The following is a 57,671-nucleotide window of genomic DNA, read 5'->3' as shown; positions in this document are numbered from 1 at the left end:
TGAAGTCCGGCTGGGCGTCTGCGCGATGAGGGCATTTGTGGCGATAGAACTTCCCGGGGCCATCAAGGACGCCATCGAATCGCTGATCCGCCGGCTTCGGGGAGTGGGTGCGCGGGCGTCATGGGTCCGCCGCGAGAACATGCACCTGACACTGCGCTTCTTTGGCGGCATCACGGAAGACCAGTCCATTCGCCTCGGGGAAATTCTGGCCGAAAACGGCCGGGAAATCCGGCCCTTTCCTGTACACGTCCGCGGGATCGGCGCGTTTCCAAACGCGCGCAAGCCCGCCGTCATTTGGGTGGGCGCCGAAGCGCCGGATGACTGCCTGCTCCACATGAACGCCGCCGCCGAAAACGCCGCGCGCGCCATCGGCCTGTCCCCGGACGACAAGCCGTTTCATCCCCATATCACGATGGCTCGCATACGCGACACGCGCACGGCACGGCCTCTCATGGAAGCGATCGAAAGCGAAGCCGCCTTCGATGCGGGTGCATTCGAGGCCAGTGGTATGACATTATTCTCCAGCGAACTGACTCCGAAAGGACCTGTTTACCAAGTGGTACGGGAGTTTCCCTGTGATTGAGATTTCCATTTTCGACGTTGCATGCCGCGCCGCCAATGCGGCGTTTACCTTTTACATGATGATGATCCTGTTGCGCTGGTTGGCGCCGTATCTTCAACTCGACATGGACAGTCCCCGCGTCCGCTGGATAAGCCGCCTAACCGATCCGTTCATTCGCGCGATGCGCAAGATAGCCGTTGAAAAAATGCTTCTCCCCCGTTTCGGCCTGATTGATTATGGACCGATTCTTGCCCTGCTGGCGCTGTGGGTCGCCCGTGCGATAGTCGTTGCGATGTTGGCGCGCGTCACCGTCGGCGGATAGTACGCCATGTGGCGGCGCAAATCCTGCAAACCGTCAGACCCCTACGAACGGGCTCGGGCGGAAATGGTCGATCGGCAAATCGCCGCGCGCGGCATAAACGATGCCCGCCTCCTCGACGCCATGCGCCGCGTCCCTCGGCATGCATTCGTTCCGGACGAGTCCGTGGAACGCGCCTACGAAGACCACGCCATGCCTATCGGCCAAGGCCAGACCATCTCGCAACCCTACATGGTCGCCGTGATGACCCAACTACTCGAAGTCGGACCGGCGGATCGTGTTCTCGAAATCGGGACCGGCTCCGGCTATCAGTCGGCCATACTTTCCCTGCTCGCCCGCGAGGTAATCACCGTCGAACGGGTGCCGTTTCTGGCCGAATCCGCACGCCGCCGCCTGCTCTCCCTCGGATACGAAAACGTCACGGTCATCGTCGGCGACGGTACGCTGGGGTATCCTGAAAAAGCCCCTTACAACGCCATCATCGTTACCGCAGGCAGCCCGTCCGTACCGGAGGCCCTGAAAAATCAACTTGCCCCGAACGGACGTCTCGTTTGCCCGGTCGGTCCGCGCGATTTGCAACATCTCGCCGTGATTGCCCGAACCGAATCGGGTTTTCGGGAAACCACGGGAATCGGCTGCATCTTCGTCCCTCTGATTGGCGAATATGGATGGAAAAACAGCGGGCATGCCGATGCGGCAGCGGTTTTTTGACAAGGGCGCGGCTATGCTACAATAACAATCTCTTGGTGACCCAAATGACACTGGAACAATTATACAAACCCATCCAACCGGAGTTGCGCGAAGTCCAAGAGACCGTCAGCCGATATTGGAGCGACGCGATCGCGCTCGTACGGGGTCCGTCCGACACTCCCGCGCAGGCCGGCGGAAAACTGTTGCGGCCCGCTTTGTGTCTGCTGTCCGCCGGCGCGTCAGGCGCTCAGACCTTGGGCGCCTTCGTGCCGCTGGCCACCGCCTGCGAACTGCTGCACATTGCCGCGCTTGCGCACGACGATGTCGTAGACCATGCGGACCGTCGGCGGGGAACAGCATCCCTGAACGCTCTCTGGGACGATCGGACAGCCGTGTTGAGCGGCGATTACTTGGTTGCCCGCTCCATCGCGCTCATGGCGGCGTATCAATCCTGCGGGCTTATCGAAAACACGGTCAACGCCTTGCAGCGCATGACCGAGGGCGAACTGGTCTCCTTCGGCAAAAGCGGCGATTCGTTTACGCAACATGACTGCCTCGAACTGGCCGAGCGCAAAACAGCCATTTATTTCGCCGTTACCTGCACCGCGCCGACCTACCTTGCGGGCAGTGCCCACCGGGAAGCCCTCCAGTCTTTTGCGATGGCCTTTGGCGTCGCCTTTCAGATTATTGACGATGTGCTCGACATCATGAAGGACCAGAACGCGCTCGGAAAACCTTCCTGCGGGGACATCGTCGAGGGTAAACAAACCCTGCCGCTGCTGTTTCTTCGCGAGGCGCTCGATCCGGCCGGCCAAAAACGCCTGCGCGACATGACCGGTCGGCCGCTTGGGGACGAAGATCGCCGCTGGGCCGCAAACGCCTTGGAAAAATCCGGCGCCAAGGCCCGGGCCGAAGCAGTCGCACGCCAATATGCCGACACGGCCCGCCATGCCCTTGACGGACTTCCGAACACCCCCCACAAGGCTTCCATGCAAGGCCTTGCGGAATTCATCCTCGTACGAAATTCGTAACCGGCCGAACGACGATTCACGTAAGCATGCCGACAATTACGGCAAGCCGCTCGTTGCACGGCGCCTTTCCTTCGCGTTCATACCGGATGAATTCGACGTGTCCGTCCATGAAGAGCACATTGGCGCCGCCCGGAACATGATTGTACGCTTCCGCCTTGGTCGCCAGACTGTCCCACATGATGAAGACGGCGCTTTGCGCCTGGGCCGTGGCCGCCGGATTGTTGATGTCGGTGATCAGGAAACTTTTAAATTCTTCACGGTCGTCCTCCCAGGGTGGAGGTGGCCGCCGGATTGTTGATGTCGGTGATCAGGAAACGCTCGACACCCTCGCGGAGCCGGTAGACCGTCTCGCCGCCGCCATTGCCGAGTCCGGGTTCATAGTTCGACGCCAGTGGATCGAATTTGAGATCCACGTCCACGATGGGCCACAAACCCGGTTTTTCGCTCGTGTAACACTGCAACAGACCGATCGCCCCGCCGTTGCCATTGACCATGGACTCGATGGCGATGCCGACCTGTTTGGGAATGGGCTGTTCCTGTTCGAGCGGATCGGGAATTTCATCCGGATTCAGAACCTGAGGAAGATAGGAAAGGATGGAAAAACTGATGAGCGCGGCATTGGGATCGTCATATCCGGCCTTGTCGAAAACCCACCCGAGGTAGCAGTAGGACGTGTCAATGGTGCGCGCGCAATACTCGCCGTTTTCCTCGGCCACGCCAAAACACCATTCCGCCGGATTGTCGTCGTAATGGGCGCGCTTGATATGTTCACCGCGCTTGGAATCGGACGGACAAAACACAATCATCGGATCGGTCAAATATTCCGGATACAGTCCAAATACACAGGGCCCAAAATCCACAATCGGAATTCGTGTGCCGTCCTGCTTTGGAAAACCGCCGGCCTGAAGCGGTGGAAAACGCCCGCCCGCCTCGTTGGCGTACATCTTCATCACAAGGCCCCATTGCTTGAGATTGTTTTGGCAACTCGCGCGCCGGGCGGATTCACGGGCCCGCGCCAGCGCCGGCAGCAAGATTGCCGCGAGTATGCCGATAATCGCGATGACAACCAACAACTCGATGAGCGTAAAGCCTTTGCGATTCATATTGTTTTCCTTTCGGCTTTTGCGGATGTTGAAAAAAGGGAACACCCCCCCTTTGCCTGTGAGCAAATCAGGGCGTTCCCTTTCCAACAATGTCCGCGATGGTCAATCCGCCACGCAACTTGAAATCAGTGTGCGCCGAAGGCCGCCAGAAGCGAAGCGAGCGTCGGCAGGACGGGATCTTTGCAACCACCACTTTCCATCGCCGCCTTGACCTCTTCCGGTGTGGCCATGCTGTCCACATCCATCCCGATGTATTTGACGAATTCCACATGGCCGTCCATGAACAGGACGTTGCAACCGCCCGGAATATGGTTGAACAAAATACCGCTGACACCCGTGCCCATCAGGTCGAACATGATGAAGAGACTGCTCTGGGCAAGGGCGGTGGCGGCCGGATTGTTGATGTCGGTCACGAGGAACCGTTCGACACCCTCACGAAGACGATAGACGTAATTTCCACCGCCGTTTCCAAGATTGTTGTCCTGGAACGGCGTGCCCACCAGGGATGCGTCATGATCGATGGCCTCCGCCACTTGAAGCCCAATGCTTTCGCTGTTGCCCTGCCCGAGCGCCGTGATAATCGCGTTCCCGTATTGGAGAATCAACCCGTCCAAGGCGGCGCCAATCTGGGCAGGCACCCACGGCGTGCCCTGAATGCCCGTGGTAAGCAGCGAAAACGCGGTGAATTCGTTCGCGCGCCGCACGTCCTTGCACTTGTCGAACGCCCAGCCCAGATATCCGTAACTCTGGTACATCAATTGCGGATCGTTGAGCAATTGCGGCTTGTTGTATTCCGGATCGCCCGCCGGCTTGTCCAAACCCCACAACCTCGTGCGAATCTTCGCCGCTTCGGCGTCCGATGGACAGATGATGATGTTCGGATCCGTCAGATATTCCGGAAAAATGGCTTTGCAGGCAGGACCCGCCGCCGCCAACACGTCGGCGGTGCCGTCCGGCTTGAGCGGTCCGGCAATCTGCATGGGTGGGAATTTGCCCCCGGATTCGTTGCCGTACATCTTGAACACCAACCCGAATTGCTTGAGGTTGTTCTGGCAACTCGAACGCCGCGCGGATTCACGCGCGCGCGCAAGCGCCGGCAGCAAAATGGCGGCTAGGATTCCGATGATGGCGATTACGACCAGCAGTTCAATGAGTGTGAAACCTTTTTTCTTCATGTGCGTGCTCCTTTCAAAAGTTGAAGACAAACGACCCAACCCCGAAATCAGGAACAGCGCTACTCCCAGACCGCTCGCGATTCCGGGTACTACACTGCAACTGCTTAATTCAGATGTATCACAAACGGAACGCCGTGTCAATACTTTTCTTTGGTTTTTTCAGTTTCCCAACCGCTTCAGGGCGTCCCGAGCGCTTCGACACGACGGATCCATCGCAAGGGCCTTTTGATACGAGTCGCCGGCAGCCTTTTTGTCACCGGTGGCGGATTGGGCATCGCCCAGCAAGACCCACAGATTCGGATCGGTGGTTCCGGCATTGACCGCCGCGTTGAACGCCGCGATCGCCCCGGACAGATCACCTTTGTCGCGCAGGGAAATCGCAAGGCTGGCGTTCAGCCACGGTTCGTCCGGATAGCGGGCGACACCCGCCCGGAAGATATCCAACGCCTTGTCGGCTTGCCCCAAATCGCGCAGCAGGTTGCCGAGCGAGAGATAGGTTCGCCCGCCTTGATCCGGATCCAGTTCGATGGCGCGCTTAAAACTTTCGATGGCGCCCGCCTTGTCTCCGATCTTTTCCCGCGCGAAACCCATGATGGCATGAGTCGGCGCATGATCAGGACGGAACGCCACAAGACTCCGGGCGGTTTCGATCAGGCGTTCCGGGCGGTTCTTCCACAGCAGCGATTGCATGAACATTTCCAGGACAGGCAGGCGGGCGGAATCGCGTTGTGCATTTTTCAGCAGGGCATCCGCAATGGAGGCCGATGCCTTGTCGTCTTTCATTCCATCGCATAAATCCGTAATCGCCCCCGCGGCCACGGAGTCCATGACCGCCGCACCGGCCCAGATCGTGTCCGCAACCTCCACGGCTCCCTTCAGGGCAAGAACCAGACCCAGTTTCGCGCGCACCATCGCGGGCATATCGGGATTGGCCTTGATCATGGCGCGAAATTGTTCCACGGCGGCGTGGTCCGGTTGATCGCGCACAGCCTTGGCAAGACCGGAAAGGTTGGGGCGAACTTCCCCGATGGGCGCAAGCGGCGCATCGGGCAATCGCGTCGCGCGATACACGGAAATGCTCCGGAATCCGTGAAAATCGCGCGAGTCCCACACAATGCCGTGCGATTGCAGGCATTGTTCGAACGCGGGACGCCCCATGGCCAAAAAGAGCGCCCACAGCGTGCGCTGGCGGTCCGCCGGATCGGACGATCGGGCACAGGCGTCGAGAAACAACACGGACTGATCACACAGGGATTCCAGGTTGGCAGCCGTGGTGGCCGGATTGTCCACAGGCCCCAAGTTGAATTCGCAGACCAGTCCCATCTCCCCCCCTTCATAAAGGAGCAGGTCGCCGGGTTTCCAGCCTGACCGAACATAGTCCAGCGCCACGTTCCAATCGGTTCTCTGGGGTCCCGGCAACGATATCGAGCACTGATAGAAAAGCAGAAAGGCCGGAACCCCCATGAGGGCTAGACGCGCCGTGCGCCGCGGAATCGCCGCGGCCAACCCGCCGAACATGACATAGAGTCCCAGCGAGGCATAGCCGGTATGGCGCGGCATCAGCATCGGCGTCATGACCTGCGAGGCCGTCCATAACACGACCGGCGGCAAGAAAAACCACAGAAACACCAGGAGCCATTCGGGAAAAGACGGCGCGGTTGTCTTGCGGAACGCCGCCCGCGCCAGAAAGAGGATCGCCCCTGCGGCGCATGCGCCGAAAAAGACATTCGTCGCAATATCAAGAACAGGCTGCGCCGAGGCAATGGGCGCCGCCCATGATTGCGGAAGGAACCACCACGTCCGATGGCTATACATGACTTGCGCGGCCTGGTGAATGACGTCGTCGCCGAACCAGTCCAGCAGCAAAACCTCCCAGCGCGGGGCGCTTTCCGGATATCCCGGATTTTTCATGGTCATGGTGGCGGCCCAGGCCACCCAAGGCAACACGACAAGCGCATGCGCCGTTCCCCAGACGATTATGCGCCGAATATGGCCCCGCCCATAAATCAGCAGAACGATTCCCTCGACAAACGGCACGATCATGGCGAATAAATGCGTGGCCATGACGCAGGCGTTGGCGAGAAAATTCAATATCCACCAAAATGCGCCGTTGCCGCGCACCCCTTTCAGGAATGTGTGGAGCGAAGCCAGCGCAAAGAAAACCAAAAATGGATATTGCCGCGCTTCCTGCGAAAAAAAGACTTGCTGCGGCGACAGCGCCACGCACAACATCGCGGCGAGGCCCGCCCATTGCGCGCGCGGGTGGCCGCTGAAAAAAAAAGTCGTGAACCGGTACGCCAGCAGGACTGTGCACATGCCGCACAGGACGTGGAGCATGCGCACCGTTGCGGGGGCGTATCCGAACATGCCGGCCCAAAGGTATTCGAACATGAAGGACAGGGGCGACATGAACGGATAGCTTTTGCGCGTCTGAACGAGATATTCCCACAGGCTCGACGCCTTGAGATGGACCATTCCGACGAATTCCTCGAGGCATACCCCCTCCGCCCCGATGCGATGCAGGCGCAACGCCAAGGCCGCCAGGAGAATCAACGCAAACAAGATACGCCGGAGGCGCCGTTCGCGCCATTCGTCCCGGGATTCAGGCGTCATGCGCGCGCCTCAACGCAGCCGCTCGATGCACTCGATCAGGGCGGCGGCGATGTATTCGTTGTCCTCGTCAGACATGCCCGGATGTGTCGGCACGCAGAACAGGCGCCTGCCCAGCGATTCCGACAGCGGCAACGATTGGCCCGGCGTGTGATCGCGCACGAAACGCTGATGCGTATAAACCGGCGGATTCGCCACCAGCAAACGAACGCCGAATTCCTCGTCCATCATTTTCATGATATTGTCACGCTTTTCGCCCGCCCACGATTCCGGCAAAATGCAGGTGTAAAGATAATACGTATGCAGGCAGTCGGGCGGTTCATACGGCAACTGGAGTTCCGGCACGTCCGAAAGCATTTCATTTCGGCGGTGCGCCAGACGACGGCGCATGGCGATGAAACCGTCGAGTTTTTTCAACTGAACGAGTCCGGCCGCCGCCTGAATCTTGGTCATGACATGCGAGGATCCCCATACCCCCGTCTCGTTCCAACCGTAAAAGCGCGTCGAACGGCAAAACGCCGCCGCATCGTCGTCGTCGGTCACGACCATGCCGCCTTCGCCGAGCGTGACCATGTTTTTCATGGTGTGGAACGAAAAGACGGACATGAGTCCCTTCTTGCCGAGTTTCTCGCCCTGGTATTCACCACCGCAGGCACGCGCCACGTCGCCGATGACGGCCAGCGGTCCGTGTTTTTCATGCGGATAGCGTTTTGCCAGTTCAAGGAAATCGGCCATCGGCGCCGCAAGTCCGTTCATGTGGACGGGAAATATCGCGCGCGTGCGCGGCGTGATGCGTTTTTCGACGTCGTTCGGATCGAGTTGGAGCGTCTTTGGATTGACCTCGCCCCATATTACCTGTCCCCCCGCGCCAATGACCGCCATCGGCGAAGCAACAAAATTGATCGCCGGTACAATGACCTCGTCCCCCGGTTCAAGTTTGAGGTAACGCATGGCCATGTCGAGTCCAGGGCCGGCGCTGTTCACCGCAATGGCGTGTTTCGTGCCGATGTACTGGGCGAACGCCGTCTCGAATTCCGCTATCTTCTGGCCGCCGAAACCGCGGCTCACCTCCATCGAGTCGCGGATGGCCTCCACGACCGCCTCGATTTCCTCCTCGCCGTAGATGCTGCCCAGCATGGGTTCGCCTTCCCACAGCGTCTTGGGCTTGCCGCGTTTAAAAATCGCCTGGCGCGCTTCACGGGTCATCATGGATACCGCCTCCTCTCAAACCATAGAAACCAGGAAAACATCCGAAGCATCCCCGGCAAACTGTCCTTGCGGGATCAACCGTCGGGGCTTTTTCAAAATCCTATTCCGTTATCAGGACCCACGTGCCCTGCGGAATGCGGTCATACGCCTCCACAACATCGGCATTTGTCAATCGCACACAACCATGCGACACCGGCTGGCCAATCCGTGCTTCATCGTTCGTCCCGTGAATATATATCTTGCGATCGAAAGAATCCACATCGCCCCCTTGATTGCGTCCGGGCTCCTCGCCGCGAAGCGCAAGGATGCGGGTCAAGACCAAATCCTCCTTGACCGTTTGGCCGGGTTTCCAAACCTCGGATGTCGGACGCTTCTCGCGAAAAACCTGCCCTATCGGTTTTCCGTCGCCGATTTTTTCCGCTACGGAATGCCAGCCCAGCGGCGTTTGAAAACTGTTCCGCTTGAATCCCGTACCCTTGGCGGCAGTCGAACACTTCGTTTCCCATATTATTTTGTAATTACTTACGATATAAAAGCGTTGATTGTCCACACAAATCCATACGCCAAGCCCCTCGCCCACATGGGATTCCCAATCATAAAGCGCCAGTCTCGCCCTTTGGGTATCCGTCAATGCTTGGCCCGACGGGAGTTTCAAATCGGGCGCGGAGTCTTCAATTTCCGGTGCAGGATATTCCGTCATGGCAATCGTTCCTTGTGTGGCGGCCAGCACGATACCGAAACCTGCCAGCAGAGCCAATATCAGCCAGATGACAACTTGGCTCCGGCCCGCCAACCACACCCACCGAATCACCCATTCCGAAAAGATACGCATCGAATCAGGGGCGCTGTTGCGGGAGGACGACATCGTAGCCGAGATACCGGACGAAAGCCTCGCGAACGGAGTCGTGAACAACCCCCGGCACGACGCTCACGTGATGCCGGTACCCGTGGCGGCCTACATGCAGCAGGACGTCCTGCAAATGTTCGATATGCGCGACGCCCGCGCACCCGAAAAAATCCTCTGGGATCGGATCGCTTGTGAAGGTCCCCTGTCCCAGGTAGAACTTCAACCGGCCGGCGTCGGTCGTCATGCTGCCGAACGTGAACGGCGCGGGCGCGATCCGTCCCACATTGCATCCGTACCCGGACCCCTTCCCGACGGCGTTTGCAAGGATGTCATGATCGCTGATGCGGCCCTTGCAGGTCATCAGGCTCGGCGGCACCGGACCGCAATGAAACAGGATACACTTGTCGTCGTCGTCCGCGTAATTGTTGTTCCAGTCGAGACACGACGGCGGGCCGTCCGACGCCCGCGACAAGGCAAACATCGCGACGGCATTGCCGACGTCCACCTCGCACGCGGCCGGAATGCCCCGGTCATTCATTTCGCCCAACAGCACGCACGGGGAAATGTGAATCTGCTGCTGCAATTCGATCCAGCAGCGCAACGCGATCGCGTCCATTGCGTATTCATCAACCAGTTTGTCGATCACGACTCCAAGCCTTACGATTCCGTCGAATGCCTCATCCGGCACGCCGTCCCATGTAGAAATCGCACGCAAGGTGTCTGCCTTGTCCTTGCAGGCCGCATCGTTTTTGTTCAATTCCTTCATGCGCGCGAAAACCATTGAAAGATCGAACGTTTCGACAGTGATGCCGGCGCGCTGGAGGGCCACTTCGTCGGTGCGGACCGTCTTGAACGCCGTGGTGCGTGCGCCGATTGCGCCGACCACCATGCCGCGCATGCCGTTGACCACGCGGCACACGCGATCGAAGAAGTCCACATTTCCGGCAAAGGCTTTGGAGGCGGGATGCGCCGTGTGCGGCTTGACCGCCGTGAACGGCAGACCGTATTGGCAGAATACGTCCATTATGGAGAACTTTCCGCAGAACGAATCGCGACGGACAGCCGGCGCCATCTTGTCCAAGGTATCGGGATACGCCTGAATCAGGATGGGCACGTTCGCGTCACGCAGGGCCGCCACGGCGCCGGTTTCGTCACCGAAATTCGGCAGGCAGAGAATGACCCCGTCGAATCGGCCTCGGTGGGCATTTAGAAAATTCGCGTAAATCTCTCCCTCGCGAGGCGTTTCGACCGCCCCGTGGCGCGTCGCGTCCGCGGGCAGCATCAGCGTCTCATGCCCCAGTTTTTGAAGAATCTCCGGCAACTCGCGCCGGGCCTCATCCATCAACGCCGCGGGAAAGAACCCCCGGTTTCCAAAAAACAACGCAAACGTGGACTTCCTGGCCGACACCGCTATTCCTCCCATATCGTAAACGACTCCTTGAACGCATTCATGGCATCCTAGCCAATCATGGGCGTCCTTTGCAAAGCCGTTTCCCATGCCTCCGATTTAGAATATTTATATGCATATTATACTATAATTATATTATTATAATACATTCGTATACTTCTGTCTAAAACCCTAAAACGTGTTCAAACGGCGGGGCTCGCCGCACACAGTGTTCATGACGCGGTTGAATCCAGGGCAAGCCGTATGGTGGGAATATTCGATCGAAGTCGTAAAGGGTTCTGGTGAATTAGGTTGTGACCAGCCCACCCATCGGAGGGTGTGCCGATTGACTGGGCTTGACCGATAGCGGAAGACTACTTGGGAAACATTTTTCAAAGCCCATTGGGAAGTGTCCGCCGCTGTGGACTTCACGACGGCCGAAGTATGGACGCGAAGCGGCTCGGTTGCGTTCTACATTCTGGTCGCCATGTGACTGTGTACGCGCCACATTCATATTGCGGGCGGCATCCCAACCCCAACGTTGCGAGGGTACAGCAAGTCGCGAGGAACCTCACCGGCTGCTACGACGGCCTCCTTCCTGATAGCCGATATGTACTGGTTGACCGAGACACCCACTTCCTCGCTTTTCGTGGCGTGCTCGAGGGCTCACCGACGAAAACCGTTTTGCCGCCGCCCTACAGCCCGAATTTGAATGCCAACTTTGAGCGATACATAAGGTCCGTGAAATCAGGATGCATCAGCCGGATAATCTTCTTTGGCGAACGATCACTGCGCCGGGCCCCGACGCAATTCGAAGCACATTATCACGACGAACGTAACCATCAAGGACTCGGCAACAATCTTATCGAGGCGGGCGAAGAAGTCGGACATATCGAAGGCAACATCACCTGCCGCAACCGCCTCGGCGGCATGCTCCGCTACTACTACCGCCAAGCAGCGTGACCAATTGTCCTTGTGCATCTTACTGCGCGAATGAAGTGTGCCCCCGAACGCGTTCCCTGGCAAGAACACGAACCATCGCGCACGAAAGCGGGAAATCACCATCGAAAAACAGGTCCACAATGACCCTTCAAAAGCCGGCCTGACAAGGCATTGAGCATCGTTTGAATTTCTTCACTATACGAGCTCGCGTAATACATCTTGCCTCGTTTGCGCAGACTCGCCATGGCGATTCTCCTCGGGTCTAATAGACCGTGGAGCCCGCCGACTGTACGCTTTCAAGGCCCAATCATCATGCCCGGCAATTTTTTCACGGTACACTTTACGGTACACTTGGTCCGTTTTTGGCATGAAAAAAGGACCTACGGGTTTCCGTAAGCCCTTTGATTCCAATTGGTAGCGGGGGGCGGATTCGAACCGCCGACCTTTGGGTTATGAGCCCAACGAGCTACCAGGCTGCTCCACCCCGCGTCATATTGAAAGTATACTTTTTTTTGGTGAAGAATTCAAGTGGATGAATTCCAGATGTAATAGAAGGGTAACGATATGTGCTCCGGAAAGGTCCGGCGTCTTCATGATTTGGATAGTTTTCCAGAGAATTTACCTTGTTTATTGCCACCACTGAAGTATGTAAATGGACCCCTATCTGGCCTCGTGGCGCTTTGGAGCAATCTTTCATTACCTATCTGTATGAGAAACGTGTTTATATGTGTCGTAGCCATCCCCACTTTCACCACGGTCTGGCTTAAAAAAGGCCATAGGATCGGGCAATCTCTTTTTCAAGCGTATTGTAGTTTCGGTTGTAGTTCCGGTGGACGGCCTGTTCGGGTGGCATTCGCTGTGCGATTTCGTTCAGCAGGCGCGCCATGCGGTGGCGTCCGTATTTCGATTTCAGGTGGAGGACCGTGGCGTGCGCCTGCGCATACGCCGCGGCGAGGACCGACGGTTCGATAGCGTCCATGGGGCTTTTTTCGAGAGCCGCCAAGGGAAAAAGGGCGTCTTGCGAAGCCCTTTCGCGCAACAAGGCCAATTCGCCCGGTTCAAGATCGCCACGGGCAACGGTTTCGGCCAATCCCTCGTTGAGCCACCACGGCGCATCGGGTCCGGCCAGGAATCGGACCACCACATGCGTGAATTCGTGATAGAGACGCTTTCGGAGTTCCTCGTCGCTGAGCGGAGTGCCGTCGTCCGCCAACAGGGGCAGCCTGATTTTGCCGTCGTACAACGCGCCGACATGCTGTCCGGCATTCGTCGCCGCCGAAAATTCCCGCGCGCTGTACACAATCACCTGAACCGGCGTGGGCGGATAGACCCCGCCGAATTCGCGCCCGACTTCGATGTATGCCCGCTCCAGCACGCTCAATGCCCGCCGAAGCATGCGCGTGGGAATCTCGGGAGAGTAGGTAAACTGGAAATGACGCGACGAAGACGGGCGGAATGCCGCCTCGACGCTTTCCTCGCGGGATGCTTTCTCCAGTTTTTGCTTCAGTCCGGGGCGGTTCGGCGCCACCTGAAGGACCCATTCCCATTGGATTCGCGCCGACGGCAGGTCGTTGTCCATGTAATACGCGTCGCCCAGCAGTTCGTGTGCATCGAGATTTCTCGGAGCAAGGTCAATGGCTTCTTCCAGGCGCGCAATGGCTTCGGGAACCAGATCCAGCCGCAAGTAGTACGATCCCAGTTGCACCAGCGGCGCATGGTTTTCCGGATCAATGCCGATGGCCAGTTCAAGGTGTTTTGCCGCAGCCGCGAAATCGGCTTCTTTCGCAAGGGCGTTTGCGGCGGACTGGTGCGCATTGCACAAGTTGCGGCGCACGGTGGCGTTGTCCGGAACCAGTTCATAGGCGCGTTCAAACGATTGAATGGCCGCGTCGAACCGTCCCTCCGAGTAAAATTGCGCGCCTTGGTTGTTCAATTCGTGGGCGGTTGTTTGCGCCTGTGCGGTAAAACAGGCCGGAAACGCCGCCAGCAGCAAAAACGCGATGGGGTTCAGTCGTCGTTGTTGTGTCATGATTCCACGTTGGGCAGCAGGGCAATCGCCTCGACTTCAACCTGTATGTCCATGGGCAGGCGTGCAGCCTGGACGCAGGTGCGGGCGGGGAAGTCGGAAACGAAAAATTCCTTGTAGACCTCATTGAATGCCGCAAAGTGATTCATGTCGGCCAGGAACGCCGTGACTTTGATCACCTGTCCGAGTCCGGATCCGGCATCCTCGAGAATGGCCTTGAGATTCGACAGCGTAAGCCGCGCTTCTTCCTGAATCGTTCCGCGCTTGATGCCGCTGCCGTCGGGCGCAACGGGTCCTTGCCCGGACACGAACAGCAGATTGCCCACGGCCACGGCATGGGAATACGGCCCCTGTGCGGGCGGACCGTTCGGCGCGATAATGCAACGTTTCTCCACGTCAAACCACTCCTTTGCTTGTCATCCTGAAGAAACAGTACCACAGGAACGCCATTGCGTCAAACGATTCACTCAAACCGCAAGACGCCGAAATGTTCCGGCTGGTGCAGGTTGAGTTCGGGACCAATCGGCGCCCATGTCGCCCAATGGGGATGCGAGGAGGCGTCGGCGCACTTGTTGAAATTGGCGCGCCATGTCTGGCCCGCAAGGGGACGAAGCGGGCCGATGTACTCTTCCAGGACATCCAGCGGAATATGGAATTCAAGCGTCCACACGACCGGCGCCGTAATTTCGGTATCAATGCGCGCGGGCATCGAATGGAACAGAGCCACGCGCGCTCCGATCGTCTTCGGGACCTTCACGAAGGATTCGAATTCGTCGTCCGGTTCCGCGGGATAGGATTTGCGCCGCCAGTCGCTTATGCAATAGAGCAACAGGTTTCCCCCGCAACTCATTTCAAAATTCATATACCCGCGATCCGGTTTGGGTTTGACGAAAAACTCGACGCATGAATCTTCATACACAGCCGCCTGATACTCTTCATGCCGGCAGACGACATAGCGATCCTCAACACGAAACAGACCGTAAAGATTCGCGTCGTCGTAAAGCATTTTGGCCTCGGCGCGGGGATGATGATCGCTGCCGGCCGGATGAAAATTCGCAAGGGCAAGCGCCGGTGCATCATTCCATGGCGCGTCGTCCCAACGCCTTTGCCCGTCGGGCGTATTGACGGCGCGCAACACGGTATATACAGGAATCGAATGGTCCATCCGGCCTCTCTCCAAGGTTTTCGACGTGCGCAGGCTACCGGATTCATTCCTGCGTTTCAAGACGCAACGGATAGGGTCCGGCCGGATTGCGCATGCCATAAAATGTGTTTACTATTGGGAAAAAGGTCCGTTGCGCGTTGCGAATTCGCGTGCTATACTCAATTTGTCGGCTCCATGAAGGAACGGCATGTGTCGGGGTTGGTTGGCTCGGATGGGTCATGCGATGGCGATTGATGTGGTGACAATCGGAGTTGTTTGCGCGGACGTAATGGTAAAGCCGGTGGACTCTTTGCCCAAGCGGGGTTCTCTGGGACTTGCTCCGCAATTGGAATTGCATTTGGGCGGACTTGCGGGCGTAACGGCGGCGGTTCTGTGCCGGCTGGGCGCCAAGACGGCTTTCACGGGCCGGCTGGGACAGGATGGGTTTGGCGATTTCATCATCAGCACGCTGTCGGCCATGGGCGTGGATGTGAGCCGCGTGCGTCGCACAAGCGAATGCGGCACATCTGCGACCGTTGTCCTGATCAGTTCAGATGGCGAACGAACCTTTTTACATCATTTGGGCACGAACACCCTGACTGGCGAAGAAGATGTTGACTGGGACTTGGTGTCCCAGGCGAAAGTTCTCCATTGGGGCGGGACCTCCATTACGCCATCCCTTGACGGAAAGCCCATCGGCCGCATCTTCGCTAAGGCGCGCGAACTCGGCGTAAAAACCTCTATGGACACCTGCTTCGACGGCAAGGGCATCTGGTTCCCCCACATCGAACACGCCCTGCCGCATCTTGACATCGCGATGTCGAGCATCGAGGAGGCCCGGAATTACACGGGCCAGGAAACGCCGAAAGCCATCGCGGACTTCTACCGTTCCTACGGCGTCGAAACGGTGATGGTAAAAATGGGCAGCGACGGTCTGTATGTCCAGAACGCAACGGAATCGTATGTCATCCCCGCGCACAAGGTGCCGGTGATTGACACGACAGGCGCGGGCGACGCCGCGTGCGGCGGTTTTCTCTACGGTTATATCCGCGGCTGGGATCTGCGCCGCTGCGGCCAGTTGGCCAACGCGGCAGGCGCCTTGACCGTTCAAGTGATGGGCGGCGCCGAGGGCGTCCGATCGCTGGATCAGGCCTTGCTATTGATGGGGAACGACTGACATGACGGCATGGATCGTCGCAATGCTGGTATGCGCCGCCGGTCTGGCGCAACAATCGCAGGGTCTTGTCTCTCAATCCGAACTTCCGCCCCCGGATGCAGCGGCCGCCAAGGCGCCGCAGGACGCACAGGCGCAATCCCGGACAGAAACGCCGCCCGCAAATGTACCGGCCCAAACCACGGCTGCCGAAACGCGCGCCGAGGCAACGCCTCCCGCCGCCGCGGCGCCCTCCGTGAAAACACAAACGGAAAGAAAACCGGCGCCCGGCACACGCGTGGCGGCATTCTGGTTTATCTTGCCGGGGAAATGATTATGCGGATGAATTTTCGGGTATGGGGATGCGTCCTAGCATGTTTGTTCGTGCTTGCCGCCGCGGCCGAAGAAAAGGAAAACGCCGCCGCGCCCGAAGACCGTCCCGCACCGAAAAGCACTGGTTACCGGCGTATGCCTTTCATCGGACCGGAACCGGGCGCACCACGGGCGGGCGCACGCCCATCCGCCATCCCCACCATCGAAGCGCCCCGCCACAAAGTCTCCGAGTCGCTCGAAGGGGAAATGCCCTTTTTCCCGGAAGAAACCTTCGTCCAGCCCGATTGGACCCAACCCCTACGCGATATCGAATTCGACCATATGACATCGCCCATGGGCGGAAGCAGGGAACTCGCACTGGAAGGAAACGTCCGGCTCAAACTGGACACGCTTTCATTTGCGGCGGACCGTTTCTGGAACGACGAGGCCCAAGGCACCATGCACGCCCAGGGCAACGTTCAAATTACACAGGGTCCCGCCTTTCTTACCGCCGACGACATTTTTTACCATGTGCCGGATGAGTCCGACATGCCCAAGGCGCTTATTCTGGAACCGCACACGACTGAGCAGCAGCGCGCCAAACTGCGACTTTCCTACGGTTCCATTATCGGGAAAAACATACATATCGTTGAGCCATCCGCCGATATTACGGCCGGGCATCTCGAATACGACGTCAAATCGTCGAAGGGTCAAATAGAAGACGTGCAGGGCCGGATCGGCCTTTATCATTTCGGCGCGGCACGGTTGCGGATTATCGGCCCGGCGGACGTGGACGGCGAAGACATCTGGGTAACGACCTGCGACCACGATCCCCCGCACTACAAGATTCGCCTCAAGAATGCCATGATGCGGGACGGAAAAGCCGTCTACGGGGAAAGCGCCCGCCTATATATCAACGAAGCCCGGATGCCGCTGTACTGGCCGCGTTACGGCTACATCCCCGGCGAGCGCGGCACGCTGCTCAACTTCGACCTTTCCGGCGGACATCGGGCAGGCATCGGCTATTACCTCAACACGGGCCAGCAATTCGCCCTCAGCCACGATGCCGGCATCGGCCTGCGCCTGTTCCCCACCACGCGCGCGGGCGTCGGTTTCGGCATTGATTCCAGTTACGATTTTACGAAAAATCCGGCCTCGCCGTTCTATTTGGGCAAAGGCCGGCTTAATTCGCTTTATACGACGGAGGGTCAAGGATACATCGAGTGGCGGCACCGGCAGGAAATCTTCGACGACACGGTTATGCTGGCGCAGGTCGAGCAGTGGTCCGATAGCCGGTTTTACAAGGATTTCTTCTATGAGAAATACCGGAACAGGACCCAGCCCCGCACGTTCGTGGATGTGACGCGTACCAAACCGGGATACGTCCTCAGCACAACCGTCCGGACCGATTCGCACGGTTTCCTGCAGGAAACGGAGCAGTTGCCGGACCTTTCCTATCATCTGCTCCAACGTCCGATCGCGGAACGTCTTTACATCTCGCTGGACAGCGTAACGGGATTTTACAACCTTGATTACTGGACCAGCGTGCTGGACAAGAGCAAAGAACGCCATACGGGCCGCCAGATCACCGTGGGCCGCGTCACCTACGATCTCGACCTGCACGAGGCGTTTTCGATCAATCCGTTTGCCGAAGTGGACAGTACGATTTACGCGGGGCGCAACGGCGGCGAAGAAAACGACTACCGGTTTGGCGGAACCGTCGGCGCCACGGCGCAAGGCCGCCTGCACCGGGCCTATTCCGGCTTCGCGGGGTTCTCGGGATTCAAGCATGTGGTCGTTCCATCGGTAACCTTTTTCCACCGGCCCGATCCCTCGATGAACGTAATCGAAACGCCCCGTTTCGACGCCTATGACGCGGCCTACGGGCGAAGCCGCGTCGAGGCCAAACTGGACAATGTGGTCTTTGGGCGCAATGAACGGACGGGCGAGGTCTGGCAGGTGGCGCGTCTCACGCTATACGGGGGCGAAGACTTCTCGAATGAGATAGCGCGCAGCAGGGATCTGGAAGTGGAGATGGACATCCGGCCTCGGCCCGCATGGGGCTGGGTGGCTTTTGCCGAACATCACGACATCAATCAGGACTCGATTCAGGAAGGTTCCGAATTTGCCCGGATGGCCATGCTTCAATTGCGCGATCCGCTCAATCCGCTCGGTCTGGACAGCGACGCCTTGTTCCGTTACGACATGCTCTACGGCGACTACGGGCGCGCGCTCACGTATCTCTATTACGGGGAGCGATCGCTGGAAGGGCGCATGAACGCGCGCGTCGGATTTGCGTACACCGAAACGGGCGACACGCTCTACAACCGGGAAGTGCTGTACGGGCTGGGGTGCCGTCTCGGCGATCATTGGGGTGTCGCATTCGAACATCGGTACGATTTCGCCCGTGAAAAAATGACGCAGCAAAAATATGAACTCCGGCGAAACCTGCATTGCTGGGAGGCCGCGCTTGTCTTTCGTGACCGCGAAACGGGATGGGATATCGGCATGGAATTCAATATTGTGGCCTTTCCGGGCACGCGGGTGAAATTCTAGGCGCCGGAAACCTCGCGTTACCATGGCAAAAGGACAGAAAACATGAAAAAACGTATCGGTTACTGCATGGTCGTTCTCATGGCGGTATCCTTTTTCGCGGCATGCGCGGGAACAGCCGCCGCGCAGGATGCACCGGATGAGGCCGCCTTGATCGGCGTGCTCCAAAGCGATGCGGGATGGCAGGAAAAGGATGCGGCCACCCGGGCGCTGCGCCAGAAAGGCACGGCCGCTTCCGTACCGGCGCTGGCCGCCCTGTTGACGAACAAGGAACTCTCCCACTCCGCCCGCTATGCGCTCGAACCGATGCCGTACCCGGAAGCGGGGCGTGCGTTGCGCGATGCGCTGGGTAAAACAGACGGCGCGTTGAAGGCGGGCATGGCCATATCGCTTGGCGTGCGGCGCGACGCGGAAGCCGTACCGATGCTCATTCCGTTGATCAAAGATGCCGATCCCGATATTGCACGCGCGGCGCTGGGGGCCCTTGGACGAATCGCAAGCGAACCGGCGGTCAAGGCATTGATGGATTTCCACAATGCGCCGGAAGCGATCTGTCCCGCATGGGCCGAAGCATTGCTCACGGCGGGCGAAATCCTCACAAAGGATGGCCATCAAGAACAAGCCGTCGGAATTTATCAGGCGCTGCAATCGAAAAAATGGCCGATCCATGTGCGCATGGGCGCATTCCGAGGACTGACTTATGCGCAACCCGACAAGGCGCCGGCCCTGCTGATTGCCGCAATGAAAGGCAAGGATCCGGCGTTTCGCGACATGGCCGCCCAGCTGGTCGCGGAGTTTCCAAGCGATGATTTGGTTCCAAGGTTTATCGAGGGTCTGGACAAATTGCCGCCCGAGGGCCAAGTCGCGATGCTGCGCGGTCTGGCGGGTCGGGCAGACAAGACGGCGGGGCCGGCGGTGGCCGGTTTGTTGGCCGCTTCCAACCCAGCGGTGAAACTGGCCGCCGTCAAAGCGCTTGCCTCGCTGGGCGGAGGGAAGGATGTGGCCGAGATCGCCGGGTTGCTCGTTTCGGACGACGCCGAACTGTCGAAAGCGGCTTATGCCACTTTGGTTGCGCTAAAAGGCGACGATGTGAATCCCGCCATCGCATCGGCTTGGACAAACGGTCCCGCGGCCCGGCGCGCCCTGTTGTTGGATATTCTGACCGACCGACGCGCGGATCAAACATTGTCGTTGGCTTCCCAGGGACTTTCCGAATCCGAACTATCGCTGCGCATCGCCGCGTTGCGGGCCTTGGCTCCGCTGGGCGGAAACGAACAGGTTTCGTTGATCCTGTCGAACTTGGCCAAGGCTTCCGAAGCCTCCGAGCGCACAGCCATCGAGAAGGCGCTGAGCGGCATTGCATCCCGATGCGGGGAAGCGCTGCTGCCCGATATTCTCGACGCCATGACCGGCGCTTCCGTCGAATCGCGCATCGTCCTGCTGCATGTGGTTGCGAAGATCGGTGGTCCCCAGGCGCTTGAAACCGTTTGCGCCGCCACGAGCGATGCCCAGGGCGCCATCGCTGAGGAAGCAGTCCGCGTGCTCGCGGAATGGCCCACGATTGATGCTGCTCCGTTCCTGTTTGCATTGGCGAAGAGCGACGATCTCAGCCGCCATGTGCTTGGCCTTCGCGGATACGTGCGTCTGGCGGGTATCGAACCCGCCCCAGAAACGAAATCGAAGATGCTGCTGGACGCGATGGATCTCGCCCGACGCCCGGACGAGCAAAAGATCGTGTTAGGCGGCTGGGGCGGCGTGCCGACGTTGCAGGCGCTTGATGTGCTGACGCCCTTTCTGGACAATAACGATGTGCGAAACGAGGCGGCGGTCGCCATCACGGCTGTCGCGGGACAACTCGGCAAAGATGCCGCAAACAAGCCGCGCGCAGTGGAAGCCCTCAAGGCCGTGATCGATAAATGCCCGGAAAGCGGCATCCGCGAACGCGCGCAAAAAGCGCTGAACAGTCTGTCATGACCACTCGCGCCTGCAGCGGCCTTCCCCTCTTCTGCATATTGCTCGTGTGGGCCATGTCTTCCGTGGCCGTCTGCGATAACGCGCGCGATTACTGGCCGCAATGGCGCGGTCCGGACCTGAATGGCGTGTCCCGCGCGCAAAACCTGCCCGAAACATGGAGCGAAACGGAAAATATCGTCTGGAAGACGCATCTCCCGTCGTGGAGCGGCAGCACGCCCATCGTATGGGGCCACCGCGTTTTCGCGGCGTCGCCATCCGAACCCGAATCGGGGCAGTCGGAAGGCGGTTCACGGCTCTTGCTGGTCTGTCTCGCCCAAGAAGACGGGCGTCCGCTCTGGATCCGCGATCTCGACTCCGGAAACCAACTCCAGCATAAACAGAACATGTCGTCGCCATCGCCGGTCACCGATGGAACCCATGTTTGGGTCATGACGGGCACCGGCACGGTCGCCGCCTTGACCATGGACGGCGATGTCGTCTGGAAGTTCAATCTTCAGAAGGAATATGGGCCGTTCGGCCTGAATTTCGGCTACGGTTCCTCTCCCCTGTTGTACAACGGCAAACTTTTCGTGCAGGTTCTGCACGGATACACGACAACAGCGCCTTCGTATGTCATGGCTTTCGAGGGCCTTACGGGAAAAGTGCTGTGGCGCGTCGAACGTCCGACGACCGCCCGGGGCGAGTCGCACGACGCCTACACGACACCGACGCTGGTTGCCAATGATGGAAAAACACAAATCGTCGTGTCGGGAGGCGACTATGTAACCGGACATGATCCCGAAACGGGCGCGGAAGTCTGGCGCGCGGCCGGACTCAATCCCCGCAATTCGACAAGGAACCGGATCATCGTTTCGCCGGTGGCCGTTGACGGCATCGTGTATGCCTGTTCGAGCCGGCGGCCGCTGCTGGCTTTGCGGGGGGGCGGCACGGGCGACGTCACGGCCAGCCATCTCGCATGGACATGGGATGCATCCGGCGGGCCGGATGTGCCCACCCCCGTCTGTGACGGTAGGCATCTGTATATGGTTGCCGACCAAGGCGCAGCCACATGCCTCGACGCAAAAACCGGCGCGGTGGTGTACAGCCCGACGCGAACGGCCAAAGGCATCGTCAGCGCATCCCCCGTCCTCGCGGACGGCAAAATCTACATTACGAATGAAGACGGCGTGACAACCGTTCTCGCCGCCGGTCCAGAATTCAAGATACTTGCAACCAATGCGTTGCCCAGCGAAGGCAAGACTCTTTCGTCGCCCGCCGTGTCCGAAGGCCGCATCTATTTGCGCACCCCGACGCATCTCTATTGCATCGGCAAGAAACCGGGAGGCGGATGAATCCGAACTCGACCGATGCCGGCAATGAGACATGGCGCAACCGTAATAGGGAGAGATTGATTATGTTGACCCGGTTCGGCATTCCCGCATTTTTCCTCGCCGTCATTGCATGTTCCGCGCTTGCCGGGGAACCCCCGCTATCCGACCCTGAAAAACCGGGGCCCTATCCTGTCGGCGTCACGACGATGCAGTTCACGGACCACGCCCGCACGGATGCGTTGACGAAAAAGGACCGGTCGCTGCTGACCGAAATCTGGTACCCCGCAACGGACGAGACGAAAGACCTGCCCAAAAACCGGCTGCTCGATTTCTTTCTGCGGGGAACCGACACCGCATTGCCTATCCTGATGCAGGCGGCCTTCGGCGTGGATGTGAAAAAGTTGGACGAATCGTTCAAGAATTTTTCCGTGCGCGATGCACGCATCCGCGACGGACTTTTCCCGCTCGTCTTGTTTTCGCATGGAAACGGCGGCCTGCGCTTTCAGAATGCGTTTCTCTGCGAACATCTCGCGAGCCACGGCTACATCGTCGCCGCGCCCGATCACACCGGCAACGCCGCCTGCACCTATGTGGACGGGCAACTGATTGCATACAACGAGGCCGGTCGCGATCAGGCGGCAACTGATCGCCCGATTGATATCCGGTTCCTCATTGACACCTTCCAGCGCCTTGTCGGCGGCGCCGACAGCCGTTTCCTCGAGCGGATTGATATGAGCCGCATCGCCGTGGCCGGCCATTCGTTCGGAGGCTATACAAGCACTTGGGTGGCCGACACAGAACCGCGCGTCCGCGCAATTATCCCGATGGCCGGTGTCGCCAAGGAACGGGTGAATTTCGAATGTCCGGCGCTGGTCATGGTGGCCACGGAAGACAAGACCATGGGACTTGAGGGAAACGACCGCATTCGCCGGTATTACGAAGACTCGAAGGGACCGCGCCATTTCGTTGAATTCAAAAACGCCGGCCATTTCTCGTTCACTGAAATGTACCAGTTCAAGCCTGATTTCGGCGATGGCATCGGTTCCGGCAAGCGCATCGCCTCCGGCGAACCCGTCACCTACACGCCGATGGACGTCATGTACCCCCTTATAAACGGCTATGCCACAGCCTTTCTCGGCAAGTATCTCAAAGGCACTGATGCCTACGATTCCTATCTCAAGGAGAATCGAAACCCAGCCGAACTTATTGTCAAGTAACGGTTTAGCCAGGAAAACAGGTTGGCGGGACAGTAGATTATTCCGGGCGTTCCAACCGGTCTCCATCGCCGCCGCGATTGCCGCGGTTGCCACGCCAGATCCGTCGGTTTCGGTTGGGCCCCTTGTAGGAATCGTCTTCGGCGCTGACGGCTCCGTCGCCGTTTCGGTCGAAATAGTCGAACGCGGGCTTCAACAAATGCGAATCGGCGGCGGAGGCCTCCTCAAACGTGACGCGCCCGTCGCCGTTGGCGTCGGCTTCCATGATTCGCTGTTTCATGCGCGTGTTGATGTTTTGCTCGGGCGGATCGAGCGATTTGTCCGCCAGCGCGGGATCCGTCCATTGAATCCGGGGCCGCATGGTGCCGAAGTTTTCCACACGGCGGCCTTCCGCCTTCCCCACGACTTTGCCTTCCTTGTTGAGAATATCGGCCTCGTAGGGCCGCGGCTCCCCTTCCCTGCGTTTTTCGCCAAAACGGACTTTTTTCACGTGGACTTCCCGGCTGACAAGCCGGGGATCTTCGTTGAGGGTCTTGAGCACCATTTGGGCATCTTGGTCCTGACAGGCGCACAACGCCAGCGTCATCAACAGAGACATAACCGCCAGTTTACTCTTCATCGAGGATTCTCCTCTCAGCGCCCCCGGTCGAGCATCGTGCCCAGGAAAAGGGCCATGCCCTCGCAACACGGCGCCGGACCGCGCAGGTAACGCTGAAACTCGACATGACCGTCCATGTACAACACATTCGACCCGCCCGGAACATGGTTGAAATATTGCACCTTCGTGGAAATCGTGTCGAACATGACAAAGAGAACACTTTGCGCCTGTGCATTGGACGCCGGATTGTTGATATCGGTAATCAAGAAACGCTCGATTCCCTCGCGAAGACGATAAACGATTGTGCCGCCGGCATTTCCGGTGTTTTCCCGCTGCCCGGTAAGGGCATTGGTATAGGCTGTGACCTTGACGTCCGTGTCCACCAGTTGGTGGCTTAGCGAGCGAAAATCGGTAATGTCCGCAAGACTTCCCATATCAATTTTGTCCAAGGCCGCCATGGCCAACCCTTCGAGGGTCGCGATAAATTGCGACGGCCCGCTTCGGTCGGGATTGTCCACCTGAATGTGTTCATTCAACCGAGGCAGATAGGAAACGACGTCGCCGATGGTGGTCTGTGGATCGTCGTCGCCGCAACGGTCAAACAGATAGCCGAGGTAGACGTAACTTTCGCCAATCAATTCGTGATCTTCGGCAAGGCCCACCAACCCCGTTTCAGGATCCCGAGCGGTCAGATCCTCGACCTTGCTGTTCGGATCGGAAGGGCATACCGCAATGGCGGGATCCGTCAGATATTCGGGGAAAATGGCGTCCACCATGGGACCGGCAGCGATATCCACGCGGGGACGCGGGATGATCGAAACCACGTCGAACTGAAGCGGCGGGAATTTGGCGGCCGGGGCTTCTCCCGCATACATCTTGAAGATGACGCCAAACTGCTTGAGGTTGTTCTGACAACTTGAACGGCGCGCGGATTCGCGCGCGCGCGCCAGCGCCGGCAGCAGGATCGCAGCCAGTATCGCGATAATCGCAATGACCACCAGCAATTCGATCAGCGTAAACCCTCGATTTCGCATGGGACGCCTCCATCCGGCCCTGGACACCGGAACCGGTCTTCTTTTTCGACTTTCCCGTGGCGGAAATGCAAACCGCCATATATTTTACACCTATTTGACCCCAGAGTGGTCCTACCGGTTGCGCTTTTGAAAAAATTTTCTTTGCCCGCCACAGGAAGTAAGACCGCCCGATCATGCCGGCCGAACACGGGGTTTGGGTCAAAAAGAGGTATAAAGCGCGGGCATGGCCTCCCGAAGGGCCTGCTGGTTCTCTTCGGGATTGTCCCGGCGGAATAGGCGGCAACGTTTCGCCGTTTTATCGAGCGTGACGTCAAATTGGCCGTCGTCGCGCACCGCCACTCCGCAGGGAATCAGGTCGCACGGCAGGATTGTGTCGCCGGGCATGGCCTGTGCAGCGGGGATGAGGGCGCAATGCCCATCTGCGCGCCGCACGAGTTTCCGGTTCGCGACGGCCATCCACGTCACGGTTTCCCAGACATTGTGCGGCCGGTTGCAGACGCGGTCCATGACCTCTTCGGACGGTTCTTCCTCGAGTGCGTTCAAAAAGTCCACCCGCGACGACCGGTCAATCGCATAGACGAGATAATTGCGGAGCGGGGCCCGCATCCGGCGGATAAACGACAAATCCGGCAATTGCCAATAGGTGTTGTGCATGCCTAGGTCGAACGCGCTCTTTTCCGCCGCGCACGGGTAAATCGCAAGGGGCAAATCCGATCGAAGGACGCGCACAAACGCATGCACGTCGAGTAGCACGTTCCATTCGAGAAAGCCGGGGGGCATCGCTCCGGCCGCAATATGCGCGCAACGCGTTTTTCGTCGCATCAGCCCCGGCGCACGGTTATAGGCCACGGCCAGCGGACGCAACGATCCGAACGACACGATTTCGACCGGTTCCGGGCTTTCACGAAGCACGCGCAACAGCAACTCGATCCCGGCCTGCTGAAACGCGGGGGCGTCGCGCATTTCATCGTCCGGACTCCGCATCGCCTCGAACGGCCCCGCGGCGCAGGGCACATTGCGGCCGAAGATCGCATTGAGTTGCGCCACGGGAATGAAGCCCGGATCGCGTTGCCCGTGCGGGTCGTCGTAGGCGTGATCGGACGGATTTACATAGGGGCGCCGGTAGCGTTGCGTCACGTCGAGGATGACGGCCCTGAGATCCACTTCAGGCAACGCATACGCCATAATCAGGTCCATATTGTCGCCGGGATCCTGCGGCGGATGGTACAAATCCGTGATATCCACCACCGGAACCGGCCGCGTCCCGGAAGGGATTGGGGCGGCGCCCAGCGCTTGCGCCATCCCACCCACGGCCGTTCCCATAAAGACTCGTCGGGATATTTTCATCCATTCCTCCTACCGGTTTGATTATCCCGGATTGGGCGGCGGGAAAAAAATAAATTTGCGGTTATTTGGATGCGTTTTTCGAAGATGTTCATAACTCCCTGCTTCGATCACGGCTACGATTACGCGCACGAGCACGAACAGGGTGGCGGTCGGATGTATTTTCGGAATAGCCGGATTGATATTGGACATCACGGGGCAAGCCAGCGATCGAGCCACGCGAAAGCGGCCTCCTGCATGTCCGCGTTGAACTCGTGCGGAACGGGCCAAAGGCGCGTTTCGAGTTTGCCTTCGGCGCCTTGTGCGCGCCAAACGTCCCGCAGTTTCTCGTGGCACGCCTCGACGCCGGACACGGGAAACAATCCATCCTTTTCCCCGTTGTAGAAGAGCATCGGCTTCGGGCAGGCGATGGATGCGACGTCGGGATAGTCGAGGTGGTTTCTCAAGCCCGGCAGGATCATGCTGAAGGCCGACTGGCCCGTGGTCTGATTGTTGCCGTCCTGCATGAGCGTCTTCGTGTCGCACATCCAGCAGATCGCCAGCCCCGCTTTCACGATGTCCGTCAGAGCGTTGAGGCTCCATGCGCGATGCGAACCGACGGACAGGCCCGCGCAACCGATGCGTTCGGGGTCCACTTCCGGCAGGCTTTGCAGAAATTCGGCACACCGCAAGTCGTCCCACACAATCCGGCCGGCCCACGACACGCCCAGATGGAACATGTTCGCCGCGAGGCGCTCCTGCGCCTCGTACTTCACGCCTTCCTGGCGTCCGCGATCGCCCCAGAAGAGCATGTCCGTCGCGAACACGACATATCCGCGCCGGGCGAGTTCGTCGCCAAAGAAACGCCCGCCGTAGCACGTCTTCACCCATTCCATGGCGTCGTTCAAGCGTTCTTCGGGAACGTCGAACGGGCGAATCACCTTTTCCTTGCCGATCGAAAAGTGCGCGCCGTGATCGTGCAATCCGAGAACGGCCGGGAACGGACCCATCCCTTTCGGCACGAGCAGGTAGCCAACGACGCGCGTGTCCGCAGAAAGGTTCAACGCGATTTTGCGCGCCTCGTAGGCGCCGCGATCTTCCCTTGCAAGAACGGTGGGCATGAACGGCGCCAGCGGCGGACGCGGACCGAGATGCGATCGGTACACTTCGCGGGCGCGTTCGCGCCATTCGCCGAAGGGCAACCCGGCGTTTTTCCACGCAAGCGGAAACGTCAACCGTTCGAGTTGGGCGTCGCGAAACGCGGGCAAATCCTTTCGCACGCCGAACGCCGCGGGCGGATCGGCGGGCGGCGGAGGCGGCCAGCCCTCCGGCGGATGCGCCTCGACGCGGTCAAGCACGGCCTTCAATTCGTCGTTCGTCCAGAACAAGCGGTCCGCCGGCCGATGCGCAAGATAGAACGCCAGCACCTCCGAAAAATACACCAATCCTTCCGGGGATGCGCTGCCGACTGAAACCGCCCCTTCCGTGTAGTCTCGCGCGGGATCGCGATCCGCGGGCTTTTTGTACAGATCGTAGATCGTCTGTCCTTCCTTGAGATTGCCGGGATTGGACTCCCAGCCCTGCAATCCGGAGAGGATCGTGCCGGAACGAGCATAGCCGTTGACGCGGGCCTGCAAGGTCCGCTCGATGGCATCGAGCAGATTCCCGATCGGCTCGCCACGTTCTTCCAGTACGCGGGCCGCACGGGACAATTGCGCCGCGTGCTCCATGCCTTGCTCGATGAGCGTACGCGAACTCCGCGGATGCGGGTATCGCCAGCCGCCGGTCGGATCCTGCGACGACGCAAGGAAGTCGGCCACCGCACGGACGACATCGCGCAACCTTGGTTCGTCCGGACATTCGCGCAAGAGGTCCGGCAACCCCGCGAGCGCGTAGCCGATGATGTAGGGTTTGGCAAAGGGCGCTTCATAGCCATGTTGATCATCGTCTATGAACGGGCCGTCGGAAACAATGGGTTGTCCGCCCTGGCTGAAGAGGCTGTCCTCGCCGAGCTTCGTTCGTAATTCGCGAAACAGCCGCAGCGCCTCCCCGCGAAACGCCTCATCGCCCGTGCAGCGGTAAAGATCCATGAAGTCCGCGACGTCGCCGATATTTCGGCACTCGCCCCGATCCGCATGGACGAATTCTTTCGCATACGCCATTTGTGCGCGCAAAGCGGCCGTAAAACGTGGATCGCCCGTTTCTTCGTACGCATGAAAGAAGGCGTTGATGCCTTTCGTGCAGAAATGCACGGCGGTATTGCTTCGCCACATGAACTCCTTGTCGTCAAGATGGTCTTTGACGCCCATCGCGTTCGCGTTGTTGTAGCGCGTTCCACCGAACGTATCCGTATCGCCCCACCAGAGCGACAAGTCGTACATGTTCGAACACCACAGCACAAGCGTGTCGCGCAACGTCCGGTCGCCCGTATTCCCCGCCTCGTCGAAAATGGCCCATGCGTGGTTCAGGCGGTTCATGCCGAAAGCCGGCGCCGGTTTATCTTTGTTGTACGCGGTCACATTGCCGAAATCGTCGCCTTGACACATGCAGTGGACGATTGCCCGGTGCGTGTAGGCGCGTAGCGAATCCAGCAGCGGCCACGGCGCAAGGTCGAGCGGCGAGACGGTCATGCGGATATCGGCCACGGGTTCAAGCAGTGCGTTGAACTTCACCGATGCCGGAGCAATCGCAAAGGCGGCGCGCCGCCATGCCGATTCCTGCATCGGAACCCGTTCTTCCGACGCGCATCGGAGATAGCGGACCGCGCCCGCTTCCGCCTCGACACGGCCCCGCCGATAACTCGCCGCATCTGGAAACGACAGCGTCCATGCGCCATCGGATGAACACGCCACAATCGGCTGTCCGTCGCCAAACCTATGGGGCCGATCCGGCGGCACGACCGGACCACGAACCATCCAGCCCAAATCGGGCGCGGTTCCATCTCCCGATTCCATGCGCTGGAGATGGACCTGAACGGTCACCGCGCCGGACGCATCCATGCGCGCCTCGACGATTCGCGGCCACGTCGCGTCCGGTTCGAGCAGCCGCACCCATGCATGGTAACGTCCGTATTCAATCCGTTCGACGATCGGCGGTTCGGGTTTCGTGCGCGCAGGAGCGATGAGCGCCCCCTCCCACACTGCCAAGTCCGATTTCAGCGTTACGCGATCCGCGGCCAGCGTCAGTGTCCACGGTCCCAGAGCGACATGCGCTTCACCGCGTTCATCGAGTTCGATACCGGGCGTATCCGGTTGCGGTTCATCCGCGAGCGCCAGCAAAAACTGGTGCGGGGCGGCTTCCTTGAAATCGAATGGAAACGTAATCAAGGCCCGGCGAACAGATGCCGGCTTGCCGGGATGCCGCGTAAGGATGCGGATATCGGGAATCGCCTGTGCATCGCCGCATGACGCGCGCAGCGAAAGATTTTCCGGAAATGTTCCCGGCTTGAAAAACAAAGAGACGCGAACGGTGCGCAGCCCCGCCTCGGCGACCTGAACGTCGAACGTTGGAAGCGTCCCGCCGGTCCCGTGACAAACGCCGCTCGTGCCGTGGGCAGGCGGTTGAAACGCAAACCTTTCCGCCCATTTGGCCTGTGTGGCTGCCGCCGACGATATCCCCGCCGCAAGAACGCAAAGAGTCATATAAAGACGCATCGTGCCATTCTGTTGTTGCATGACTTCTTCTCTTTCCGCGTTCGATCGCTTCGACCGGGCGCATCCCACCAGCCAATCAACCGAATGCCCTGCATGTACACGGCATCCCGCCCGGGTTTCTTGCCGGTAAGTATAAACCTTTTCGCAACAAGTCAGTCACCACCGTGGAACTGGCGACATCAGGACGGACCCTAAAAAGGAGCCAGTAGATTTGTGCTCATACTCGTGCTCGTGCTCGTCATCGCAATCAATTCCTCATGTAGTATTAATAGATTTATAATATATATAATAATAAAAAATTATAATAAGTAGTATCTCCACCCGCATTCAACTGGTTCGGGCAAATCTCCCTGAGCAACAGCAATTTAGATTACGAGTACGAGCACGAAGAAAAACTGGGTTGTGGGCAACGCCCACGTCAGTTTTGATTTAGTTTCGTTCGTCATTACTACGGGGCAACCCGCGAAACTGGCGCTTTCCGCCGGGATGTTTTACCATGAACGCAAGGAATGACAAATGATCGACACCGCGAGACGAACGCCATGGTGGGCGTGGACCCTCATAACGGTCCTCGCGGCCATTCAGCCGGCCCTCCTGCTGTGGATCGCGCATTGGCCGCCGGACGGCCTGGTTCCGACGGGTCTGCCCATCGCCGATAGCGCATTGTTTCTGCATGCCATGCGGATGGCGGATCGAGGCTGGACATCGCTCTACGCCACCTGCTCGACTGTGTTCGGCGCGGAAAGCCTGGCCTACTATTCGGTTCCGCACTTGTGGATCTACGCCGCGATGGGATTCGCGGCGCGCATCCTGTGCATTCCAGACCTGGCCGCCTACGGCGCGGCCAACGGTCTCGCGGCGTTTCTCTTTCTCCATGCGGCCTATCGTCTTCTGGCGTCCTTTGTGCCGCGCCTCGCGGCGCGGTCTTTCATTCTTTTCGCCCTGGGCGGCGGACTCGGCGGCGTTGCCTATGTCCTTTCGGGGATGTTTGGCTGGCATGCCGCGCCGGGATTCGAAGACCTGTTTCGGCGCTTTGCGGTGTATGAATTGTTCGAGGGGCCTCATCTGTTGCCCTCGCTCCTGTTCCCCCGCTGTTACTACACACTGTCGCTGGCGTTGTGTTTTTTCGCCCTGACCCGTCTTGCGGTCACGCGGCAATCTGCATGGCCCATCGCGCCCCTGATGGCCGTCGGAAGTTTTGTGGATTTGCGGTACGGGGCTTTCGCGACAGGGATTGCTCTTCTGGGTGTTTTCGTGTGCGACGCTAAAGAGCGTACCGCTTTCCTCCGGCGTTGGGTCCTGTTTCCGTTGGGCCTTGTTGCCGGCGGCATTCCCGCCGTATGGCTGATGCGCCAGAATCCCGCCGTTGTCCGGAATCATTTCGATGGGACCAACATGGCGATGTGGCTGTCGCCATTCATTGCAACCGCCTTTTTCCATCTCCTGCTGCTGCCGGGACCGATCCGGAGCCATGTCCGCGACATGCCGCCGTTTGCGCGGATGGTATCCCGCGGCGCCATCGGCTACCTTGCCGCCTTTGCCCTGCTCTTCGCCATATATCAAGTCTATTACGGCAACGTGCTCGTGGCGCGGGATGCCGCCGTCGCCGCGGCCATATCCGATTTTGCCCTCGCGGGCTTGGCCGCCGGATTGTTTCTGCCGTTGTTTCGTTCCGGAATCACGCGAGCCGTGGAACACGATGAAACGCCATCGTGTTCCACCTCCCGCCTTCAGCCTTCAACCTTTCAATCGTCCTCCCCCGCCTCCAGCACGGGGAAAATCGGTGAACAATGGCTGGCCTTGTGGCTGTTGGCGTGCTTGCCGCTGGCCTTGGCGGCGTTCGGTTCGGGATGGTTTCTCCGATACGGTCCGCAACGCCTGGAAGTGTTCCTGTGGCTGCCGCTATGCGCCATGTCCGCGGCGGCTTTGTTGCGCATGAAATTGCGCGCGCCGCGCATCGCTTACACGGGACTCATGATCGGTTGCGGATTGTGTTCGATGGCCGTCTCGACCTTGTTCTTCCAGGGCCCCATGGATCTGCGCCCCGGCAAATCACCGTATGCGGCTCATCATTCCGAGGTCATGACCAAGGCGGACGAGGCGCTCATCGAAGCCATTGGCCCCGGTATCGTGCTCGCCCCCATTCCCGCAAGCGACATCGTGGCCCTGCGCAAAGGAAACCGGGTCGTCTTCGGCACGGGTTCCTTCAATCTGTCCGACCAACCCTATGTGCCGCTCGAAGCCGCCGTCAAGGCGTTTTTCAGTCCGGAAGCCTGCGACGACGACCGCCGCGCCTTTGTCAACGCATGGTGCGTGGACTACATCTACTGCCCCGACACGTGGCCCATCGCCCCGGAAGTCGTACGGCAACTGGACAATGCGACATGGATCGAAAAGGTGGCCCAACAAGGACGCGGCGCCGTCTTCCGCATCCCACGCCACCATTTCGTGATTGCGTTCAGCGGCATGTTTTTTTGAGGGAAAACCAGATACTTCCCATTCCCTCCTGTTTTCTATTGCCGGTTTTCAGCCAAAAGGACTCAGGCGAGAGTCTTCGCAAGAATTTTTTGCGCCTTGGCGGCATCCGCCTTGCTGTCGAACGCCGCAAGGACGACCGCCCTACGATTGACAGCGACCGCCGACAATCCGCGCAGATTGATTCCCGCGTCCGCCAGCGCCTGCGTCAGCTTCACGCCGAGACCAGCCTTGTCGGGGCCTTCGATTCGCAGCGCCTGCAGACTGTCCGTTTTCACGAGACCGGCCTGTTTCGCAGCCTTGTTCTGTTTCGTCCCTTGGACAGGCGCAACAAATACCAGGCCCGTACCAGGCGCATCGCGCCGCGCAAGCACGAATTCGAGATTCGCTCCCGCACCCGTCAGCAGGGCCAATTTTTCGGCCAGTCCGCCCGGCTTGTCCACGATACCACCCACCCATACCTGTACTTTCGCGATACGGTACGCCATCACACGTTCCTCCCATTGTCCATGTTCTTCCCCGAAAGCCATTTTCGGGAAACAAGGCTCATCATACCACATTCCCGAATACGCCGCGCCTCATTTTTTACGGGGCGGGTTTATAAGCCACTCGGCAATGCCTTCTTTTTTACCGCGACCGACAAATTGTTTCAGGGGCCCTTTTCCATATCGCGAAGTTGTTGCTTCACGCGATTCCACACTGCATCGAGCTCCTCGATGGTGCATGCTTCCATTCGAATGCCGCCGCGTTCGAGTTCGGTTTCGAGCAGGGCAAAACGCCGCTCGAAACGGTCGTTGGCGGCGGCGAGCGCTTCGCCGGGATGCACATCGAGAAAGCGGGCCAGATTGACCGCCGCAAAAAGCAGATCCCCCAGTTCGCGGCGGGCATGATCATTATCCCCGGAATCGTGGGCGTCGCGAATTTCTTGGAGTTCCTCGGCAACCTTGTCGAACACGCCGCCGATATCCGGCCAATCGAAACCGAGGGCGCTGACCCGTTCTTGAATCATCCACGACGCATGCAGCGCATCGGTGAAATCGCGTTTCTCACACGGTCGCAAATGCGTTTTTTCATCCTGCCGGTCCTGCTCCCAATCGGACGATGTCACGGTACGGTGTCCCCAATCTTTTTTGATTTTTTCCTGAAATCCACGCGCATAAACAAACGAGGGAAACGAAAAACAATACCCTTCTTGCCCAAAATACGATTTGGCGAAGCGGATTTCAATGCTGTAATTTCCCCTCGCCGGCGTGCAACAATAATTGAAACGGGCTTTGACGTTATTGACGCCGGGAGCGAACCACAAGGCGCCCGATGGAACGAAAGGACACGGCCATGGATTTTTCGATATCCAGCGAATTGCAGGATTTATTGGATCGGGTGCGGGGGTTCGTCGAAACCGAACTCTATCCCCTGGAACCGGAGTTTCTGGAAAAAGGCTTCCGCGCCGTCGAACCGGTCTTACGCGAGAAACGCCGGAAAGTGAAATCGCTGGGCCTGTGGCTGCCGCAGATCGCGAAGGAATACGGCGGACTTGGCCTGTCGCTTGTCGAACACGGGCTGGTCAGCGCGGAATTGGGCCGGTCGCCCATCGGCCACTACACGTTCAACTGCCAGGCGCCCGACGCCGGCAACATGGAAATCCTGATTGATTACGGCAACGAAGAGCAGAAGGAGCGTTATCTCAGACCCCTGCTCGACGGCGAAATCCGCAGTTGCTTCGGCATGACCGAGCCGGATTTCCCCGGATCGAATCCCGTTTGGATGGGCGCCACAGCCGTCAAGGACGGCGATTCGTATGTGCTCAATGGGCGCAAGTGGTGGACTACCGGCGGCGACGGCGCGGCTTTTGCCGTGGTGATGGCCATCACGAATCCCGAAGCGCCCCCCCACTTCCGGGCAAGCCAGATTCTCGTGCCGACGGATACTCCCGGATTCATCATCGAAGCCACGACGCCGTTCATGGGACATCGCGGCGAAGGCTGGGCCAGCCATTCCGAAGTTCGGCTCGAAAACTGCCGCGTGCCGCAATCGAATCTGCTCGGCGCCGAGGGAAGCGGTTTTCTCATTGCGCAGGAAAGGCTCGGCCCGGGCCGCATTCATCATTGCATGCGCTGGATCGGTGTCTGCGAGCGTTCCTTCGACCTCATGTGCCAGCGCGCCATCGAGCGGCGCATCACTCCCGAACGCCCGCTGGCCTTTCAGCAATTCGTACAGGGCTGGATTGCCGAAAGCCGCGCCGAGATTGACGCGGCGCGATGGATGGTTCTGCATGCGGCGTGGATTATGGACCGGCACGGCGCCAAGGAAGCGCGCGACAAGATATCGCTCATCAAATTTACCGTGGCCAACACGATGATGCGCGTAATCGATCGCGCAATTCAGGTCCACGGCGGACTCGGAGTCACCGACTACACCCCGCTTGCCCTCTTCTATCGAACCGAACGCGCCAGCCGCATTTACGACGGCGCCGACGAAGTCCATAAACTTTCCGCGGCCAAGCTTATTCTCAAACGGTACGCGCAAGCCCAAACGTGAGTTTCATTTCCCCGTGTCCACAACTCCAGACATGACGGCGATACTCGATGAGCCCCGCGACGTCCGGCCCGGCGAAGAACTGGATGCCGCCCGGCTTTCGGCCTACCTGCATGAGACCATTCCCGGTATCGAAGGGCCGATTGAAATCCGGCAATTTCCAAGCGGATTTTCCAACCTGACCTATCTTGTGCGCGTCGGCGATCGCGATCTTATCCTTCGGCGGCCGCCGACCGGCAGCAAGGTGAAATCCGCGCACGACATGGGGCGCGAATTTCGCATTCTAAACGCGCTGCGACCGGTCTACCCTCCCGTGCCACAACCGCTTGCGTACTGCCCCGAATCCGATGTGATTGGCGCGCCGTTTTACGTCATGGAGCGAATCAAAGGCGTCATCCTGCGCGGCAAAAAACCGGCGGGATTCCATTGTCCGCCCGATTTGGCGCGCAGATGTTGCGTATCCTTCATCGAAAATTTCGCGCATCTTCACGCCATCAACTATGAGGCGATAGGACTCGCCGACATGCGCAAGGAAGGTTCTTTTGTGCGGCGGCAGGTTGAAGGCTGGATTGACCGTTACCACGGTTCGCAAACCGACGACATCCCCGCCATGGAACAAGCCGCTGCCTATATGAAGGAAAATTGCCCGGCGGACACGGGATCGGTTTTGATCCATAACGACTACAAATTTGACAATCTCGTTCTGAATCCGGCCGATCCGACACACATAGTTGGCGTTCTCGACTGGGAAATGGCGACCATTGGCGATCCACTCATGGATCTCGGCGTCGTGCTCAGTTATTGGAACGAGCCGAAGGATCCAAATCTTGGCATCGTGCCTTGTTTTCTCACGCTTGAACCGGGCTGCATGACCCGGCGCGAAATCGCCGACACTTACGCCGAACGGACCGGACGCGATCTGTCGAATCTCTCGTTCTATCATGTCTTCGGTCTGTTCAAACTCGCCGTCATTGCCCAGCAGATCTATTACCGTTACAAACAGGGGCTTACCCGCGACGAGCGTTTCGGCGCCCTGCTCTTCGTGGTCGCCACCTTGGCCATGACGGCTGTCCGAATCGCCGAAAACGGAGATGTTTGAATGGCGTGCCATGTTGCCGGATCATGGATTGAATTTGGCTTGAAACGGCTCCACCGAGTTCTGACTCCCGTCAAAGTGACTTCATCCCGCCGATATTGTTACGATTCCGGAAAACATCGGAGGCAAGCGTCATGAGCGAATCCAATGAAAAACAATCCCTGACACGCCGCCAATTCATCTTTCGCGGCGGCGCAGTTGCGGCGGGCTTGGCGGCCGCTCCGACCATCATCACGTCCCGCGCGTGGGGCGCGGCAAAACGCGCGCCGGCAAACGAGCGGCTCGTCATGGGAGTCATCGGCCTTGGCGGGCGCGGACGTTACGTCATGGGCGCCTTCCTGTCGCGTCCCGACGTACAGGTCGTCGGCGTTTGCGACGTCATCAAGGCGCGCCGTCTCCAGGGGCAGGACATCGTCAACAAGACCTACGGGAATCAGGATTGTAAAGCCTACATAGACATGCTCGAATTACTCGATCGCAAGGACATAGACATCGTTCTCATTGCGACCGGCGACAACTGGCATTCCGCGGCCTCCATCTTGGCCGCGCGCGCCGGAAAGGACATTTACTGCGAAAAACCGATGAGCGTGTGCATCTCGGAATCGCGTGCCGTCGCCGACACCATGCGGCGGCTCGGTCGCATCTACCAGTGCGGCACACAGCGACGGAGCGTCGGCCATTTCATCTTCGCGGCGAATCTGGCGCTCAGCGGAAAACTGGGCCGGATCAAGGAACTCCACGCCGAAGAGGCGAGCGGATTCCAGCAACTCTACGACACGACGCTGCCCGCCGAACCGGAGCCGCCCCGCGAGGAATTCGACTGGAACCGCTGGCTCGGCCCCGCCCAGTGGCGGCCGTTCAACTCGAAATATCACACGCGCGGATTCTGGAGCGCCCACACCGACTTCAGCGGCGGCTCCATTACCGAATGGGGCAGCCATACCGTGGATCTCTGCCAGTGGGCCAACAGTTCCGACGATACAAGCCCTGTCGAATTCTGGAAGGAAGGCGACCGATACATCGGGCGTTACGCAAACGGCACGAAATTGATCATTCGCACCGGTCTGCGTTTCGGTTCCTGTCCTGTTCGGTTCGAGGGCGAGGAGGGGTACGTTGAAACCGGCGATTCCGGCGAAATGGAAGTTTACCCGAAATCCCTGCTCGGAGAACGCAAATTCCTCGGCGGCTATCCCGCCGACGACCATGTCCGCGCCTTTCTCGAATGCGTCAAGACGCGCCAACAGACCGTGTCTAACGCGGAAGTGGCGCATCGTTCAATTACCGCCTGCCACGTGGCCAACATCTGCAAGCGCCTGGGACGTCCCATCAAATGGGATCCCGTCAAGGAAGAATGCATCGGCGACGACGAAGCCAACCGTTTGCGGTCGCGTGCATACCGCGAACCTTGGTATCTGTAAAAGCATGCACAGAGAGGTTGGGGCGAATGGGACCGTCTGTCTCGCCTATTCAGCCTTTGCTTTTCCAGATGCAGCGATAATTGAAACGCCGGTTCGGGGCGCTGTCGCCATTCACGCAGAGTGAAATCGGATCTTTCAGGTCGGCCGGATTGTCGCACCAGTGGAAATCGAAGGCGAAGGCCCGGCCTTTCAATCCCAGCAGATGGCGTGGAATGGCAATCTCGATCGCCTTGCCCGCATACCGGTACTCCAGCCGGGCCACCTCGGCCCATGGCTTGTCCGGCGATTTCGCGTCATAACGCATGAGCGATGTCGTTTTGTCGTCCGGAACGTTCTTGTTGACCAGAAAATCGTATCCGAACCAGCCGGTTGCATGGTTCTGGTCGGCGTCTATCAGCAGGAGCATCCAATGGGTGTCCGTGTGCGGGGTAAGCGGTTCGCGCGTTTCGGCATAACAATAAATGTTTTTCCGGTCCACGGCCATCTTGCACGTGACAATGTCATTCCGGCCCGAATTGTTCGTGTAATGAAGGCCGCCATACCCTTTGTAATCACGATGGAACGTGTCGCCGGCCGTGTCGCGATATTCGACCGGAACCGCTTTCCAATCCTCGAATGCACCGTCCATTTGCATCGTGTTCAGTCCGCGTAGTTCCGGAACGGGGCGGATGCCCTTGTAACGCCGGATATTCTGGGCCATTTGCATGTAATAATTGTCCGTATAGCCGTCTTTCATGGGCTGGATACAGCGGTTGAATTCGGCATTGTATTGGTCAACAAAGAAAAACGGCGACTGGCGCCTCATGAACGGGAACGATTTGCCCTCGCCGGGCTGATACTTGCCGGCGGTCCATTCATTCCAATCGTTGATGTAAAGAAACTGGGGGTTGGCTTTGATCGCCTCGTTCCACCGTTCCTGAAAATAGATGCCATAGCCTTCGGGATGTTCGACGGTCTTTCCCAGCCACGGCACATGCGTGGGCACGGGCAGATCGTATTCATTCAGTTCCGGCTCCCCATGCTCGCGCGTCCACGACTTGCCGGTCAAACTGGATGGATGCTGCGCGGGCGTCACCGCCGCTTCCTCTTTTTGGCCGTTGTGCGTCGAGACCAGCGCTTCCAGCGGCAGGGCCTTGACCCGCTCGTCCCCCATGTCATAGCCGAAACTCCACTTGTCTTCCGTGCCGATGAAGCGCTTGCCCGCCCACTCATAGTATCCCCACCACATGGTGCGCAGCGTGAAAAACACTTTCACCTCCTGCGTATAATCCGAATAGAATTCTTCGGTGTAGGCCGGATCCCCGTAATGCGGGTGGCCCGGATCCGTCTTGGCCGCGGGATCATAATGCGGATTGGGCTGTTTGATGCCTTGCCCGGTGGAATCCACATCTGGCCTGTCGTTGTAGAGCAGCAAGGGCTTTCCATCCCAGTAAAACCACAGATCCCTGTATTTTTCCGGCTTGTAGATCCGCTCATACAAGTCTTGGACCACCGCAATGACCGGGCCATTGAACGCCCAGAAGCAGAATTGCGGCACTTTGTTGCCTTCCGCCTTCATCTTCTGCATGACGGGAAACACGACGTCCCATTCGTCCCAGTAGCGGACCGCGTTCGTGACGTCCATGACCAGCACATCCACGCCGGCATCGGAAAGCATGGACATGTCCTTTCTTATCACATATTCGTCCTTGCTCAGGAAATAACCCATTTCCGGTTCGCCCCAGTGGTACGACCCCTCGGTCCAAAGCGGATGTTTCGCATCGAGGCGCGCATTCGGATCGGCGGCCAGCACCTTGGTCACATCGGCGGCATAGGGACTTTTCAATCCGGCCAGCGAATCGCTGTGCCATGTGATGTAAAAGATTCCCACGATCCGCCGCTGGTCGTTCTTGACCGGGCCCACGGTGGAAAAATCCGGCATGGTCCGGCCCAGCGCATCGGTTGCCACCCATGTGTCGGGATACAGGTCGCGATAGTACGGTTCCTCGGGACAAGCGGCATGCGCCATCAACGCAACCGCAACAGGGATCAAGAGGGTCATTTTTTTCATGAGAGGCGCCTTATCGGTCGGACCGCAAAACAAACCCAATCCACAAAACGGGAAAACACCGCGAAAAAGTCATTTCATCCCTTGCTTGGCGGCTGCTTGGGTGTGTGCAACGCCGGCGGCGGCGCCCGCGATCAGCCCCACGAGTCCGCCCGCGGCCAAGCCGGCTATGGGCGTTGCGACATGAAGCACCATGCCGAGTACAGCGCCTATGATTACGCCCGCCAATGCGCCGATGAGGGCATCGAGCATAAGATACGATTTGGACGGCGCCTTGAACAGATTCGCAATTTCAGGAATCTCCAGCGCAATGCTATCCTGTATCGGCTGCATCGATCCGATTTTGTTTTTACGGCAAACGGCATCGCGCGGGATACTGTTGTTTTCGATTGCCTTTCGAATCTGCTCGATGTCGGTGGATTCGAAAATCAACGATCCGAAACCGTCGAAAAACTGCCAGAGACTGGGCATATTGAAACGCCCGCGATACGCCGCGATGCGCTTGGCGCAATTTTCCTTCGCTAGGGACTCCGTCGCCGTTTCGTACAAGCGTTCAAGGTGGCGCAAACCGTGTTCGGCGCGTCCGTTGGCCCCCAAGGCAAACGCGAGGACATCGAGCACGGCCGGATCGTCGTGGCCGCCCGCCTCGTACGCAATCATTATATGTTCAAGGGCCTTGACGCTGTCCTGGCATTCGTCGGCCGCCTCAAGATAAACCCGCGCGATCAAACGGTTGGCCTCCGGATTTTTCGGATCGGCGGCCAGGATGCCTTCCAGCACGCCTTTGGCCTGATCGAAGGCGCGCTGCGATATCAGACGCAGCACATCCTGGAATTGCGGGGAACGGTCGGCCGGCGCGGCGGCTTTGGCATGCCCCGTGCCAGTGTCCGCGATAATGGTGGGTGCAAACGCGGAACCGGAATCGCTGGTCGTAATCTTGCAGCCCACGGCAACGTATTGCGGCTCAATCTTGAGCGTCATCGCGGCAATCGGTCCTTCCCGCACGACATTGATCGGGGTGTTCTGCACGGCAAGCCGTGTCACGGGCGCCAGCAGCGGCACGCCGTCCGGCGAAGCGATAGAAACCATCGAACCCGTGAAAAACGCACCACGCAGAACGTGGCCGGTTACGCACGTTTCCTCATGCGACACCGGGTTGACCGACTCGACAAAAAATTCGTTCTCGGCAGAGGGCATCGTGGCGGCCGGAGGAGTCGTGCCCGATGCCGCGCTTGCCCGGCGCGCCGCGGCCAGGCGTTCGCGCACTTCGCCCAGATTGCCCCCGGCCATCTGTTCCATGCGTTTGCAGGCCGCATCGGCCTCGTCGAGTCGGCCCATGCCGATCAGGCACAGCGCGATCTGCTGCGTGACCCGCCCGCTGTTGGGAAACGCCTCGTCAATCTGCGTCAACAGCGTATGAGCCTGAAGATATTGGCTGTTCTTGACCAACTCCGCCGCTTCGGCCAGCAAAGACTTCGCTTCTTCCTTGGTCATTTCCAATCTCCGCCCGCTTTGGGGCTGTCATAAAGCAACGCCTGTTCCCCGCTCCGTTTTCCACACTGCGTATAAATCGAATCCGAACAACAAACAATCCGATCCGGCAACGTCTCCCGTCCGGACGGGTTCCTCGTCACCGCCTCCACTATACCACGCCGGGCCCAAAAGGAAAACTTCAATATTCGGGCAAAAAGATCCGACGCAAACGGCCCGAAATGGGCCGGATGGGCTTTCCCCCTCCCCCATCCTACACCACGTTGCGCAATACGGGAAGGCGGCGAAGCACAAAATGGCTGGCCAGCAGGCTCAGCGGCAACGCCAGCCCGAACACAATCGCGAATTTGAGATAGGCGCTAATCCGGATCCCAAGCAGGAGGTATTGCAGCCAGACGACGATGGGTTGATGGACAATATAAATGCCGTATGAATTGACGGTGAACAGCCGGGTGGGATGGAAGGGCCGGTTGCACCACAAGCGAAAACCCGTGGCAAATGCGCCAAGCGCGCCCAGGGTTGCAAAGGCATGCAGAACGGCATTGCACAACATCAGCAACAGCGAACCCTCGACACGGACGCCGAAACGGGCGCGGAAAAACATCAGCCCCACGGAGGCGCCGCCAAAAAGACCCGCCCAAGCGGCCACGCGCCAAAGCGAACCGTTTGCCCATGTCCAACCGCGCATGGCCCCGTATACACCCAAAAAGAAATAGAAAACGTACAGCGCGCACCGCGAGGGCTGGTAAGCGAATAATTTGAATCCAAACACATGGGTCCACGAAGCGTAGCCGGCTACACGCATGGTTACCGCCAGCGCAAGCGCCGTCAACAGGCCGAACGCAAGAAGAAAAAGTGTCCGCGGCTCGGACGGCACGCCGGCAAAGGACGTTTTCCCACTGGTCAACCAGCGGTGCGCCGACCAAATGACGGCATACACCACGCAGAAGAAAAAAAGCACATAAAGGAACCATAAATGGGCCGGTCCGAGATCCTGCGTGAAATAGGTTCCGATCCAATAACGAAAATAGCCCGGTGAAACGGCGCCCAGTGCGCGGCGATCCAAGTAGAAATTGATCGGGATCAGCATAGTCACGCCGAATACAAACGGAATGAGCAAGCGCCTAGCCTTATCCGCCAAGAAAGGACCCGCGCCCCGTTTCTCAATGCTGGCCACGGCAAAGTGGCCGGAAATGTAGAACAACAACGGCAGCAGAAACAATTCGCTGGCAAAAACAAACACATCGAACAGGATCCCTGTCTCCCGATCGATAAAAAACCAACGGATGCGGGTCCTTTCGCCATAAATTGAGGAACAATGCCATATAACCACCAACAAAATGATGGCATCGCGGAAATGATCCCACGCATGGATACGCCGGCCGGCGTCTTCTTTCATGGAAGCGTTCATGCGCGATCCGAAGGATTCCTATTTTCCGTCCACGACACAAGGCGCCGCGGACCGGAGCCATGACAAATGCTTATTTGAGTTTTGGGCGAGACGATATCTATTTTGCGGAAACGATTCAAGGTGTGTATTTCCCGCTGTCCATGAGGCGTTTTTTTCGCGCGGCGATAAAGGCGTCGAGCACGGCGATGCGCATCTTGGCTCCGGCGGATTTGCCCGTGTAGCCATCGAAGACGCTGATATCTATTTTTCCGCGGCGGCGGCAATAGTACACCCAAACCGCAAAATGATAAAGCAAAACCGCCTCGATGGTTTCAACAACCGGTTTATTGGCCTGTCCGCGCTGTTGAAGGGTGTATTGCAGGTATCCTTTTCGCGCCAGTTCCACCGCGCGCGCTTCTTCCATGACGGGCGGAAAGCAATTTTCATCACAGGCGACGGGCGCCAGATCTTCCGCGCAATCGAGCAGGGAAAACGCGCCGGATATGGCCTCGACCGAAGCCCATACCGCGTTAGATCCCTTCTGCGACAGGGTTCTCAGGCAAATCGCATAGGCGGGCATCCAAAGGCGTTCCAAAAACGGCAGGATGCGTGTTGCCGGACATCCCGGCACGGCCACATGCACTTCCGGCGCGAGCAAGCCGAACGAATTGCGAAGCCGCGGACGGCGAATCCGGTTCGCCACCCGCTCCGCTCCGATGGGATGGGGCAGGCCGAGCGGGATCAATCGCGTCTCTTGTTCCGCGCCAAAAGGATGCGCCCATAAATGATTGACGCAAAGCCGATCGCCAACAAGCCGACGGCGCAGACAATGTTCACGATGGCGGCGCGTATATTGGTTTGTGCGGCCCAATAGGTGCCTGCCACCACCGGGGTCCCCACGGCCACGATGAACAGGCCCAAGGCGATATACGTCTCGCCGTCACGCTTTTCCATGCGAATGTTGACGTTTTTGTCCGAATCCGATGCCTTGATTTCACTCATGCCGTATATCCCATGAATTCGCGCAACCTCTCATTGGACGCCTCTGCGCACGTTGCGCACGCGCGCCCTTTTGCGGCCATGCCTCGATGCGCAAAGCATACCATGACGACCCCGTCCAATTACAGGGGAAAAAACCCGGTTCCGTCGCGATGGGTTATTCGCCGTTGGCCTCCTTGAGGGACTCGTCCTTGCGCAGAAGCAGGACCGCCTCGCGGATATGCTCATTCACGCCCATTTCGGCGGCTTTGCAGGCGCCGTGAATCGCGTTCGCAATCCCCCGCGCGGACGACGCCCCGTGGCAAATGATCACATTGCCATTCACGCCGAGCAGCGGCGCGCCAATATACTCGTTCGGGTCCACGGTTTGCTTAAGGCGGCGAAAGGCCCTCATGCTCAACAGGGCGCCGAATTTGCTCAGCCACGAGGAGGCGAGTTGTTCTTTGAGCAGACGCCCCATCAGCGACGCCACGGCTTCCGTGGTCTTCAGGAAAAGATTGCCGACGAATCCGTCGCACACCACCACGTCCGCCGCGCCGAGATAGACGGCCTTCGGCTCGACGTTGCCGACGAAATTGACATGCTGCGATTCACTGAGGATCCGATGGACCGTTTTGGCGATTTCATTGCCCTTGGCCTGCTCTTCGCCGATATTCAACAGGCCGACCCGAGGATTCTTCACGCCCAGCACCCGTTCAGAATAGACAATGCCCATCTCGGTGAATTCGCACAAATGCCGCGCCGTGCAATCCACGTTGGCGCCCAAATCAAGCACGAGGGCCGGGGTTTTCAATGTTGGCAGCGCCTGGCAAATCGCTGATCGCGCCACGCCGCGGATGGGCCCCAGCACCATGCGCGCGCCGATCATCACCGCGCCGGTATTGCCCGCGCTGACGACGCCGTCCACGCGGCCTTCCTTGGCCAAGCGCATGGCCACCAGCAGCGAGGAGTCGCGTTTCTGGCGCACGGCCTTGGCCGGGGTATCGGCCATCCCGATAACCTCAGAAGCGGGAACAATCGAGACGCGGTGCGGCTTGCGGTAGGCGGCCAAGGCGGGTTTCAATTCATGCGGATCGCCCACCAACAACACTTCCGTCCCCGTGGACATGCTGGCAATGACCGCGCCGTGCACTTCCACATAAGGCGCCCGATCGCACCCCATGGCATCCAAGGCTATTCGCATGGCGGATTCTCGGAAGGGGTCGGCTTGCGCGATCGCGCGGGCCGGTCGCCCTGAAATACAGTTGACGAAAACGAACGGGTCCCGCGGTTAATCGGATTCGGTCCCGATGACAAGGCGTTCCTTGTAATGGCCGCATTTCAGGCAAACGCGATGCGGCATGGTCTTCTCGCCGCAACTTGGACATTCAATGGCGTTGGCTGGGGTCATGGCATGATGCGAACGGCGCATGTTGCGCTTGGCCTTGCCCGTTCTTCTTTTTGGTACTGGCACGTTTTATTCCTCCGGACGATTGGGCTTCAGATTCGGGTACAGACTGGCCAATCCCGCCAAGCCCTTGCGATCCAATTCCTCTGTTGTACGGCAAGCGCACTTGCCGTGGTTCCAATTCATTCCGCAGCGCGGACACAGGCCCGCGCAATCGGAACGGCACAACGCCTTTGCCGGCGCCGCCAAAACAACTTCTTCCCAGACTTCCGGCGCCAGGTCAATTTCATTGCCCGTGAATGGATGGACCGTCTCGTCACCGGACATGCCATCCACTTCCATGCCGGGCGCAACCGGCGTCGCGCTTTCCACATAGGTCCAGCACACATCCGCGCTGAACAAATGGCGGGCATCCTCGAGGCATCGGTCGCATTTCAAATCAAACGCGCCCGATACCGTGCCGCGAAAAAGATATTCGCCGCCGGCTTCCGTCAAAACACCCGTAACCGAAACGGATCCCGGCAGTTGCTCTTCCACGCCTTCCGGCTGAAGATCCGCCGTGCTCAACGCAACATGTATATTCGCCCCGGAAGGCGTTATTGCCGACAACGACAGTCTAAGCCGATTCACGTCAACCGCCCTGAAGCCTTAAATAAACGGCCAATACCTTAGCAAATAACCGCCCACCCAGTCAAATTGGCAAGAAAAACAGCGGCTTGTACCCCTGCTGTTCCAGGAAACGGCCACGGAATAAAACCACAACATGTTTCCGTATCTTGTCATTGGCCGCTGTCATGGCCCATAATGCGCCGAGCGAAACGTTTTTTCTGTTTTGCGGACTACCCAACAGGTATCGAGGGAAAATTGCCGGTGAGAAGAACTTGGTTCCACGCCATGGTGCTGGCGGCAGGCCTTACAAGCGCGGCAGTCGCAACGCAGGACAAGCCCCCCGTGGAAATGACCGCGAAAAGCGTCCTACTGGTCACAGGCCAGGATTATCCGGGGCACAAATGGCAGGAAACCGCGCCCGTTCTGGCCGAATTGTTACGGGAAGATGCACGTCTCCGCGTGACGGTGACAGAAGATCCAAAATCGCTTGCATCGTCCGATCTCGGCCAATACGATGCCATCGTCCTGCATTTCATGAACTGGGAACAGCCCGATCCCGGTCCGGATGCCCGTGCAAATCTCAGGCGGTTCGTGGAAGACGGCAAGGGGCTTATGCTGGTCCATTTCGCGTGCGGCGCGTTTCAGGAATGGCCGGAATTCAAGGAATTGGCGGGGCGTGTGTGGGATCCCAAACTGCGCGGTCACGATCCCTTCGGCACGTTCCGCGTGGACATTGTCAACAAAACGCATCCCATTACAAAGGAATTGGATGCCTTTGATACGACGGATGAACTGTACACCTGTCTCGCGGGCGATCGCCCCATCGAGGTGCTGGCAACGGCGCGATCGAAGGTGGACGGCAAGGATTATCCCATGGCGTTTGCGTTTGCATACGGAAAAGGCCGTGTGTTTCATTGTCCGCTCGGACACGACACGGGCGCCTTCCAGAATCGCGGCGCGGCCGAATTGATGCGACGGGGTTGCGCGTGGGCGGCGGGGCTGGAACCGTTCGACGACGAAAAAGCAAAGGGAAAATAACCGGGAGGAAACCAACATGATCGAACTGGGCATGCACACGGACAACTGGCGTCCCCTGAGCGGCAATTTCAAACAAGCCGCTGAAACCGCCGTCAAATACGGCCTGAAACACCTTGAATTCGCGGCCATCCACGGCCAGTATTTCATCCAGGCGATGGGGTATGAACCGGGCATTTCGCTCCAGTCCAATCCGCGCGCGCTCAAGCGATTTTGCGACGAACGCGGGTTGAAGATTTCGCAGATTGACGGTTCGTATCCCCTAATGGGGCCGGACGGCTCGGCGTTCGGCGTGCAATATGTCCAGCAATCCATTCGGTTCGCCGCCGAGTTGGATTGCCCCATGGTGGATACGGTGGACGGCGCATTCGAAATCGAAGGCTACACGCGCGAAGAAGTTTTCCGCATTACTTGCGACAATTACCGCCAGGTGTTGCCATGGGCCGAAGACTACCGCGTCGTCATCAACGTCGAGCCGCACGGTCCGTACACGAACGACATTGACTTCATGCTCCGGCTTTTCCGGCATTTCGATTCCGAATGGCTGCGCTGCAATTTCGATACGGGCAACACCTTCATCGCGGGCCATAATCCCTTGGATTACCTGAAAGCGCTTCGCCCGTACGTCTCGCATTGCCATATCAAGGACGTGAGCGCCGGTCTGGCCGCCGCGGTGCGCGGCGAGGAAACCGGAATCGCTTGCAGCGAAACGCCCATCGGCGGCGGTGTCAATGCGGACAACATCAGAAATTGCCTGGCCTTTCTCAAGGAAACGAGCTGGGACGGCGTTGTGTCGCTCGAATGCTACGGCGCGGACGACAACATCCGGCAAAGCGTCGAATTCCTCCGGCCCCTTGTGTGACGGAGAGCTGCCCCGGCCCATTTCGTCCACTGTGTCCGCGTCGTCCACGCTCCATCCACGCTCGCGAAACATGGTTTGATTGCCTTGCGGCCCGCGGCTACAATGCCCATGTGAACGGCTTTTACGTTGGCCATGACGGTTACGGGAGGATCCAGCATGCGCGATACGGGGATTTCACGACGGTATTTTCTGATGGGAGCGACAATGGCCGCGGGAAGTTTCGCCGCCGGTTCGGCGGCCGCCACGCCCCGGCGAAAGCGGCGCAAGGTTTCGCCGAACGAGAAACTCAACATCGCCGGCATCGGCATCGGCGGCATGGGCGGCGTTGACTTGGACAATCTCAAGAGCGAGAACATCGTCGCATTGTGCGATGTGGACGACGCCTACGCCGCGAAAGTATATGAACGTTACCCGAATGCCAAGCGATACCGGGATTTCCGCGTCATGCTCGAAAAGCAGAAGGACATTGACGCGGTGACCATCGCCACGCCGGATCATTTGCACGCGGTGATTTCGATGGCCGCGATCCAACTGGGCAAGCATGTCTATTGTCAAAAACCGTTGACGCATTCGGTGTATGAGGCTCGCATGGTGGCCAAGGCGGCGCGCGAGGCAAAAGTCGCCACGCAGATGGGCAACCAAGGCCAAGCCTCCGAGGAAGCCCGCGTGCTGTATGAACTCATCCATGGTGGGGCCATCGGAACCGTGCGCGAGATCCACGGATGGTGCAACCGAAATCCCTCCATTTCGCCGCGCGGCATGCCTCGGCCGGAAGGATCGTCGCCCGTGCCGGACACGCTCGACTGGGATCTCTGGCTCGGCCCGGCGCCGTTCCGTCCCTACGTCGAACATGCCTACAATCCATTCGTATGGCGCGGTTGGTGGGATTTCGGCACCGGTGTGCTGGGCGACATCGGCTGCCACAATTTCTCCGCCATTTTCAAAACTTTGAAACTGGGCCCCCCCTCTTGCGTCGAAGCCACCTCAACCGCCGCGCAATGTCCGCCGGAAGTCAACAACGAAAGCGCGCCGACGGCGTCCATCGTCCGGTTCGAGTTTCCCGCATTGGGGGACCGCCCCGCCGTGACGCTGACGTGGTGGGACGGCGGCCTTATGCCGTGGCGTCCCAAAGAACTGGAACCGGAACGGCAGATGGGCGGCGGCGACGGTATGCTCTACATCGGCGACAAGGGAAAAATTCTCAACCACCGCCTAATCCCTGAAACGCGCATGAAGGAATACGGCGCTCCGCCCAAAATCCTCCCGCGTTCGCCGGGCCACTATCAAGAGTGGATCAATGCGTGCAAGGGCGGCGACCCGGCCGGATCGAATTTCGATTTCGCGGGACCGCTGACCGAGGCCGTCCTGCTCGGCAACATCGCGATTCGCACGGGAAAGAAAATTTGCTGGGACAGCGAAACCATGACGATTACGAACGTGCCTGAGGCCAACGCGCTGATCAATCCGCCCTACCGGGAAGGCTGGTCGCTCGGCGTATGACGGGATTAGCGAAAATCCGTATGAAATGTGGACGGGGATAGACCGATGGGTCATTTTTCATGGATAGACGGCAGTATCGTGGGCGTGTACCTGCTGCTGACGATGGCGGCGGGTATCGCCGTGCGTAAGTACGTCGGCAAAGTCGAGCATTTCCTCATCGCCGGGCACCAGATGGACTTGTACCTCGGCATCGCGTCGCTCGCGGCCACGGAATTCGGCATCGTCACCTGCATGTATGCGGCCCAAAACGGGTACGACAAGGGTTTCGCGGGCGCGACGCCCGGCATCCTCTACGCGGCGGCCATGTTGTTCGTCGGACTGACCGGATTCTGCGTAAAACCATTGCGCGACGCGGGCGTCATGACTATTCCGGAATTGTTCGATAAACGATTCGGATCGCGCGTGCGATGGTTGAGCGGCGTGGTCATTGTGCTGGGCGGCCTGTTGAACATGGGCGTGTTCCTGCGGACGGGCGGCGAGTTTCTGGTCACGGTCTGCGGGCTGCATGTGGGCTACCTCGAAATAACGATGACCCTGCTTTTGGTTATGGTCGCCGTATACACCATCCTGGGCGGATTGTTGTCGGTGCTGGTCACGGATTTCCTCCAATTCATCGTCATGAGCGTCGGTCTGATTGCGGTGACTGTGCTCCTGCTGGTCAATGTGGGCTGGGGCGCGATGGTAAAAGCCGTGGAAATGAACTACGGCGCGGGCGGATTCAACCCCTTTGTCAACGAAACGATGGGGTGGCCTTACGTCGTCTTCAATCTGATGTTGAACCTTGCGGCGGTCATGACATGGCAGACGACCATCCAACGCTTGCTTGCCGCCAAGGACACCAAGACCGGCCAGCAGGTCTACACGCGCACGAGTTTCTTCTTTATTTGCCGGTTCCTGATACCGGGAATCTGGGGCGTGGCCGCCCTCGCGACGATTCCGGCAGCGGCGCTGAACGGCAACACCCTCCAGGCCATGCCGATGCTGCTGGCCACGGTGGTGCCCGTCGGTCTCATGGGATTGGTGGTCGCCGCAATGCTTGCCGCCGACATGTCCACCGATTCAGCCTACATGCTGACGTGGAGCAGCGTGATTTACAACGATATCCTCGGACCGTTCCGCAAGTCGAAATGGTCCGAGAAACGCGGCCTGTTGTGGAACCGTTGCATCGTGGCGTGCATCGGCGTCTTCCTGCTCATTTACGGCCTTTGGTATCCGTTGAAAGGCGATCTGTGGACCTATTTGGGCGTAACGGGCACGATTTACCTGTCCAGCATGTCCACGCTGCTCATCGCGTGTTGTTACTGGAAACGCGCGAACAACTGGGGAGCGACAGCGGCTATTATCTTCGGGGCAGCGATTCCCGTTGGATTTCTCGTCATCGAACAAGTGCCGGCCACGGCGCATATCGCCAAGGTCATCGGGCCTTATTATTCCGGCATTGCGACATATCTCATAGCCGGAGCCGCGATGGTTGTCGGCTCGTTGCTGAAACCGTGCCCTCGGGCACAATAAGACGCATGGGACGCATGGAGTGGATATGATTCACTGGTTCTGGGCCGGCTTGACCGGCGCCGCGCTGCTCTGGTACTCGACGGTTACCGTGTATGTCGCGGTAAAAGGCGCGATCAATATTCGGGACATGCTGGCGCGGCTCTCAAAGGAAAACGAAGAAGGGTGACACCCGCGGTATCGTTCCGATCATGACCCTTTCATCCTTCCTCCTTCCGCATTTTCGGCGCCCACGCCACGCGGCGCTCTGTGCTTTCATCTTCTTGCTTGCCGCTGAAGCCCTTGCCGCAGACGAAAAAAACACGGAACTTCTTTGTATTCGCAACCGTCCGCTGGTCCCCGTTGCCTTGAACAAGGTAGAGCCTTATTACATGCTCTTGGATCTTTCCATTCCACAAACGGTGATCGCGCGTGAAGTCGCCGATTACCTTGGCCTCGATACAACTTCCGGCGCATCCACCAATACACGCAAAGTTCTTCTCGATTCTTTTCGCTGCGGAGAACGCCCGGCCGTTGCCAGCGAATGCGTCGTCATGGATCTCGCCCCGTTATGCGGCCTGTTGGGAGCGACCGTGGCCGGTATCGTCAATCCACGGGTGTTCGGCCCGGAAATTGACCTGGATCTAGGCCGCGGCGCTTTTAGAATCCGTAAGGCCGACGCCGCGGTCCTGAAGGATGATCATGACCCGCGAATTGTCAAAATAACCCGCGTGGATGACAGAATCTCCGTTCCCGTGCTCCTGGAAGGAACGACGGTGCGATCCGCCGTGCTCGACACCACATTCGGCGGGACAATCGCCATCCCGGAATCACTTTTGGCCGAACTGGGCATCGTACTTGGAAATATACCTAAACTGGCGGTGCGATCCGCACCGGGTGAAGTTGACGATTCCGTTGGACGTGTCCAAATCCGTCTGAAAAGCGTGCGTGTGGGCACTGCGGAAATCCGCCATCCCCTATGCGCCATCGAACCCGGCCAACATCCCATCCGAATCGGCGCCGGTTTCTTGAGACATGTCCACGCCACAATCCACTTCGATCAAGGATGGCTCCGTCTTGAGCCGCATTCCCCTTCCCCCCCGTCCGATGGGCCCATCATCGGCTGCGGACTGGGCCTTGCATCGTTCCACAACGGCCTTTGGACGCTCTGGATTGCACTGAATTCGCCCGCCGACCGTGCAGGCATCCCACCGGGATCCACGCTTATCTCCGTCAACGGCAAGGACATGGAAGGGGCTTCCCATGCCGAGGCATTCGCCGCGCTGCCTTCGGAGGAAGGCAAGGAGGCGGAAATCGTCATTTCTCACGGCAAGGAAGTCCAAACCGTCACCTTGAAGGCTGAAACACTGCTGTAACCGTCACGCCGCATTCAGGTATAATCCGCGTTTTGCCGGGAACGGATGGCCGTTGCCGGAATCCCAAGCCATAACACTTGGAGGAAACAGGCGTGAAAATAGGTATTCGCATGGCAGGATCAATGATCCTGGCCGTTTTGTTGGCCTTTGGCGCAGGAGCAGCGCCCGCAAAATCCCCCGCGTCAAAACCGGCGGCCAAGAAGACTACTCCGGCCAAGGCAAAGCCCAAACTCGATGCAAACGGAATGACCGAAGAAGACGCGAAGTTGTGGGCCTTGCGTGATCATTACCGGTTTGGTTCGGACAATGGGCAAATCTATTACGCGGTCGAAAACGCGGAGTGGACCCTGGACATGCCGGGCGCGGGCCACGTCATCGAAAACGCGGGATTCCGCATCGCTTTCGCCGACGGGTCCACATGGAACGCGCAGACGTTGGGCAAGGCCGAAAGTCTGCGCGAAACCTTTTCCGACGATTTGGGCCATGGCACGGTCTTTACCAGCCAGTTTCCGGTGAAAGACGGCCTTGTCGTGCGCCACAGCATGTCCATATACAAGGACCGCCCCTTTATTCTGGTGCGTCTGGCCATCGGCAACACCGGCGACAAACCGGTCGAAATCAAAAGCCTTGCCCCTGCCGTCCTGGGACCGTCCGGTATCGGCAAATTGAGCGCGGAGACGAAAATCGCCGCACGGCGCACCCGAATCTCCGGGGGACATGCCGTCTTCGATAAATCCGCGCCCTCCATTCTGAACGTATTTGAAGATCCGGCCCACAAATTCTGCCTCTCTTTCGGCGTGGCGCCCGGCGGCATTGCCGAATCGAGCGCCGAAGTTTCCCGGGGCGCGGACTCTTGGCAAGGCGAAGTGGTCTGCGTCTATTCCCCGTCCATCCGCATCGAACCCGGCCAGAAACTGTCCAGCGATCCCGTCTGGCTGACCTATCGTACGACAAGTCCGGCCGAGATTGACCAGAATTATGCTTGGGTGGCCAGCCGCCTGCCTCACGCGGAAATGCACAAGGAACTTCCCCGCGCTTGGATTTCCACGGACAAGGGCGATCCGGAATCCAAATTGATCGAAACAGTCAAGGCATGGGAAGGATCCGGCGTGAAACATGCGCTCGTTCCCGAACACTGGGAAGGTCGTCCCGGCTCCATGGAAGGCTGCACGCCCGCCTACCCCAAGGACATGTCCAAAACGGCCAAGGAATTGTCCGGCTTGGGCATGCAGCCGGGACTCACGATCGATCCGCTTATGACGCTCGGTGGTAGCGACGATTGGACCTTCACGGCTTCCGACGGCGCCCGCTGGATTAATCTATCGAATCCGGATGGACGGAAATATGCCGTCGGCCGTCTGAAAAAGACCGTGGCGTGGGGGTATCGTTTTTTTGTCGTACCACCGTCGAATATCCCCGACGAAGCACTGAAAAAATTCAACCTGACACGCGCCCAGGCCGCCGTGTTGGCCATGCAGGTCATGCAGGAGGCGGCCGAAGGGCGTCCCGTCGCGGCCTCTTCCGCCTGCGCCCTCCCCGCAACCCTCGATGCGTGGCTCGAAGCCGCCGCCGCCACGGGACGCATGACCGAGTTTGGCGTATCGCCGGGCGCGGTTCGCCTGGTGTCCACCGACGGCACGTCCGTCGAAGACGCGCTGGCCGCGGCCTTGGTCCTTTTTTCCTCCCCCATCGAATGCACCGGCAAACCATCGAAGGGCATCCTGAAAGCATTGTCGCAGGCCGTCGAAACGGGACGTACGTACGCCCGCCCCGTTGACGCATCGCACACCGGTCCCAAACTCTGGATGACTGCAATCGCCCGCGCACAAGAAGGCGTCGAAACCCATTCCGTCATCGCCTTTCCCGGCGCTCCGCCATGGAAACTGGCCGATCTTCTTCTCGAAAAAACAGACGGAAAGATTGTCTGGCACGCCGCGGACGGAAAAGACGAAGCCCCCGACATTGCCATCTCGAATGGAAACGATCTTGCGGTGTATGGCGTGTCGTCCAAACCGGCATTTCCCGCACTACTGGGCGCCTCCACCGGACCGTGCCTGCTTTTCGACGATCTCAAGCAGGTGGCATGGAAAGACGACAAAAACATTTTGACCGCTCTGTTTGAAGGGAAAAACAAGGTCAAAGCCACCGCCTATGTCGAAATCCCGGAAGGATACACACTCAAGTCCGGCAAAGTCGGAGAAACTCCCATCGCAAAGAAAAACAGCGGTTCCCGGCTGGCCCTCCCCGTCGAACCGGGCCGTCCAACCCGCATCGAACTGGAATTTTCAAAAAAATAGGGCAATCCATCCATTTGATGGAATGATCGAGGCCGGATTGCCTTGGGGTAACGGCATGCGAGTTTTGTTGAACGCATTGCAGGCAGGCAACCGCAGCGGCACGGGGCGTTACGTGGCCGAACTGGCGCGCAGACTGCCGGGCCGCGCTAAGGACGTCGAACTGCGCGTGCTGTGGCCCCGGCATGTGCCGTTGCCGCCGGCCAGCCTGCCCGACTTTTTCGAACAGGTCGAGGCAGGCAATCCGCTGGCGCGCGTATATGTCGATCAAATCCTTGTGCATTCGCATGCGCGGAGGTTTGGCGCGGATTTGGTCCACTATCCCGCCAATATAGGCCCGCTTTTTCCGCCGGGCAGGACCGTATTGACCATCCACGACCTGACGTATTTCCACCATCCCGAATGGTTCCGCCGCAACCGGGCCGCCTATTACCGGTTCGCCACACGATGGAGCGCCCGCCACGCCAACGCGATCATCGTGGATTCACAAGCGACCGCCGACGATTGCCGCGCCTTTCTGGGCTTGGGCGAAGAAAATATGGCGATCGTGCCCTTGGGGGTGGGCGATGAGTTTCGCCCCGTTTCGTCTGAACAGCAGGCTACGGCGCGGACATGGTATCGCCTGCCGGATCAGTTCATTCTTTATGCCGGCACGATGGAGCCGCGCAAGAATCTGGTCCGCCTGATTGCCGCGTGGGATCGCATTGCGGATGCGTGCCCATACGACCTTGTCTTGGCCGGACGGGACGGCTGGAAAACCGGGCCGATCCGCGCGGCGGCCGCCGCATCGCTTCATCCGCGGCGCATCCATTTTCCCGGCTTTATCGCGAACGACGATTTACCCGCGTTGTATTCGGCTGCGCGCGTGTTGGCATGGCCAAGCCTGTTCGAGGGATTCGGGTTGCCGCCGCTCGAAGCCATGGCCTGCGGAACGCCCGTTGTCGTGTCGAACCGTTCGAGTCTTCCCGAAGTTGTGGCGGATGCGGGTCTATTGGTTGATCCGGACGATGTTGAAGCCTTGTCGGCCGCCCTGTTCGATGCCGCCACCGACGAATCGCTCAGAAACCGCCTGATCCTGTCTGGACAGGCCCGCGCACAAGGATTCACATGGAATCGAACCGCCGAAATGACTTTGCAAATTTACCGGGAACAGATGAAATGAAACGGTTACGGCGTAAAACGCTGGACGCCGGTGTCCATCAAATGGCCCGGCATTTCAAGGAGGAAATCGGTCATGTGTTTCCAAAATTTGAAGGCGATCTTTTTTGTCGTTCTTATGTTTGGATCCGCCCTTGCCCAGGAGGCGGACGTTTCCGTGGATCCCGTGACCCGCTTTATTCACATCGTGTATGCGGTTCCCGCGGATGCGCCGGACGCGGCCTCCCTTGTTTGCACATGGTCCCCGCCGGATGCCGGCGACTGGCGGCCGGCTAAAGTGATGCCGCTTCTGTCCGAAACAGGGCTTGAACTGGTCTCGGGCGAAGAATGGAAGGAATGGATTCAGGGCCGGATAGTCGAACGGCGCGCGGCGGGGCTTCGCCGGACCCTCGTGTTCAACCCCTATCCGGACGCACAGATTGACGGCAAAGTAGACATTGACCTGCGGATTGTATTGGAGGGAACAAATCCGAAGGAACTGCTTCGCTCGCGGATTCTTGCGGACAATTCGGATGTGGTCTACATGGAAGACTGGATGGGTGTCCTGCAGAAAGATTTCGTGGTCGCCGATGGATCGCGTCCCGAAGGCAAGTGGGTCTATGGCGCGCCGGATAAACCGGACAGCGCCATTTCCGGCGGCCGGGCGCTGTACGGCGCCTCGCCATCCGGCATGCCGTTGCCGCAACTGTCGTTCATGCCGGGATTGAAAGGGCATTACGCGATCTTCGTGTGCACGCCGGCGTCGTGCGGCATGAAGGTGCGCCTGACGGGAGACGAACGCTACGACTCGCTTGCCTCGCGGTTTCCCGCCGAGGAAATTCTGTGGCGATGGACACGCATGGAACATCAGGGGGTTGTCATGCGGCAGCCGCATCACTATACGGGCTACACGCCCGGCGCCATGGATTACATCAAGTTCGTGCCGTTGTCCGGCGAACTCGCCGCAAAGATGGATGAACCGTATGTCGGCGTCGCGGACAAGCGAATCGCCGGATACTGGGAGCCGTACTCATGGGCGTTCGTCGAGGATATTCACGAGAACCTTCAGCACCGCGAGCCGCTCCTGGCCTACAAACAGGCAGGCATACCCCTTGTGGATACGCAACTTGGGCGTTTCGGCATGAAATCCGTCTATGAAACCGACCTGACGGATCGCCTGATCTACTCGACCATCGGCGACCCCATCGGCGAAGTGTCACAACCGAAGACGGACAATGTCGGCCGGATGCAGCAGTTCACGACGACGGTTTCGACGGAGGTGCGTTATGCGCGCGATCTCGGCCTGCAATGGCACGCCAACTTCGGCGCCAGCAATTGCTATCCCGGATCGCCGCTGCAGGGGGATTTCTCGAAAAACCATCCGGAATGGATACGTGGATCGGCCTTGCGTTTCGAGGCGCCGGAAGTGCGCGAGTATGCCTTGTCGCTCTATCGCGAGTCGCTCGAACTCGGCGCCATGGGCGTTTCGATAGACTTCTGCCGGTATCCGGAAACCATTGACGCCGTCGAAACGTGCAACACGTTTCTGCAGGCGCTCCACGCGATCACGGAGGAATTCGGGCAGGCTCGCGGCGTGCATGTTCCGGTCTTGGCGCGCTTTCCCGGGACCGGCGTTCGGCGGAGCGAATTGTTCGACTACCGCACGTGGGCGCGTCCACCGGATGGTTCCGCACCATGGGTGGATTACCTGTGCCCAAGCAATATCCAAGGCAAGCAACTCGATATTGACGCGGCGCCTTATCTCGCCGCCGTCGAGGGAACCCCTTGCCAAGTGTTGCCGTGCATGGACGGTCTGGGATGGGGCCTTCCGATGCCGGGGCCGTTTCTCTGGCGCGTGATGCGGTTATATGAAGCGGGCGCGCCGGGATTGTACATTTATCAGGCGGACGCGCGCGTCATGGGCGCACCCATGCACCAGCGGACGATGCGTCTGTTGTCGAGTTCAAGCGCGATCCGGCGATGGTGGGACGAGGACGCCCGCCTGCGTCCGTTGCGCAGCAAACGTATCTCAATCACCCCCCCTTCGGAACTTCCCGGTTATCACGGATGGGAGCGCCTGCGGGTATGGGTTGACGGAACAGCATTGGGCGAAATGGAGACATGGCTCGACGGCCAACTCGTGAATCGCATGCCGGGGCCGCCGTATCTGCTCGGAACCGAAGATGACGCCTCGGACAAAGTGATACCTTCCGGCGATCACACTCTCAAAATCCGCGTCAAGGACGGCGAAGGCTGGCTTGAACAGGAATTTTCCATCCGGGGCGCGTAGTCCGAACACCTCAACGAACTCCCCGATCCCCGGCTAAGAAAAATCCCGTTGGCGGGATCTTGTTGGCTTCATT

50 protein-coding genes and 1 tRNA gene (2 of these 51 only partly in view) are annotated in these 57,671 nt (G+C 59.0%); 25 read left to right on the top strand and 26 right to left on the bottom strand.

Translation table 11 applies throughout. From position 1 onward, the window contains the following. Positions 1 to 29: the end of an NAD(P)H-hydrate epimerase gene (locus P5540_12930; GenBank protein ID HRT65719.1), read on the top strand. Its footprint begins 655 nt before the window's first position; 29 of the gene's 684 nt are visible here — the last part of the coding sequence; its start codon lies off the left edge, out of view; the stop codon is at positions 27 to 29. After that, positions 1 to 583, top strand: the 3' portion of a protein-coding gene (thpR, locus tag P5540_12925) for an RNA 2',3'-cyclic phosphodiesterase (GenBank protein HRT65718.1). The gene continues 11 nt to the left of window position 1, outside the view; the window shows 583 of its 594 coding nt (coding positions 12–594); its start codon lies off the left edge, out of view; it ends in the stop codon at positions 581 to 583. The genes P5540_12930 and thpR overlap by 40 nt, the downstream gene beginning before the upstream one ends. After that, positions 576 to 884, top strand: coding sequence for a YggT family protein (locus tag P5540_12920; protein HRT65717.1), 309 nt, complete (start codon positions 576 to 578; stop codon positions 882 to 884). The genes thpR and P5540_12920 overlap by 8 nt, the downstream gene beginning before the upstream one ends. A gap of 6 nt (positions 885 to 890) precedes the next feature. After that, positions 891 to 1,592, top strand: coding sequence for a protein-L-isoaspartate(D-aspartate) O-methyltransferase (locus P5540_12915; protein ID HRT65716.1), 702 nt, complete (start codon positions 891 to 893; stop codon positions 1,590 to 1,592). A 44-nt stretch (positions 1,593 to 1,636) separates the two neighbouring features. After that, positions 1,637 to 2,602 (top strand): polyprenyl synthetase family protein, encoded by a 966-nt coding sequence (locus tag P5540_12910; GenBank protein ID HRT65715.1) that lies wholly within the window; start codon positions 1,637 to 1,639, stop codon positions 2,600 to 2,602. A gap of 16 nt (positions 2,603 to 2,618) precedes the next feature. Here the strand turns inward: P5540_12910 and P5540_12905 are convergent, their stop codons facing one another. From P5540_12905 to P5540_12875, 7 genes are all read right to left on the bottom strand, one after another. Beyond that, positions 2,619 to 2,780 carry a hypothetical protein gene (locus P5540_12905; GenBank protein ID HRT65714.1) on the bottom strand — a complete coding sequence of 54 codons (162 nt, stop codon included), beginning with the start codon at positions 2,778 to 2,780 and terminating at the stop codon, positions 2,619 to 2,621. A gap of 76 nt (positions 2,781 to 2,856) precedes the next feature. Further along, positions 2,857 to 3,705 (bottom strand): prepilin-type N-terminal cleavage/methylation domain-containing protein, encoded by an 849-nt coding sequence (locus tag P5540_12900; protein HRT65713.1) that lies wholly within the window; start codon positions 3,703 to 3,705, stop codon positions 2,857 to 2,859. Positions 3,706 to 3,830: 125 nt separating this feature from the next. Next, positions 3,831 to 4,880 (bottom strand): DUF1559 domain-containing protein, encoded by a 1,050-nt coding sequence (locus P5540_12895; protein ID HRT65712.1) that lies wholly within the window; start codon positions 4,878 to 4,880, stop codon positions 3,831 to 3,833. 159 nt (positions 4,881 to 5,039) lie between these two features. Continuing rightward, positions 5,040 to 7,493 carry a tetratricopeptide repeat protein gene (locus P5540_12890; GenBank protein HRT65711.1) on the bottom strand — a complete coding sequence of 818 codons (2,454 nt, stop codon included), beginning with the start codon at positions 7,491 to 7,493 and terminating at the stop codon, positions 5,040 to 5,042. Between the two features lie 9 nt (positions 7,494 to 7,502). Further along, positions 7,503 to 8,699: a DegT/DnrJ/EryC1/StrS family aminotransferase gene (locus P5540_12885; protein ID HRT65710.1), complete on the bottom strand. Its 1,197-nt coding sequence runs from the start codon at positions 8,697 to 8,699 to the stop codon at positions 7,503 to 7,505. A gap of 100 nt (positions 8,700 to 8,799) precedes the next feature. Beyond that, positions 8,800 to 9,399, bottom strand: a complete 600-nt coding sequence (locus P5540_12880) for a L,D-transpeptidase (protein ID HRT65709.1) — start codon at positions 9,397 to 9,399, stop codon at positions 8,800 to 8,802. A 136-nt stretch (positions 9,400 to 9,535) separates the two neighbouring features. After that, positions 9,536 to 10,969: a hypothetical protein gene (locus P5540_12875; GenBank protein HRT65708.1), complete on the bottom strand. Its 1,434-nt coding sequence runs from the start codon at positions 10,967 to 10,969 to the stop codon at positions 9,536 to 9,538. A gap of 408 nt (positions 10,970 to 11,377) precedes the next feature. Between P5540_12875 and P5540_12870 the strand changes: the two genes are divergently transcribed. Beyond that, complete coding sequence (locus tag P5540_12870) at positions 11,378 to 11,896, top strand: integrase core domain-containing protein (GenBank protein ID HRT65707.1); 519 nt, start codon at positions 11,378 to 11,380, stop codon at positions 11,894 to 11,896. A 391-nt stretch (positions 11,897 to 12,287) separates the two neighbouring features. On the opposite strand, the gene P5540_12865 is transcribed toward P5540_12870, so the two are convergent. The 4 genes from P5540_12865 to P5540_12850 form a co-directional block, all read right to left on the bottom strand. Continuing rightward, a tRNA-Met gene (locus P5540_12865) sits at positions 12,288 to 12,364 on the bottom strand. A 274-nt stretch (positions 12,365 to 12,638) separates the two neighbouring features. Further along, a complete protein-coding gene (locus P5540_12860; GenBank protein HRT65706.1) occupies positions 12,639 to 13,904 on the bottom strand; it encodes a tetratricopeptide repeat protein in 1,266 nt (421 codons plus the stop codon). Beyond that, entirely contained in the window at positions 13,901 to 14,296 is a 396-nt protein-coding gene (locus P5540_12855) for a Rid family detoxifying hydrolase (GenBank protein HRT65705.1), read from the bottom strand. Before P5540_12855 ends, P5540_12860 begins: the two co-directional genes overlap by 4 nt. Before the next feature lie 68 nt (positions 14,297 to 14,364). Further along, positions 14,365 to 15,066, bottom strand: a complete 702-nt coding sequence (locus tag P5540_12850) for a carbohydrate-binding family 9-like protein (protein ID HRT65704.1) — start codon at positions 15,064 to 15,066, stop codon at positions 14,365 to 14,367. A gap of 223 nt (positions 15,067 to 15,289) precedes the next feature. Here P5540_12850 and P5540_12845 point away from each other — a divergent pair, with 223 nt between their 5' ends. From P5540_12845 to P5540_12820, 6 genes are all read left to right on the top strand, one after another. Continuing rightward, positions 15,290 to 16,222: a carbohydrate kinase family protein gene (locus tag P5540_12845; GenBank protein ID HRT65703.1), complete on the top strand. Its 933-nt coding sequence runs from the start codon at positions 15,290 to 15,292 to the stop codon at positions 16,220 to 16,222. 1 nt (position 16,223) lies between these two features. After that, on the top strand, positions 16,224 to 16,532 hold the full coding sequence (locus tag P5540_12840; protein HRT65702.1) for a hypothetical protein: 309 nt from the start codon (positions 16,224 to 16,226) through the stop codon (positions 16,530 to 16,532). Positions 16,533 to 16,534: 2 nt separating this feature from the next. Then, positions 16,535 to 19,066 carry a hypothetical protein gene (locus P5540_12835; protein ID HRT65701.1) on the top strand — a complete coding sequence of 844 codons (2,532 nt, stop codon included), beginning with the start codon at positions 16,535 to 16,537 and terminating at the stop codon, positions 19,064 to 19,066. 42 nt (positions 19,067 to 19,108) lie between these two features. Continuing rightward, positions 19,109 to 21,037: a HEAT repeat domain-containing protein gene (locus P5540_12830; protein ID HRT65700.1), complete on the top strand. Its 1,929-nt coding sequence runs from the start codon at positions 19,109 to 19,111 to the stop codon at positions 21,035 to 21,037. Next, positions 21,034 to 22,368, top strand: a complete 1,335-nt coding sequence (locus tag P5540_12825) for a PQQ-like beta-propeller repeat protein (protein HRT65699.1) — start codon at positions 21,034 to 21,036, stop codon at positions 22,366 to 22,368. The genes P5540_12830 and P5540_12825 overlap by 4 nt, the downstream gene beginning before the upstream one ends. A 62-nt stretch (positions 22,369 to 22,430) precedes the next feature. Beyond that, positions 22,431 to 23,564 (top strand): dienelactone hydrolase family protein, encoded by a 1,134-nt coding sequence (locus P5540_12820; protein HRT65698.1) that lies wholly within the window; start codon positions 22,431 to 22,433, stop codon positions 23,562 to 23,564. A 37-nt stretch (positions 23,565 to 23,601) separates the two neighbouring features. Here P5540_12820 and P5540_12815 read toward each other — a convergent pair whose 3' ends face one another. The 5 genes from P5540_12815 to P5540_12795 all read right to left on the bottom strand — a co-directional run bounded on the left by P5540_12815 (position 23,602) and on the right by P5540_12795 (position 30,190). Next, the gene (locus P5540_12815; protein HRT65697.1) at positions 23,602 to 24,180 is read right to left on the bottom strand and encodes a hypothetical protein; all 579 of its coding nucleotides are present in this window, start codon (positions 24,178 to 24,180) and stop codon (positions 23,602 to 23,604) included. Positions 24,181 to 24,194: 14 nt separating this feature from the next. Continuing rightward, a complete protein-coding gene (locus P5540_12810) occupies positions 24,195 to 25,193 on the bottom strand; it encodes a DUF1559 domain-containing protein (protein ID HRT65696.1) in 999 nt (332 codons plus the stop codon). Positions 25,194 to 25,391: 198 nt separating this feature from the next. Further along, the gene (locus tag P5540_12805) at positions 25,392 to 26,540 is read right to left on the bottom strand and encodes a hypothetical protein (protein ID HRT65695.1); all 1,149 of its coding nucleotides are present in this window, start codon (positions 26,538 to 26,540) and stop codon (positions 25,392 to 25,394) included. A 21-nt stretch (positions 26,541 to 26,561) separates the two neighbouring features. Continuing rightward, positions 26,562 to 26,756, bottom strand: a complete 195-nt coding sequence (locus tag P5540_12800; GenBank protein ID HRT65694.1) for a hypothetical protein — start codon at positions 26,754 to 26,756, stop codon at positions 26,562 to 26,564. Beyond that, positions 26,729 to 30,190 carry an alpha/beta hydrolase family protein gene (locus P5540_12795; GenBank protein ID HRT65693.1) on the bottom strand — a complete coding sequence of 1,154 codons (3,462 nt, stop codon included), beginning with the start codon at positions 30,188 to 30,190 and terminating at the stop codon, positions 26,729 to 26,731. The genes P5540_12800 and P5540_12795 overlap by 28 nt, the downstream gene beginning before the upstream one ends. Before the next feature lie 495 nt (positions 30,191 to 30,685). On the opposite strand from P5540_12795, the gene P5540_12790 reads away from it, so the two are divergent. Then, positions 30,686 to 32,647, top strand: a complete 1,962-nt coding sequence (locus P5540_12790; GenBank protein HRT65692.1) for a hypothetical protein — start codon at positions 30,686 to 30,688, stop codon at positions 32,645 to 32,647. A 62-nt stretch (positions 32,648 to 32,709) separates the two neighbouring features. Here P5540_12790 and P5540_12785 read toward each other — a convergent pair whose 3' ends face one another. Beyond that, positions 32,710 to 33,132 (bottom strand): amino acid-binding protein, encoded by a 423-nt coding sequence (locus tag P5540_12785; GenBank protein ID HRT65691.1) that lies wholly within the window; start codon positions 33,130 to 33,132, stop codon positions 32,710 to 32,712. 161 nt (positions 33,133 to 33,293) lie between these two features. After that, positions 33,294 to 33,752 (bottom strand): MazG nucleotide pyrophosphohydrolase domain-containing protein, encoded by a 459-nt coding sequence (locus P5540_12780; protein HRT65690.1) that lies wholly within the window; start codon positions 33,750 to 33,752, stop codon positions 33,294 to 33,296. Positions 33,753 to 33,958: 206 nt separating this feature from the next. Between P5540_12780 and P5540_12775 the strand changes: the two genes are divergently transcribed. From P5540_12775 to P5540_12765, 3 genes are all read left to right on the top strand, one after another. Then, positions 33,959 to 35,182, top strand: a complete 1,224-nt coding sequence (locus P5540_12775; protein ID HRT65689.1) for an acyl-CoA dehydrogenase family protein — start codon at positions 33,959 to 33,961, stop codon at positions 35,180 to 35,182. 13 nt (positions 35,183 to 35,195) lie between these two features. After that, positions 35,196 to 36,278: a phosphotransferase family protein gene (locus P5540_12770; protein HRT65688.1), complete on the top strand. Its 1,083-nt coding sequence runs from the start codon at positions 35,196 to 35,198 to the stop codon at positions 36,276 to 36,278. A 131-nt stretch (positions 36,279 to 36,409) separates the two neighbouring features. Further along, positions 36,410 to 37,693 (top strand): Gfo/Idh/MocA family oxidoreductase, encoded by a 1,284-nt coding sequence (locus P5540_12765; GenBank protein ID HRT65687.1) that lies wholly within the window; start codon positions 36,410 to 36,412, stop codon positions 37,691 to 37,693. 49 nt (positions 37,694 to 37,742) lie between these two features. On the opposite strand, the gene P5540_12760 is transcribed toward P5540_12765, so the two are convergent. From P5540_12760 to P5540_12725, 8 genes are all read right to left on the bottom strand, one after another. Next, entirely contained in the window at positions 37,743 to 39,743 is a 2,001-nt protein-coding gene (locus P5540_12760) for a hypothetical protein (protein HRT65686.1), read from the bottom strand. Positions 39,744 to 39,812: 69 nt separating this feature from the next. Beyond that, positions 39,813 to 41,234 (bottom strand): hypothetical protein, encoded by a 1,422-nt coding sequence (locus tag P5540_12755; protein HRT65685.1) that lies wholly within the window; start codon positions 41,232 to 41,234, stop codon positions 39,813 to 39,815. 250 nt (positions 41,235 to 41,484) lie between these two features. Next, positions 41,485 to 42,630, bottom strand: coding sequence for an acyltransferase family protein (locus P5540_12750; protein HRT65684.1), 1,146 nt, complete (start codon positions 42,628 to 42,630; stop codon positions 41,485 to 41,487). A 127-nt stretch (positions 42,631 to 42,757) separates the two neighbouring features. Beyond that, complete coding sequence (locus P5540_12745) at positions 42,758 to 43,324, bottom strand: hypothetical protein (protein ID HRT65683.1); 567 nt, start codon at positions 43,322 to 43,324, stop codon at positions 42,758 to 42,760. Between the two features lie 38 nt (positions 43,325 to 43,362). Then, positions 43,363 to 43,623 carry a hypothetical protein gene (locus P5540_12740; protein ID HRT65682.1) on the bottom strand — a complete coding sequence of 87 codons (261 nt, stop codon included), beginning with the start codon at positions 43,621 to 43,623 and terminating at the stop codon, positions 43,363 to 43,365. A 154-nt stretch (positions 43,624 to 43,777) separates the two neighbouring features. After that, positions 43,778 to 44,803 carry a phosphate acyltransferase PlsX gene (plsX, locus tag P5540_12735; GenBank protein HRT65681.1) on the bottom strand — a complete coding sequence of 342 codons (1,026 nt, stop codon included), beginning with the start codon at positions 44,801 to 44,803 and terminating at the stop codon, positions 43,778 to 43,780. An 87-nt stretch (positions 44,804 to 44,890) separates the two neighbouring features. Continuing rightward, positions 44,891 to 45,073 (bottom strand): 50S ribosomal protein L32, encoded by a 183-nt coding sequence (rpmF, locus tag P5540_12730; GenBank protein HRT65680.1) that lies wholly within the window; start codon positions 45,071 to 45,073, stop codon positions 44,891 to 44,893. A gap of 3 nt (positions 45,074 to 45,076) precedes the next feature. Beyond that, on the bottom strand, positions 45,077 to 45,637 hold the full coding sequence (locus tag P5540_12725) for a DUF177 domain-containing protein (GenBank protein HRT65679.1): 561 nt from the start codon (positions 45,635 to 45,637) through the stop codon (positions 45,077 to 45,079). Positions 45,638 to 45,877: 240 nt separating this feature from the next. Between P5540_12725 and P5540_12720 the strand changes: the two genes are divergently transcribed. The 9 genes from P5540_12720 to P5540_12680 all read left to right on the top strand — a co-directional run bounded on the left by P5540_12720 (position 45,878) and on the right by P5540_12680 (position 57,598). Further along, positions 45,878 to 46,654 (top strand): ThuA domain-containing protein, encoded by a 777-nt coding sequence (locus P5540_12720; protein HRT65678.1) that lies wholly within the window; start codon positions 45,878 to 45,880, stop codon positions 46,652 to 46,654. Between the two features lie 16 nt (positions 46,655 to 46,670). Continuing rightward, positions 46,671 to 47,513 carry a sugar phosphate isomerase/epimerase family protein gene (locus P5540_12715; GenBank protein ID HRT65677.1) on the top strand — a complete coding sequence of 281 codons (843 nt, stop codon included), beginning with the start codon at positions 46,671 to 46,673 and terminating at the stop codon, positions 47,511 to 47,513. A 156-nt stretch (positions 47,514 to 47,669) separates the two neighbouring features. Then, the gene (locus P5540_12710) at positions 47,670 to 49,013 is read left to right on the top strand and encodes a Gfo/Idh/MocA family oxidoreductase (GenBank protein HRT65676.1); all 1,344 of its coding nucleotides are present in this window, start codon (positions 47,670 to 47,672) and stop codon (positions 49,011 to 49,013) included. Between the two features lie 45 nt (positions 49,014 to 49,058). Further along, positions 49,059 to 50,525 carry a sodium:solute symporter family protein gene (locus P5540_12705; GenBank protein HRT65675.1) on the top strand — a complete coding sequence of 489 codons (1,467 nt, stop codon included), beginning with the start codon at positions 49,059 to 49,061 and terminating at the stop codon, positions 50,523 to 50,525. A gap of 25 nt (positions 50,526 to 50,550) precedes the next feature. Continuing rightward, positions 50,551 to 50,691 carry a hypothetical protein gene (locus P5540_12700; protein HRT65674.1) on the top strand — a complete coding sequence of 47 codons (141 nt, stop codon included), beginning with the start codon at positions 50,551 to 50,553 and terminating at the stop codon, positions 50,689 to 50,691. Between the two features lie 202 nt (positions 50,692 to 50,893). Further along, complete coding sequence (locus P5540_12695) at positions 50,894 to 51,877, top strand: PDZ domain-containing protein (GenBank protein ID HRT65673.1); 984 nt, start codon at positions 50,894 to 50,896, stop codon at positions 51,875 to 51,877. A 92-nt stretch (positions 51,878 to 51,969) separates the two neighbouring features. Beyond that, positions 51,970 to 54,174, top strand: coding sequence for a hypothetical protein (locus tag P5540_12690; GenBank protein ID HRT65672.1), 2,205 nt, complete (start codon positions 51,970 to 51,972; stop codon positions 54,172 to 54,174). A gap of 55 nt (positions 54,175 to 54,229) precedes the next feature. After that, positions 54,230 to 55,333 (top strand): glycosyltransferase family 1 protein, encoded by a 1,104-nt coding sequence (locus tag P5540_12685; GenBank protein HRT65671.1) that lies wholly within the window; start codon positions 54,230 to 54,232, stop codon positions 55,331 to 55,333. A gap of 72 nt (positions 55,334 to 55,405) precedes the next feature. Then, a complete protein-coding gene (locus P5540_12680) occupies positions 55,406 to 57,598 on the top strand; it encodes a hypothetical protein (GenBank protein HRT65670.1) in 2,193 nt (730 codons plus the stop codon). Positions 57,599 to 57,671 lie beyond the last annotated feature (73 nt).

This window comes from Candidatus Hydrogenedentota bacterium (assembly GCA_035450225.1).
Classification (GTDB): Bacteria; Hydrogenedentota; Hydrogenedentia; order Hydrogenedentales; family SLHB01; genus DSVR01.
This window is presented reverse-complemented; position numbering and strand designations above follow the sequence as displayed.

Excerpts from the sequence above, each read along its gene's own strand:
- P5540_12870 (HRT65707.1), top strand. The coding sequence starts at position 11,378 with ATGGACGCGAAGCGGCTCGGTTGCGTTCTACATTCTGGTCGCCATGTG.
- P5540_12850 (HRT65704.1), bottom strand. The coding sequence starts at position 15,066 with ATGGACCATTCGATTCCTGTATATACCGTGTTGCGCGCCGTCAATACG.
- plsX (HRT65681.1), bottom strand. The coding sequence starts at position 44,803 with ATGCGAATAGCCTTGGATGCCATGGGGTGCGATCGGGCGCCTTATGTG.
- P5540_12835 (HRT65701.1), top strand. The coding sequence starts at position 16,535 with ATGCGGATGAATTTTCGGGTATGGGGATGCGTCCTAGCATGTTTGTTC.
- P5540_12820 (HRT65698.1), top strand. The coding sequence starts at position 22,431 with ATGTTGACCCGGTTCGGCATTCCCGCATTTTTCCTCGCCGTCATTGCA.
- P5540_12915 (HRT65716.1), top strand. The coding sequence starts at position 891 with ATGTGGCGGCGCAAATCCTGCAAACCGTCAGACCCCTACGAACGGGCT.
- P5540_12775 (HRT65689.1), top strand. The coding sequence starts at position 33,959 with ATGGAACGAAAGGACACGGCCATGGATTTTTCGATATCCAGCGAATTG.
- P5540_12710 (HRT65676.1), top strand. The coding sequence starts at position 47,670 with ATGCGCGATACGGGGATTTCACGACGGTATTTTCTGATGGGAGCGACA.
- P5540_12900 (HRT65713.1), bottom strand. The coding sequence starts at position 3,705 with ATGAATCGCAAAGGCTTTACGCTCATCGAGTTGTTGGTTGTCATCGCG.
- P5540_12840 (HRT65702.1), top strand. The coding sequence starts at position 16,224 with ATGACGGCATGGATCGTCGCAATGCTGGTATGCGCCGCCGGTCTGGCG.
- P5540_12750 (HRT65684.1), bottom strand. The coding sequence starts at position 42,630 with ATGAAAGAAGACGCCGGCCGGCGTATCCATGCGTGGGATCATTTCCGC.
- P5540_12765 (HRT65687.1), top strand. The coding sequence starts at position 36,410 with ATGAGCGAATCCAATGAAAAACAATCCCTGACACGCCGCCAATTCATC.
- P5540_12715 (HRT65677.1), top strand. The coding sequence starts at position 46,671 with ATGATCGAACTGGGCATGCACACGGACAACTGGCGTCCCCTGAGCGGC.
- P5540_12885 (HRT65710.1), bottom strand. The coding sequence starts at position 8,699 with ATGATGACCCGTGAAGCGCGCCAGGCGATTTTTAAACGCGGCAAGCCC.
- P5540_12695 (HRT65673.1), top strand. The coding sequence starts at position 50,894 with ATGCTCTTGGATCTTTCCATTCCACAAACGGTGATCGCGCGTGAAGTC.
- P5540_12755 (HRT65685.1), bottom strand. The coding sequence starts at position 41,234 with ATGACCAAGGAAGAAGCGAAGTCTTTGCTGGCCGAAGCGGCGGAGTTG.
- P5540_12910 (HRT65715.1), top strand. The coding sequence starts at position 1,637 with ATGACACTGGAACAATTATACAAACCCATCCAACCGGAGTTGCGCGAA.
- P5540_12760 (HRT65686.1), bottom strand. The coding sequence starts at position 39,743 with ATGAAAAAAATGACCCTCTTGATCCCTGTTGCGGTTGCGTTGATGGCG.
- P5540_12700 (HRT65674.1), top strand. The coding sequence starts at position 50,551 with ATGATTCACTGGTTCTGGGCCGGCTTGACCGGCGCCGCGCTGCTCTGG.
- P5540_12810 (HRT65696.1), bottom strand. The coding sequence starts at position 25,193 with ATGCGAAATCGAGGGTTTACGCTGATCGAATTGCTGGTGGTCATTGCG.
- P5540_12890 (HRT65711.1), bottom strand. The coding sequence starts at position 7,493 with ATGACGCCTGAATCCCGGGACGAATGGCGCGAACGGCGCCTCCGGCGT.
- P5540_12905 (HRT65714.1), bottom strand. The coding sequence starts at position 2,780 with ATGTGGGACAGTCTGGCGACCAAGGCGGAAGCGTACAATCATGTTCCG.
- P5540_12805 (HRT65695.1), bottom strand. The coding sequence starts at position 26,540 with ATGAAAATATCCCGACGAGTCTTTATGGGAACGGCCGTGGGTGGGATG.
- P5540_12795 (HRT65693.1), bottom strand. The coding sequence starts at position 30,190 with ATGCAACAACAGAATGGCACGATGCGTCTTTATATGACTCTTTGCGTT.
- P5540_12815 (HRT65697.1), bottom strand. The coding sequence starts at position 24,180 with ATGAAGAGTAAACTGGCGGTTATGTCTCTGTTGATGACGCTGGCGTTG.
- P5540_12705 (HRT65675.1), top strand. The coding sequence starts at position 49,059 with ATGGGTCATTTTTCATGGATAGACGGCAGTATCGTGGGCGTGTACCTG.
- P5540_12845 (HRT65703.1), top strand. The coding sequence starts at position 15,290 with ATGGCGATTGATGTGGTGACAATCGGAGTTGTTTGCGCGGACGTAATG.
- P5540_12830 (HRT65700.1), top strand. The coding sequence starts at position 19,109 with ATGAAAAAACGTATCGGTTACTGCATGGTCGTTCTCATGGCGGTATCC.
- P5540_12790 (HRT65692.1), top strand. The coding sequence starts at position 30,686 with ATGATCGACACCGCGAGACGAACGCCATGGTGGGCGTGGACCCTCATA.
- P5540_12685 (HRT65671.1), top strand. The coding sequence starts at position 54,230 with ATGCGAGTTTTGTTGAACGCATTGCAGGCAGGCAACCGCAGCGGCACG.
- P5540_12740 (HRT65682.1), bottom strand. The coding sequence starts at position 43,623 with ATGAGTGAAATCAAGGCATCGGATTCGGACAAAAACGTCAACATTCGC.
- P5540_12880 (HRT65709.1), bottom strand. The coding sequence starts at position 9,399 with ATGACGGAATATCCTGCACCGGAAATTGAAGACTCCGCGCCCGATTTG.
- P5540_12825 (HRT65699.1), top strand. The coding sequence starts at position 21,034 with ATGACCACTCGCGCCTGCAGCGGCCTTCCCCTCTTCTGCATATTGCTC.
- P5540_12875 (HRT65708.1), bottom strand. The coding sequence starts at position 10,969 with ATGGGAGGAATAGCGGTGTCGGCCAGGAAGTCCACGTTTGCGTTGTTT.
- P5540_12860 (HRT65706.1), bottom strand. The coding sequence starts at position 13,904 with ATGACACAACAACGACGACTGAACCCCATCGCGTTTTTGCTGCTGGCG.
- P5540_12785 (HRT65691.1), bottom strand. The coding sequence starts at position 33,132 with ATGGCGTACCGTATCGCGAAAGTACAGGTATGGGTGGGTGGTATCGTG.
- P5540_12680 (HRT65670.1), top strand. The coding sequence starts at position 55,406 with ATGTGTTTCCAAAATTTGAAGGCGATCTTTTTTGTCGTTCTTATGTTT.
- P5540_12895 (HRT65712.1), bottom strand. The coding sequence starts at position 4,880 with ATGAAGAAAAAAGGTTTCACACTCATTGAACTGCTGGTCGTAATCGCC.